We start from the raw sequence: 54315 nt of genomic DNA on the forward strand, positions 1-54315 counted from the left end.
TTGCCCACGCAGCCGGCCAGCCGGATCGACGAGTTGTTGCCCCATCGCTGGCAACCAGCAGCGACCTCCTGATCTGCGCCCGTCGTCAAGACGGGATCACCGAGTGCTTACCCCACGAGGCGAGGAGCCCGGGTAAACCCTGCCGATTGACCGGTTTTGCCGAACAATGCGACCCGCATTTGGTCCCTACCAAAGGCCGGTTCCGTTTCCTAAAGTTCCATCACCGCAGCGAGATCGCTGCACCGTTGGCACCCGAGGAGACACACATGACTGCTGCCTACCAGACCCGCTTCGGCTCGCTCAAGAGCTACGAAAAGGGCCACGTCGAGCCCATCGCCGACGACGTCCGCCACTACGCTTTCTCGAACTGCTTCGACATCGCGAGCAAGAGCAAGCCCTACGAGAAGGTGGTGTTCGGCCAGAACCAGATCTACGTACTGGAAACACTGCGCGCCGAAGGCACCTCGCCGTGGTTCACCTGCGCGCACGACGAGTTCGCGCTGGCGATGGACGGCGAGGTCGAGGTGCACCTCGTCAAGCTCGATGCGAGCCAGACGGTGCAGGACGCCGAGAAGAACGGCGCGGTGCTCGTCAAGGGCGAGCCCAAGGGCCAGAAGATGGGCTGGATGAAGCTCTCGCGCGGCCACCAGGGCCTGCTGCCGAAGAACACCGCCTACCAGTTCCGCGTGGCCGGCGATCCGGGGGTGGTCGTTCTGCAGACCTGCAAGGGCGATCTCTCGGTCGAGAAGTGGGCCGACATCTGCCAGACCCATTGACCTCCCCCAGGCTACGCGCACTTCGTGTCGCTTCGCCAACCCCCTCGCCGGGGGCGCCGCCCGCGGCCCGGCAAAGCCGGTTCCGCGGCGGCCCACGAAAGAACCCGATACGTCTTTGAAGGATTTGGAGAGAACCATGAACGCACCCGCTGAACTCGCCAAGGTCATCGCGTCCAAGCCCGACGCCACGCACGGCTACAAGGATTTCTCGCTCGGCAGCTTCGGCTTCCACCGCGACGAATATTTCGCCCACATCACCTGGAAGACCCGCGACGGCCGGCCGATGAGCCACACGATGGACATCGGCAACTACCTGCGCGCGCTGATGCGCGACGTCGCCTGGGGCTTCTTCTACGGCTGGGTCAACTTCGACGACGTGGTCGGCACCGTCAACCACTACCAGTCGGTGGACCTCTATGCCGGCAGCTACAACGGCACGATGAAGGAAGCCGGCATCGACCTCTTGGAGAACTTCCCGACCGCGCAGATCCGCTCGACCTTCGAGGCGATGCTCGACGACTGGACCAACCAGACCTTCGACCCCTTCGCCGCACCGCAGGAAACCGGCACGCCCTACGGCCGCAAGAACGGCAACAACACCGCCAAGATCACCCGCGCCCGCGAACTCGCCACGCGCTGCGTGGGCCTGAAGGGCGACCTCGACCTGCGCAGCGACGAGCGCGGCGCGCCGATCAACCGCGCCTTCGCCGACGTGCCGCAGGCCCAGCCCGAACTGCATCCCGAACCGGGCTTCGAGAACGAGGTGCATGCCTTCAATCTCTTCGGCTTCCTGAGCCGCTCGCAGGTCACCTGGAACCCGAGCTTCACGTCGGTGGTGAAGTACAGCTACATGTGCCCGACCACCGAGGAGCACATCCTGCCCATCATCCACGGCAACGACCGCGTCGAGTGGTTCTTTCAGATGACCGACGAAATCCACTGGGACTGCGGCGACAAGAACACCGGCAAGCCCATGGCCCGCGTGATCATGAAGGCCGGCGACATGGCCGCCATGCCCGCCTACTGCCGCCATCAGGGCTACAGCCCCAAGCGCTCGATGCTGCTGGTCTGGGAGAACGGTTCGCCCAGCCTCGTCTACGAGATCCAGAAGGGCGAGAGCCCCGAGATCCCGGTCCAGTTCTAGTTCGCCTCGGCGCCTCGCGGCCCCAGCCGCCCGGCGTCACCACAAGGAGACATCGACATGGCAGACCCTATCCGGTCGGGTGCCGGCGCAGCCTCGCGCCGGCGATTCATGCAACAGGCAGGCGCGGGCTCAGCGGCGGTCGCGGCCGCATCGCTTGGACTGTCGGCAACGCCTGCAGACGCCGCACAGGCCTTCGACGCAACTTACGACATGGTGGTATGCGGCAGTGGCTGCGGCGGCCTGGCGTCGGCGCTCTTCTCGCGATGGCAGGGCAACACTGCAGTCATCCTGGAGAAGGCGGGCAGCATCGGCGGGACTACTGCAAAGGCGGCCTTCTGGTACTGGGTTCCGAACAACGAGGCCATGAAGAAGGCGGGCATCGCCGATCCGAAGCCCGACTTCCTGAAGTACGTGGCGCGGCTGTCGAACCCGCAGGGCTTCGACCCCGCACATCCCCGCTTCGGCCTCACGCAGTGGGAGTTCGACATGTGCGGCGCCATCTACGACAGCGCCTCACCGGCAGCGGAACTGCTCGCCGCCAAGGGTGCATTGCCCTATCGCCACGTGCCCGACGTGCCGGACTACTTCGCCGAACTACCCGAAGACAAGGCGCCCAAGGGCCGCGTGCTGGTGCCCGCCGAGGCCATCCCGAGCATGTCGGATGGCGGCCTGGTCGCGGTACGGACCATGTCGACCAAGGCGCGGCAGGAAGGCATTCCGATCCGCACGGGGATGCGGGTGAAGAAGATCCTGCAGAACCCGGCCGGCCGCGTGATCGGCGTGGAGGCCGAGGACGAACTCGGTGCCGTGACGCGCATCCGCGCCCGCAAGGCCGTGATCTTCGCGACTGGCGGATTCACGCATAACGTGGAACTGCGCAAGAACTTCCTGAGCGGCCCGATCTACGGCGGATGTGCCGCACCCAGCAACGAAGGCGACTTCGTCCAGATGGCGGGTGCGCTGGGGGCGCAACTGCGCAACATGAACTACGCCTGGAGCTGCCCCGTGCCGCTCGAGAAGGCGGTGGCCCGGGACGGCTCGATGTCGGGCATGTTCTCGGTGGCCGGGGATTCGATGATCTTCGTGAACAAGTACGGCCGGCGCACCGTCAACGAGAAGCTGCAGTACAACGAACTGGCCCAGACTTTCTTCGAATGGGACGGCGCCAGGGCCGAGTATCCCAACCTGGTCCGCATCGCGGTATGGGACCAGCGTTCGCAGGACCATTCGGCGAGCGCGGAGTACGGACGGCTGATCGTGCCGCCGGGCACCGATGACCGACACGTCATCAAGGGCGCCACGCTGGCGGATCTGGCCCGGGCCATCGACGAACGGATGGCCAAGTACGCGGGCGTGACCGGCGGCGCGAAGCTGTCGGCGGACTTCGCGTCGAACCTGCAGGCCTCCATCGCGCGATTCAACGGATTCGCGAAGACCGGCAAGGACCTGGACTTCAAGCGTGGCGACCGCGTGGTCGAGCTGCTGTTCAACGGCGACGTGAAAGAGGAGCCGGGCCGCAGCAACCCCACCATGTGGCCGATCTCGGACGCGGGTCCCTATTACGCGGCGCTGATTGTCCCTGGCACCTTGGACACCAAGGGCGGCCCGAAAACCGACACGCACGGACGCGTGCTCGATGCGCGCGACCAGCCGATCCCGGGGCTCTACGGCGTCGGCAACTGCGTCGCCTCCGCATCGGGGCGGGCCTACTGGGCGGGCGGTGCCACGCTGGGCCCGATCATCGCCTTCTCGTACCGTGCCGCGAACGCGGCGCACGCCGAAACCGCGAGCGCAGCATGATGAAGAGCCGACTTGCCTCCACCTTCGTGCTCGGTTCGCTGGCCCTCTGGGCGATCGCGGCGCATGCCCAAGCGCCGGGCGAGCGCCTCGCGCAGACCGCCTGCGCCCAGTGCCACACCTTCGGCAAGGGCGAACCGAACGGCGTCGGGCCGAACCTGTTCGGGCTGCTCGGCCGCCAAGCGGCGGCGAACCCCGGCTTCACCTATTCGAAGCAGTACGTCGCTGCCATGAAGGACAAGACCTGGGATCGCGCCCTGCTCGAGCGCTGGCTGACGGACTCGCAGACCGTCGCGCCGGGCAGCACGATGGCCTATTTCCAGGACGACCCGAAGAAGCGCGCCGCGCTGATCGACTACCTCCAATCGCTCAAGTGACTCAACCCAAGGAAGGAGACACGCCATGGCACTCACCCGTCAGACCATGACCGACGAGCAGCGCAAGTCGGTTGCCCTCGAATACCTGAAGGCCTATGACAACGGCGGCGTCACGTCCGACGGCGGATCGATCCTCGATCTGTTCGCCGACGACGCGCAGGTGTACTTCCCCAAATGGGGGCTCGCCAATGGCAAGGAGCAGATCGGCAAGCTGTTCGGCGACGTCGGCAGCCGCGGCAAGTCCATCCGGCACGACTACGCGGGCTTCAACTGGATCATGACGCACACCGATCTCTTCGCCTGCGAAGGCACCAGCTACGGCGAGCACGCCGACGGCCCCTGGCGCGCCGGCGTGCCCGAATGGGGCGCGGGCCGCTGGTGCGACGTGTTCGAGGTGCGCGACTGGCTGATCCAGCGCTGCTTCATCTATCTCGACCCCGACTACGCGGGCAAGGACACGGCCCGCTACCCGTGGCTGAACACATGACACACCCCCAGGCTTCGCGCACTTCGTGTCGCTACGCCAACCCCCTTGCAGGGGGCAACACCAGCGGTCCGGCGGAGCCGGTTCCGCGGTGTTCCCTGAACGGGACTCCAACCGACGCCCGAGAGGCACGCTCATGAATCTTGCAGACATCCAGAAGGCCGCAGGCCTGAAGACACCGATCCGCCACCAGCTCTTCATCGGCGGCCGCTTCGTCGATGCCGAGTCCGGCGAGACGCTCGCCACGCTGAATCCGCACGACAACTCGACCATCGCGCAGGTGGCGCTCGCCGGCAAGGCCGACGTCGACAAGGCGGTGGCCGCGGCGAAGCGCGCCTTTCCGGCCTGGAGCCGCATGGCGGCGGCGGACCGCGGGCGCATCCTGCTGAAGCTGGCGGACCTGATCGAAGCCAACACGGAAGAACTCGCCCGCCTCGAATCGCTCGACACCGGGCACCCGGTGCGCGATTCGCGCAAGCTCGACGTGCCGCGCACCGCCGCGTGCTTCCGCTACTTCGGCGGCATGGCCGACAAGTTCCAGGGCGAGACCATTCCGGTCGAGGCGGGCTTCCTCAACTACACGCTGCGCGAGCCGGTCGGCATCGTCGGGCAGGTCGTGCCGTGGAATTTCCCGCTGATGTTCACGAGCTGGAAGATGGGCCCCGCGCTCGCCGCCGGCAACTGCATCGTGATGAAACCGGCGGAGATCACGCCGCTCAGCTCGCTCAAGATCGTCGAGCTGATGGCCGAGGCGGGCATGCCTGAGGGCGTGGTCAACATGGTGCCGGGGCTCGGGCATGTGGTCGGGCAGTACATCGCCGAGCATCCGGAGATCGCCAAGATCGCCTTCACCGGCAGCACCGCGACCGGCAAGCGCGTGGTGCAGGCGAGCGCGGGCAACCTCAAGAAGGTGCAGCTCGAACTCGGCGGCAAGGGGCCGAACATCGTGTTCGAGGATGCGTTCCTGCCCGCCGCGGTCAACGGCAGCGCCTGGGCCATCTTCCACAACCAGGGGCAGGCCTGCATCGCGGGCTCGCGGCTGATGCTGCACGAGAAGATCGCCGACGAATTCCTGGACAAGTTCCTTCCGCTCGCGAAGTCGATCCGCCTGGGCAACCCGCTCGACGATGCGACCGAGATGGGGCCGCTGACCAGCGCGCAGCACCAGGAGCGCGTGTTGAGCTATGTCGAAGTCGCGAAAGGCGAGGGCGGCGAAGTGCTCGCCGGCGGCAAGGCGCCGGGCGGCGACCTGCAGCGCGGCTGCTATGTCGAGCCGACCATCGTGCGTGCGCAGTCCTGGCGCGACCGCGTGGCGCAGGAAGAGGTCTTCGGCCCCTTCGTCACCGTCCTGACTTTCAAGAACGACGAGGAGGCGATGGCGATCGCCAACGGCACCGACTACGGCCTCGGCAGCGGCCTGTGGACCGGCAACCTGGCGCGCGCCCACCGCTTCGCCCGCGACCTGCACGCGGGCATGGTCTGGATCAACAGCTACAAGCGCGTGAACCCCGGCTCGCCCTTCGGCGGCGTCGGCCAGAGCGGCTACGGCCGCGAGATGGGCTTCGACGCGATGCGCGAGTACACGCAGGTCAAGAGTGTTTGGGTGAACATCGACGCGCAGATTCCACCCCATTTCGTCCGTTGAAGGAAGACCATGCGCGACTTCGTCTACACCAGCCAACCGCAACGCGTCGTCTTCGGCGCGGGCTCGCTCCAGCACCTCGCCCGGGAGATCGAGGCGCTGGGCGCGCGCCGTGCGCTCGTGCTTTCCACGCCCGAGCAGCGCGGACAGGCCGAGCGTGTGGCGGCGATGCTGGGTGCGCATGCGGCGGGCATCTTCGATCGTGCGGTGATGCACGTGCCGATCGAGACGGCGCGCGAAGCACGCGAAGTCGCACGCAAGCTCGGTGCCGATTGCGCGGTCGCGATCGGCGGCGGCTCGACCACAGGCCTCGGCAAGGCGATCGCGCTCGACTCGGGCTTGCCGATCCTCGCGATCCCGACCACCTACGCGGGCAGCGAGATGACGCCGATCTACGGGCTCACCGAAGCCGGTCTCAAGAAGACCGGCAAGGACCCGCGCGTGCTGCCGCGCACCGTGATCTACGACCCCGAGCTCTCGCGCAGCCTGCCGGTGGGCCTGAGCGTGACCAGCGGCATCAATGCGATCGCGCACGCGGCCGAAGGTCTCTATGCGCAGGACAGCAATCCGGTGATGGATCTGATGGCGCAGGAAGGCATCGCCGCGATCGCCCGCGCGCTGCCGGTGATCCGGCGGCAGCCCGACGACATCGACGCTCGCGCCGATGCGCTCTACGGGGCCTGGCTCTGCGGCACGGTGCTCGGCAACGTCGGCATGGCGCTGCATCACAAGCTCTGCCACACGCTGGGCGGCAGCTTCAACCTGCCGCATGCCGAAGTGCACACGGTGGTGCTGCCGCATGCGATCGCCTTCAACGCCGAAGCCGCGCCGCGCGCCATGGCCCTGATCGCGAAGGCGCTCGGTGCCGAATCTGCGCCCGCGGGCCTGCAGGCGCTGGCGCGCGACAACGGCGCGCCCGTCGCGCTCAAGGACATCGGCATGAAGGCCGAGGACCTCGACCGCGCCGCCGACATTGCGGTCGGCAACCCCTACTGGAACCCGCGGCCCTTCGGGCCCGCCGAGCGCGATGCGATCCGTGCGCTGTTGCAGCGCGCCTTCGACGGCGATCCGCCGCGCTGAGTCACGCGATTTTTTGTGCAGGAAGAGAAAGAACAGAAAAGGAGACGACCATGACACTGAATCGCAGACAGTTCACCCAGGCCGCTGCAGCGCTGGCCGCCACCGGCGTCGTGCCGCACGCCTTTGCGGCCGACACCATCAAGATCGGCTACGTGTCGCCGCAGACCGGGCCGCTCGCGCCCTTCGGCGAGGCCGACAAGTGGGTCATCGACCAGATGAAGGCCGCCTTCAAGGACGGCATCCCGATCGGCGGCAAGAAGTACGCGGTGCAGATCGTGCTCAAGGACAGCCAGTCCAACCCGAACCGCGCAGGTGAAGTCGCGAACGACCTCATCCTCAAGGACAAGGTGGCGCTGGTGCTCACCGCCGGTACGCCGGAGACCGCCAATCCGGTCAGCGATGCCTGCGAGCTCAACGAACTGCCGTGCATCTCCAGCGTGGTCCCGTGGCAGCCGTGGTTCTTCGGCCGCAAGGGCGACCCGGCGAAGGGATTCAACTGGACGTACCACCTCTTCTGGGGGCTCGAGGACGTCATCGTCAATTTCACCAGCGCCTGGAAGACGATCCCGACCAACAAGAAGGTCGGTGGCCTGTTCCCGAACGATGGCGACGGCAACGCCTGGGGCGACAAGGAATTGGGCTTTCCGAAGCCGCTCTCGCAGATGGGCTTCACGCTGCTCGACCCGGGCCGCTTCCAGAACGGCACGCAGGACTTCAGCGCGCAGATCGCGGCCTTCAAGAATGGCGGCGTGGAGATCGTCACCGGCGTCGTGATTCCGCCCGATGCCAAGACCTTCCTCACGCAGGCGCGGCAGCAGGGCTTCCGGCCGAAGATCATCACGCTGGGCAAGGCGCTGCTCTTCCCGGGCGCGATCGAGGCGCTCGGCGACCTGGGCGACGGCCTGTCGACCGAGGTGTGGTGGAGCCCGTCGCATCCGTTCAGTTCGAGCCTGACCAAGCAGAGCGCCAAGGCGCTCGCCGAAGCCTACGAGGCCGGCACGAAGAAGCAGTGGACGCAGCCGATCGGCTTCGCGCACGCGCTCTTCGAAGTGGCGGCCGATACCCTTTCGCGCGCCAAGTCGACCAAGGCGGCGGATGTGCGCGACGCGGTGGCCGCGACCAGGCTCGACACCGTCGTCGGACAGGTGGCGTGGGGCGGCCCCGGTCCATTCAAGAACGTGAGCAAGACGCCGCTGGTGCTCGGGCAGTGGGGCAAGGGCAAGCAGTTCAAGTACGAACTGACCATCGTGAACAACGAGGCTGCACCCAGCATCCCGACCGCCGGCACGCTCCGTCCGATGCCATGATGAAGCACACCCCCAGGCTTCGCGCACTTCGTGTCGCTTCGCCAACCCCCTTGCAGGGGGCAATCCCTGCAGCCCGGCTAAGCCGGTTCCGCGGGATCTCTGGCGAGGAGTTGCGATGAGCCTTCTGGTACTCCATGCCGTGAGCAAGTCCTACGGCGCGCTCAAGGTCACCGACGACATTTCGCTCGCCGTGACCGAGGGCGAGACATTGGGTATCCTCGGGCCGAACGGCGCGGGCAAGACCACGCTGTTCAACCTGATCTCGGGCGATGCGCGCGTGGATGCCGGCCGCGTCGAATACGACGGCGTCGATGTGACCGCGCTCAAGCCGCACCAGCGCTGCCACGCCGGCATCGGCCGGAGCTACCAGGTGCCGCAGCCCTTCGGCAACATGAGCGTGTTCGAGAACCTCGTGACCGCCGCCTGCTTCGGCGCGCAAGAGGGCGAGCAGGAGGCCTGGCAGACCGCGCACGAGATCCTCGCGCAGACCGGGCTGATGCCGCATGCCAACAGGCCGGCCGGCGGCCTCACGCTGCTCGATCGCAAGCGGCTCGAACTCGCGCGTGCGCTTGCGACCCGGCCCAAGCTGCTGCTGCTCGACGAGATCGCGGGCGGGCTCACCGAGCCCGAGGCGAAGCAGCTCGTCGAGGAACTCAAGCAGATCAAGGCGCGCGGCGTCACGATGATCTGGATCGAGCATGTGGTGCACGCATTGCTCTCGCTGGCCGACCGGCTCTTCGTCATCAACTTCGGCCAGAAGCTCGCGGAGGGCGAGCCGCGTGCGGTGATGAGCGACCCCGAAGTGCGGCGCGTCTACATGGGAGTGGAAGCATGAGCCGCCCGGCCGTTCCGAAGGCGAATACCGAAGCGCGCAGCGCGGAGGTCTCTCTATGACCGCATTGCTCGCGACCCAAGGTCTGAAGGCCTTCTACGGCGACGCGCAGGCGCTGTTCGGCGTCGACTTCTCGCTCTCGCAGGGCGAGGTGGTCGCGATCATCGGCGCGAACGGCGCGGGCAAGTCGACCTTGCTCAAGTGCCTCACCGGGCTGGTGCGCGCGCCGCGCGAGGCGGTCCACTTCAAGGGCGAAGCCATCGGCGGCCTGCCGCCCGGCGAGATCGTGCGGCGCGGGCTCGCGATGGTGCCGGAAGGCCGGCGCCTGTTCCCGAGCCTGAGCGTCGAGGAAAACCTGCAGATGGGCGGCCTGACCGCACGCAAGGGACCGTGGAACCTGAAGCGCGTCTACGAACTCTTCCCGATCCTCGCCGAGAAGCGCGACAACCCGGGCACCGCGCTCTCGGGCGGACAGCAGCAGATGGTCGCGCTCGGCCGCGCGCTGATGAGCAACCCCGACGTGCTGCTGTGCGACGAACTCTCGCTCGGCCTCGCGCCGATCGTGATCCATGAGATCTACGCCGCCATGCCGACGCTGGTGCACGAAGGCATGACCGTGGTGATCGTCGAGCAGGACGTGACCATGGCGCAGCGCGTGTCCAGGCGCATCTATTGCCTGCAGGAAGGGCGCGTGTCGCTGCAGGGGCGTTCCGATGCGCTCACGCGCGAACAGATCTCGCAGGCCTATTTCGGCCTGTGAACGGGGAGACATCCGGTGCTTGAAACCATCGTCCAAGGCGTGCTGCTCGGCGGCCTCTACACGCTGTTCGCACTCGGGCAGTCGCTGATGTTCGGCGTCATGCGGCTCACCAACACCGCGCAGGGCGACTTCATCATCCTCGGTGCATTCGCCGTGATCGCAGGCACCTCGCTGTTCGGCGATGCGCCGCTCCTGATCTCGCTCGCGGTACTGCCGGTGGCCTTCGGCTTCGGCTACGCGCTGCAGCGCTACGTGCTCAACGGCACGCTGGGCAAGGACCCGCTGCCTTCGCTGGTCGTGACCTTCGGCCTGTCGATCGTGATCCAGAACCTGCTGCTGGAGCTGTTCTCGGCGGATCCGCGTTCGATCGAGACCGGGGGGCTCAATACGCAGGGCCTGCATCTGGGCGAGTCGCTCTCCGTGGGCGTGCTGCCGCTGATCGTCCTCGCGGTGGCGCTGGTGGCGACGGGCGGGCTGCAATGGCTGTTCGCGAACACGTCGCTCGGGCGTTCGTTCCGCGCGGTGTCGGACGACCGCGAGATTGCCGAACTGATGGGCCTCGACGCGAAGAAGGTCTATGCGCTCGCCACCGCCATCGCCTTCGTGCTGATCGCGATCGCCGGCGCACTGCAAGGCATGCGCACGACGGTGTCGCCTTCCGACGGCCCGCTTCTGCTGCTCTTCGCGTTCGAGGCCGTGATCATCGGCGGCATGGGCTCCTTCTGGGGCACGCTGGCCGGCGCGATGATCCTCGGCATCACGCAGCAGATCGGCTTCCGCCTCGACCCCGGCTGGGGCATCTGGGTCGGACATCTGGTGTTCCTGGGCGTGCTGGTGCTGCGGCCGCAGGGACTGTTTCCCAAGACGCGCTGAGTCACCATGAAAGAGACGCTTCCCCCATCGCCGCGTGCGCTGCGCAACGTGCTGTTCATCATGTGCGACCAGCTGCGTGCGGACTATCTCTCGTGCTATGGCCATCCGCGCCTGCACACGCCGAACATCGATGCGCTGGCGGCGCGCGGCGTTCGATTCGATCGTGCCTACGCGCAGGGCTCGGTGTGCGGCGCATCGCGCATGTCGACCTACACCGGCCGCTATGTCAGCACGCATGGCGCGATGTGGAACTTCGTGCCGCTGTCCGTGGGCCAGAAGACGCTCGGCGAGCATCTCCGGCCGCATGGCGTGCGCTGCGCGCTGGTCGGCAAGACGCATGTGGAGCCGGACCTCGAAGGCGCGACACGGCTCGGCATCGATGTCACGCAAGGCGAAGGGCTTCTCGCGATGGAGGGCGGCTTCGAGCCCTATGCGCGCGACGACGGCATCTGGCCGCCGGGCTTCAAGGTCAGCGGCAATGCCTACTGCGACTGGCTGCGCGAGCGCGGCTATGTCTCGGACAACCCGTGGCACGACTTCGCGAACTCCGGTCGGGGCCCGAACGGCGAGATCCTGAGCGGCTGGCAGATGCGCTGGGCCGACAAGCCCGCCGCGATCGAGGAGCCCCACAGCGAGACGCCCTACACCACGGACCGCGCGATCGACTTCATGAAGGAAGCCGGCGATACCCCGTGGGTGCTTCATCTGTCCTACATCAAGCCGCATTGGCCCTACGTCGTTCCCGCGCCGTACCACGACATGTACGGGCCCGACGACGTGCTGCCGGCGATCCGCAGCGAGGAAGAGCGGCAGGACGCGCATCCGGTCCTCGAAGGCTTCCGCCGCGACACCGCGAGCGAGAGCTTCAGCCGCGACGAGGTGCGCCGCACCGTGATCCCGACCTACATGGGCCTGGTGAAGCAGGTCGACGACCAGCTTGGCCGCCTGTTCGCCTTCATGCGCGAGCAAGGGATCGACCGGGAGACGCTGGTGCTCTTCACGAGCGATCACGGCGACTACCTCGGCGACCACTGGCTCGGCGAGAAGGAACTGTTCCACGAGCCGATCGTGCGCGTGCCGTTGATCGTCGTCGATCCGCGCGCCGAGGCCGATGCGACGCGCGGCAGCGCCAGCGATGCGCTGGTGGAGTGCGTCGACATCGTGCCGACGGTGCTCGAAGCGCTGGGCATCGAACGGCCGGCGCAATGGCTCGAAGGCGAGTCCCTGCTGCCGCTGGTCCATGGGCATGAAGGCGCGGTGGGCAAGGACTTCGTCGTCTGCGAGAACAGCTACGCCTTCCGCGATGCGGTGCGCCTGCCGATCGGCCAGCCGGTCGAGCGCTGCCACATGACGATGCTGCGCGATGCGCGCTGGAAGTTCGTCCACTTCGAAGACCTGCCGCCGATGCTCTTCGATCTCGAGAGCGACCCGCACGAGCTGGTCGACCTCGGGCGCGACCCTGCGCATGCGGCGGTGCGCGAACAGATGCTGGGCCGCCTGTTCGCATGGCTGCGCGCGCGCCACCGTTTTCCCACCATCGCGCCGGCCGCGATCGAGGCCTGGAACAGGCGCGAGCGAGAGGCCGGCATTCTCATCGGCGCCTGGTGAGCGCCCTCACGACAGACACAACGGAGACTTCATGCGATTCATTGCCAGAACCCTGACCGCCGCGCTCGGTGCCGCGGCGATGCTGCCGATCGGCGCCGCTGCAGCCGATGGCGCATGGCCGACCAAGCCGGTGCGCCTCGTGGTCGCGTTTCCCGCCGGCGCGCCGGGAGACATCGTTTCGCGCCTCCTCCAGCCGAGTCTGCAGAAGGCGCTCGGCCAGCCGGTGGTGGTCGACAACAAGCCGGGTGCGGGCGGCAACATCGGGATGCAGGAAGTGCTGCGCGCCAACGATTCGCACACGGTGCTCGTCGGGCCGGACACGATGCTCACCATCAATCCGCACCTCTACAAGAAGCTCTCCTTCAAGCCGATGGAGGACTTCGCACCGGTGACGCAGCTTGCGAGCTTCAGCCAGGAACTGGTGTGCCATCCCTCGGTCGGCGTGAAGACCCTGCCGGACCTGCTCGCCGCGGCGAAGAAGGCCCCGATGAGCTATGCCTCGGGCGGGCCGGGCGTGCCGGGCCACATGGCGATGGAGATGCTGCTCTCGACCACCGGCGCGAACATGCAGCACGTGGCGTATCGCGGCCCCAGCCCCGCGATGCAGGACGTGCTCGGCGGCGTGGTGCCGTGCGGCTTTCTCGCCTCGCCCGTGGTGGGCCCGCTGATCAAGGACGGCAAGCTGGTGCCGATCCTCGTGTCGGGCTCCAAGCGGCTCGCGAGCCAGCCTTCGGTGCCCACCGCGGCCGAGGCGGGCGCCAAGGGCTACGACGCGACTTTCACGGAAATGATGGCGATGCCGCGCTCGACACCGCCGGCGGTCATCGATCGCCTGCAGGCTGAAGTGGCCAAGGCGATGGCCGCGCCCGAAGTGCGCGAGCGCCTCGCCATCCTCGATCTCGACCCGCTCGCGAACACGCCGAAGGAAGCGGCGCAGCGGCTGCGCGCCGAGAGCGATCGCTGGGCCAAGGTGGCCGAGCGCATCAACCTGCAACTGGATTGAGTTCGCCATGACGCCGTCGCTTCCGACACTTCCCTATGCGGTCGAGCGCGCCACGGCCATGAGCCGCGCAGCGGGCGTCGGCGGCGTCGTGCTGGCCTTGCTCGCGGCGAGCCTCCCGTTCTGGGGCGAATCGAGCTGGATGCGCGAGTTCGTCGAGATCGCCTGCTACTTCATCTTCGCGATGATGTGGAACCTGCTCGCGGGCTACGGCGGCATGGTGAGCATCGGGCAGCAGGCCTTCTTCGGCTTCGGCGGCTACGTGATGCTGATCCTCGGCAACTTCGTCGGGCTCAATCCCTTCGTGGCGATTCCGCTCGGTGCGGTCGCGGCGGGACTGATCGCGGTTCCGGTGTCGTTCGTCGCCTTCCGGCTGTCGGGCGGGTATTTCGCGATCGGCACCTGGGTGATCGCGGAGGTGTTCAGGCTCAGCTTCGCCAACGTCTCGGCGGTGGGCGGCGGCTCCGGCACCACGCTGACCGCGTTGCGCGGCATCGAGAAGGGCACGCGCGAGAGCGTCACCTACTGGATGGCATTGGCCTGCGTGGTTGCGGCGATCGCGCTGGTCTATCTCTTTCTGCGCAGCAAGCGCGGGCTCGCGCTGCTGGCGATCCGCGACAACGAGGTGGCAGCGGAATCGCAGGGCATCCCGGTGGCGCGCATGAAGCTCGCCGTGTACGTGGTCGCGGCCTTCGGAGCGGGGCTGGCGGGTGCGCTCTACTTCGTCGGCAACCTGCGCATCAGCCCCGATGCGGCCTTCAGCGTCAACTGGACCGCGTTCGCGATCTTCATGGTGGTGATCGGCGGCATCGGCCGCATCGAGGGACCGATCGTCGGTGCAGTCATCTTCTGGGCGCTCAACAAGTTCCTGAGCGACTACGGCACCTGGTACCTGCTCGGCCTCGGCCTGCTCGCGATCGTCACCACCATCTTCTTCAAGCAGGGGCTCTGGGGCTTTGCGCAGCAGCGCTGGGGCTGGTCGCTCTTCCCGACGCAGCGGCGGCTGGTGCTGCGCGAGTCGGCCGTTCCGAAGCGCGCCGTCCCGGCGAGCCCCTCGTCCAACACATCCCACCTGGAGTTCCACGCCCATGCGAAACATCAATGAAGACACCATCACGGCCGCCGTGCTCGATCGCATGGGCGAGTGCCCGAATCCGCGCCTCAAGGAGATCATGTCGGCGCTGGTGCGCCACATGCATGATTTCGCGCGCGAGGTGAAGCTGACGGAGGCCGAATGGGCCGAGGGCATCGAGTTCCTGACCGCGACCGGGCAGAAGTGCACGGACAAGCGGCAGGAGTTCATCCTGCTGTCGGACACGCTGGGTCTGTCGATGCTCACGGTGGCCATGAACCACGCGAAGAGCGCGCAGGCGACCGAGGCGACCGTGTTCGGACCCTTTCACGTACCCGGCGCGCCGCAGCTCGCGTTGGGCGACGACATCTCGGGCGGTGCCAAGGGCGAACCGCTGTTCGTCGACGCGACCGTGCGCGGGCGCGACGGCGAGCCGGTGGCCAATGCCCAGGTCGACGTCTGGGAAGCCGATGCCGAAGGCTTCTACGACGTGCAGCGCGCGGACCTCGAACGTCCGCAGGGTCGCGCGGTGTTCCGCACCGACGGGGACGGGCGCCTGTATTTCCGCGGCGTGATGCCGGTGGCGTATCCGATACCGACCGATGGCCCTGTCGGCACGATGCTGAAGGCCACGAAGCGCCACCCATGGCGGCCTGCGCACGTGCACTTCATGATCCAGGCGCCGGGCTACGAGACGCTGATCACGCATGTGTTCCGTGGCGATGATCCTTACCTGGACAGCGACGCGGTGTTCGGCGTGCGCAGTTCGCTGATCGGCAATTTCGAATCGCACCCCGAGGGCGTGGCGCCGGACGGCAGCGTGCAGGCGAGGCCTTTCCATACGCTGGCCTTCGATTTCGTGCTGGAGCCCAGTCCGGCCTGATCGACGTCCGCGTGGCGGATCGCCATAATTCGCCGCATGCAGGAATCGCATCAGACCGTTGCTTCGAACGAGGTGCTGCCACCGCATGCGCCGCTTCACGACTACTACGGCGACGAAGCCGACCACCAGCGGTTCCTGCGTCGCATCTTCGACGACACCGCACCCGACTACGACCGCATCGAGCGCGTGCTCGCGCTGGGGTCGGGCCCCTGGTATCGGCGTTCGGCGCTGCAGCGTGCCGGGCTGGGCCAGGGCGCCGAGGTGCTCGATGTCGGTATCGGCACCGGCCTCGTCGCACGCGAGGCGCTCAAGCTGATCGGGCCGCAGGGCCGGCTCGTCGGTGTGGACCCGAGCCCCGGCATGATGGGCGAGGTGTCGCTGCCCGGCGTTGAACTGGTGCAGGGCCGCGCGGAAGCGATTCCGCGTCCCGACGCGAGCTGCGACTTCGTCAGCATGGGCTACGCGCTGCGGCACATCTCCGACGTGCACGCGGCTTTCGCGGAGTTCTTCCGGGTGCTGCGTCCGGGCGGCCGCCTGCTGGTGCTCGAAATCACCAAGCCGGCAGGCCGCGTCGGCACCGCGGTGCTCAAGGCCTACATGCGCAGCGTGGTGCCGGTGATCGCCAAGGTGGTGGCGCATCGCCACGACACGGCGGAACTCTGGCGCTTCTACTGGGACACGATCGAGGCGTGCATCGTCCCGAACCTGGTGCTCGAAGCCCTGCGCGATGCGGGCTTCGAGGATGTGAGGCGCCACACGGAGCTCGGCGTCTTCTCGGAGTACACGGCCGTCCGGCCGGCATGAAGCTCAGGGCATCAGCGCGATGATCTTCTTGATCTCGTCCGCGGAGTAGGCGAGCAGTGTCTGCGAACGCACGTTGCCGAGCGAACCGACGCTGAGCAGCGTGGCCATGGCCGCCTGGTCGGTGCCTTCGGTCACGAGCACCAGGTCGTAGGAGCCGGATGTCCAGTACATGCTCTTGACGGTGAGACCCAGCTTGGCAGCCAGCCCCTTGAAGACTTCGGCGCGGTTGGGCGATTCCTTCACATTGCGGATGCCCTGGTCCGTGAAGTTGACGAGCGAGATGAAAGTGGCCATGGTGCTGCCTCCGTTGCGGTGAAGGCCCGGTCGCCGCGGCCGCGGCACGGACCGGTGGAGGGGACAAGCTCTTGCCGCGGTCCCCAGGAATGCAAACGCTTGGCTGGGCTGGTGTTGGCGCGTCGCGTGCTGATGCGCCGGCAAGTAAGGGGCAACGAGTCTAGACCTGCGGCTCGCGCCGCGCCAGCATTTCAGCGAACCGTCACAGTTGTGGGACGGTCCACCGGTGCGAGCGACTGGAGATCCGCGCGATGCGGGATCGAGGCCTGCGCGCCGGCCCGCGTCACGCACAGCGCTGCGGCCTGGATACCGAGCGCGATGCCGGCGTCGATCGCTTCGCCTCGCGCGAGCGAGGCGCAGAGGGCGCCGATGAAGGTGTCGCCTGCGGCGGTGGTGTCGATGGCATTCACTTTCAACGCGCGGAAGTGACGGCAGCCCGTGGCGTCGCAGACCACGACGCCTTCGCCGCCCATGGTGAGGATCACGCGCGGCGGTCCGCGGCGATGCAGCGCATCGGCGGCGCGCGTGGCGCTGTCGAGATCGCCGACGGCGAATCCACAGAGGAGGGCGGCTTCGGTCTCGTTCAGCACCAGCATGTCGAGCAGGCCCCACATGGCTTCGGGCAGGACCTGGGCGGGCGCCGGATTCAGCACCACGCTGCAACCCTTCTCATGCGAGAGGGTCGCGGCCTTCAGCACGGACTCCATCGGCACTTCGAGTTGCAGCAGGAGCAGCCGCGCGCCTGCGAGGTCGTCCTGAAGCCGGGCGACGTCGTCATCGCCGACGAAGGCGTTGGCGCCCGGAATGAGCGAAATGCGGTTCTGCGCGCTGTCGTCGACCATGATCAAAGCCACGCCGGTCGAGGCCGGCGCCGTGGCGACATGCCGGGTCTCGATGGCGTCGCCTTCGAGCGAGGTCTTCAGCGCCTGTCCAAAGGCATCGTCGCCCACCCGCCCGACCATCGCCACGGCGGCGCCCTGCCGCGCGCACGCCACGGCCTGGTTCGCGCCCTTGCCGCCGGGGTTGGTCATGAAACCGTGCGCCTGCAGGGTCTCGCCCGCATCCGGCACGCGTGGCGTCCGGACCACGAGGTCCATGTTGAGGCTGCCGAAGACGACGATGTCAGGCATGGCGCGGCACCGTGCTCAGGCCTCGGCGTCCATCGCGTGGAGCTTGTCCACGCGGCGGCGGAAGTCCTCATCCTCGACGGCGAAGCGGGCGTCCAGGTAGGCGGAGATCAGGTCGGTCGCGAGCCACGGGCCGACGATCTGCGCACCGAGGCACATGACGTTCACGTCGTCGTGCTCGACCGACTGGTGGGCCGAGTGGACGTCGTGGCAGACCGCCGCGCGGATGCCCTTCATCTTGTTGGCGGCGATCGACGCGCCCACGCCGGTGCCGCACACCATGATGCCGCGCACGGCGTCGCCGGACACGATCCGGGCCGCCACGGCGCGCGCGATGTCCGGGAAATCGACCGGCTGGTCGTCATGACTGCCGACGTCGACGACCTCGTGCCCGAGCTTCCTGATGTGGTCGACCACGACGCCTTTCAGCATCCAGCCTGCGTGGTCCGATCCGATGACGAGACGCATGGGTTCTTCTTTCTTTCTCTTTTGATGGGGTTCAGGGAAGCATGGCCGCCGGCAGGTCGCTGCCGTGGTACTTCTTGTAGATGGCGTTGAGCTTGCCATTCTTGAGGTTGGCCGTCACCCATTCGTTGAGCTTGGCGACCATGCGCTCTTCGCCCTTCTTCACGCCGATCGCGAGATCGAGGTTGCGCAGCAGGATCTTCTGCTCGAACGGCCGCTGCGGGTTCTTCGCGGTGATCTGGTTCATGATCGTCACCGAGGTCGAGACGATGTCGGCCTGGCCGCTGACGCCGGCGGTGACCATGGTCGCGTCGTCGTCGTAGCGCACGACCTTGAAGTCCTTGTCCTTGGCCATCGCGGTGAGCTCGGTGTCCTGCGTGGTGCCGCGCGTCACGGTCACGGACTGGCCCTTGAGGTCGGCCCAGTCCTTGATCTGCAGGTCCTTGCGCGCGCCGATCATGGAGACCAGGGCCGCGTAGGGCTTCGAGAAGTCGATGACCTTCTGGCGCTCGGGCGTGACCGAGAGCGTCGACACCACGATGTCGGCCTTGCCGGTCTGCAGGTTCGGGATCCGCGTGGCGCCGGTGGTCTGCACGAATTCGAGCTCCAGGCCCCAGTCCTTGGCGAGCAGCTGCGCCGTCTCGACATCGGAGCCGACCGGCTTGAGGTCCTTGTCGAGCATGCCCGACGGCGGGATCGAGAAGTCGGTGGCGATGCGGATCTTCTTCGCCTTCATCACGTCGTCGAGCACGTCGGCATGGGCGGCGCTCGCGAGCGTCAGGCAGGCGGCTGCCAGCAGGGTGAGAAGGGGGCGGGGCGCTTTCATCAGGGTTGTCTCCTTGGTTTTGGGGAATGTCACGGAAAGGCGAATCTAGAGGTCGCTGGCGACGAATTGCCGCAGTTCGGCGGTCTGGGGTTCGGACAGGATCTCGGGGCCGCCGCGCTCCCAGACCTTGCCCTTGTGCATGAACACGATCTGGTCCGCGACCTTGCGCGCGAAGGCCATCTCGTGCGTGACCATGACCATCGTCATGCCGCCGGCCGCGAGGTCCTCGATGACGCGCAGCACTTCGCCCGTGAGCTCGGGGTCGAGCGCGGAGGTCACTTCGTCGAACAGCATGACCTTGGGCTGCATCGCGAGCGAACGCGCGATCGCGACGCGCTGCTGCTGGCCGCCCGAGAGCTGCTCGGGGTAGTACGAGGCCTTGTCCGACAGGCCGACCTTGGCCAGCACGTCGAGCGCGATCGATCGCGCCTCGGACCTGGACAGCCCCTTGGCCGAGCGCGGCGCGAGCGTGATGTTCTGCTCGATGGTCAGGTGCGGGAAGAGGTTGTAGCTCTGGAAGACGATGCCGACATCGAGCCGCAATGCCTTGAGGTCGATGCCGGGTGCGTCCACGCGATGGCCGCAGACGACGATCTCGCCGCTGTCGATGCGCTCGAGGCGGTCGATGCAGCGCAGCGCCGTGCTCTTGCCTGAGCCGCTGCGGCCGATGATCGCCGTGACCTGGCCGCGGTCGACGTCGAAGCCGACGCCTTGCAGCACCTTCAGGCTGCCGAAGCTCTTGTGCACGTCGTGCAGGCGCACCACGGGCGACGATGCGGCCTCAGGATTGGGAGAGGAGGGGTTCATGGGACGAAAGGGAAGTCGCCGCGGCGCGCGAGGGCGCAGCACGCCGGTCTTCGAGCCGGCGGCTCCAGACGGACAGCGGATAGCAGATCGCGAAGTAGATCGCCGCGATCACGAGGTAGACGATGAAGGGCTCGAAGATCGAGTTGTTGATGATCTGGCCCGAGCGCGCGAGCTCGACGAAGCCGACCACCGAGGCGAGCGAGGTGTTCTTGACGATCTGCACCATGAAGCCGACCGTGGGCGGTGTCGCGAGGCGCACGGCCTGCGGCAGCACGACCTTGAACATGCGCTGGGTCCTGCTGAGCGCGAGGCATTCGGCCGCTTCCCATTGCGGGCGCGGCACCGCCTGGATCGCGGCGCGCCAGATCTCGCCGAGGTAGGCCGACACGTAGACCGTGAGCGAGGCGCCCGCCGCCAGCAGCGCCGAGACCTTGATGCCCAGCGTCGGCAGGCCGAAGTAGGCGAGGAACATGATGACCAGCAAGGGCGAGCCCTGCACGAGCTGCACCCACAGCCCCGAGGCGACGCGCACGGTGCGGCTCGGCGACACGCGGGCCAGCGCGACCAGGAAGGCCGCCAGCCCGCCGCCGATGAAGGCGATCAGGGAGAGCACCAGCGTCCACATCGCCCCTTGCAGGAGGAACGTGAAGTGGTTGGCGTTGAAGGCGGTCTGGAGCATCACAGCGCGGTGCCGAGGCGGCGCCGGCGGGGGAACAGCAGGGCGCCGAGGCCCCAGAAGCCGAGCCGCATGAGCAGCGACAGCGCGATGTAGCCGGCGCCGATCACGAGGAAGGTCTCGAACGGGCGGTAGGTGTCGGACTGCACGTGATTGGCGACGGCAGTGAGCTCCTCCACCGAGATCTGCGAGCAGATCGACGAGGCCAGCATCAAGAGCACGAACTGGCTGGTGAGCGCTGGATAGACGCGCTCCATGGCCGGGAACAGCACCACATGCCAGTACACCTGCAGCCGCGACAGGCCGAGGCATTCGGCGGCTTCCAGCTGGCTGCGGTTCACCGAGTCGAAGCCGGCGCGCATGATCTCGGTCGCATAGGCACCGGCGTTGACGGCCAGCGCGATCACGGCGACCGTGAAGGCCGGCAGCTTCAGGCCCAGGCTCGACAGCCCGAAGTACACGAGGAAGATCTGCACCAGGAGCGGCGTGTTGCGGATGAGCTCCACATAGCCGCCGCAGAGCCGGGACAGCACGGCATGGCGGCTGCGCCGCCCGGCGGCGCACAGGGTGCCGATGGCGAAGCCGGAGACCGTGGCGACCAGCGCCAGCCGGATCGTGAGCCAGGCGCCGTCGACGAACAGCGGCCAGCGCTCGAGCACCGCGCCGAAATCGAGTTCCATCACGCGAGTTCCTTGCGCTCCGGCGGGCGGCCGCGGGCGGCCGGGTCGGCCGCGGCCTTGCGGCGGTACTCGTCGCCGATGCTGAAATGCTTGCGCAGCACCTGGTCGGCACGGTCCTCGTCGCGCGCGATGAGGGCCTGGAAGATGCGGGCGTGGTCCTCGACCAGGTATTGCTTGATGGCCGGATCGCCGCCCACGACGTCGCGGCGTTCGTGATGCGAGCGCAGCAGCAAGGTCGACATCGCCGCGTAGAGCTGCACCAGGGTCTCGGAGCGGCTCGCGCGCACCAGCGCGGAATGGAACTCGTAGTCGGCGCGGCTGCCTTCCTCGGAATCGTTCACCGTGGCCTCGATGTGGTCCACCGCCGCGGCGATGCGTTCGAGGTCGCTGGTGGTGGCGTGGCGGCACGCCAGCCGGGCCGCCTGGACCTCGATCGCGATGCGGGCCTGCATGACGTCATCGACGATGTCGGCCTGCTGCGCCATCGAGAACGCGAAGAAGTCGCCGAGCACCGAGACATCCGGCTTGCGCACCACCGTGCCGACCCGCTCGCGGATCTCCACCACGCCCATCATCGACAGCGCGCGCAGCGCCTCGCGGACGATGGGGCGGCTGACGCCGAGCTGCGCGGCGAGTTCGCGTTCCGGGATCAGGCGGTCGCCGGACTGGATGCTTCCCTCGAGCAGGCGGTCGCGCAAGAAGGCGAACACCTTCGAAAAGCCCGATCCCTCGGTCTCGGCCACGCGAGTGATCAGCGGTTGCTGCGTCCGTGTTGTCATGCCGTGGTTTTATCAGTGGTCTGACCAGAAGCGCAGGGGGATTTCCCTCTAGTGGTTAACCCCTATCAAAAACGAAGCATTTGGGCTGACTTGCGTCAGGGAGCTCGGGTCGCGTAACGTTCTGTAACTCCAGACTTGCGATTTTTCCGCCTCATGCTCACGAAACGCCGCCTCCTGCAAACCCTGGCTGCAGCCCTCTGCACTTCAGGTGCCTGGGCCCAGGATCCGTCGCGCTCGCGCGCCGCGGCGCGCCCCGCCGCCGGGCCCGGCGTCTGGCCGACCAAGCCGGTGCGGCTCCTGGTCGGGTTTCCGGCCGGCGCCTCGCCGGACCTCGCGGCCCGCGCCATCGCGGAGCCGCTGTCCAAGCTGCTGGGCCAACCCGTGACGGTCGAGAACCGTCCCGGCTCGAGCGGCAATCTCGCGGCCGACCAGGTCGCGAAGGCGCGGACGACCACACCATCGGCGCACTGATCAACGGCAATCTCACGATCGCGAAGCTGCTCAATCCGAACACGCCTTTCGACCCCGAGAAGGACTTTTCGCCGGTCAGCCTGATCGGTACCGCGCCGCTGGTGCTCGCGGTGTCGGGCGACGCGGTGGGCGCCCGTCCGGAAGAGCTGCTGCTCTGGGCGCGCAATCTCGGCGATTCGGGCGAGTACGGCACGCCCGGCGTCGGCACCGTCGGCCACCTCGGCATGGAGCTGCTGAAGACCCGCACCAGCATCCGCGCTCGGCATGTGCCCTTCACCGGCAACCCGCAAGTCATCGAGGCGATGCTCGCCGGCAAGATCCAGCTCGCGCTGCTGCCGCCCGGATTGGCCAAGCCGCACGTGAAGTCGGGCAAGCTCAAGGCCGTGGGCGTCACCTCGCCGGAACGCAGTCCGCTCTTCGCCGAGCTGCCGACGCTGCGCGAGGCCAATGTGCGCGGCGCCGACCTCGAGATCTGGACCGCGATCGCCGCGCCTGCGAGCCTGCCGCCCGCGGCGGTCGCCAGGCTCAACGCCGCGCTGGTGGAGGTCGTTCACTCGGCCGACGTCCAGCAGCGCCTGCTGGCTGCCGGCTGGCAGGCGAATGCGGGCACGCCGCAGTCGCTGGCCTATCGCATGCGCACCGACACCACCCAGCTCGGCGGCGTGATCCTGATGCGGGGCATCCGCTCGGACGCCTGAACGGCGCCGCTACAGCAGGCGCGAAATCGTCCGCGCCGAATCCAGCAGCGCGGGCAGCATCGTCTCCTGCATCACCTTCGCGCTGGTGCGGTTGGCCTGCCCGCTGATGTTGAGCGCCGCGACCGCGCGGCCCGCGCGATCGACGATCGGCGCCGCGATCGAGATCAATCCTTCCTCCAGTTCCTGGTTGACCAGGCACCAGCCGTGGCGGCGCGCCTGCATCACCTTGGCGAAGAGTGCGTCGAGGTCGGTCACCGTGTGCTTGGTGAAGGCCTCGCGCGTCGAGGTCGAGAGCCGTTCGCGGATCTCGTCGTCTTCGAGGTCGGCCAGCAGCAGCCGGCCCATCGAGGTGCAATAGGCCGGCAGGCGCGAACCCACGCCGAGGCTGATGCGCATGATCTTGTGCGTCGGCACGCGCAGCACGTAGACGATGTCGGTCGCATCGAGTACCGCGGCCGAACACGATTCGCGCACCTGCTGCACCAGCGCTTCCATGACCGGCTCGGCACGGTCCCAGATCGGCATCGACGAGAGATACGCGAACCCCAGGTCGAGGATGCGCGGCGTGAGGGTGAAGAGCTTTCCGTCCGATGCCACATAGCCCAGCGTCTGGAGCGTGAGCAGGATGCGGCGCGCGCCCGCCCGCGTGAGGCCGCTCGCGGCCGCGACCTCGCTGAGCGTCTGGCGCGGCGCGGTGGCGCTGAAGGAGCGGATCACCTGCAGCCCGCGCGCGAAGGACTGCACGTAGGTGTCGCCGGGCGCGGGTGCAACGGGGTGTTTCCTGTGGGTTGCCATAAGGAGTGATCCTGCCTAGAATTCATTATAAGAACAAGTGTTCGTATAGCGAACAAATCGACGGCATCTCAACCCGGCCCGTTCGAGTTCTCGATCGGCTTTCTTCCCTTCCCGAAAGACAGATTTCATGATCAACAAGATCGCGCGCTCGATCGCCGATGCCATGGCGGGCATCCAGGACGGCGCCACGGTGCTGATCGGGGGCTTCGGCACCGCCGGTATCCCCGGCGAGCTCATCGACGGCCTGATCGAGCAGGGTGCGAAGGACCTTACCGTGGTCAACAACAACGCGGGCAACGGCGACACCGGGCTGGCTGCGCTCCTCAAGGCAGGCCGTGTGCGCAAGATCATCTGCAGCTTCCCGCGCCAGGCCGACAGCCATGTCTTCGACGAGCTCTATCGGACCGGCAAGCTCGAACTCGAACTCGTGCCGCAGGGCAATCTGGCCGAGCGCATCCGTGCGGCCGGGGCGGGCATCGGGGCCTTCTTCTGTCCGACCGGATTCGGCACGCAGCTCGCGGGCGATCGCGAAACGCGCGAGATCGACGGCAAGCAGTACGTGCTCGAATACCCCATCCGCGGCGATGTCGCGCTCATCAAGGCCGAGCGCGGGGATCGCTGGGGCAACCTGACCTATCGCAAGGCGGCGCGCAACTTCGGTCCGGTGATGGCGATGGCTTCCAGCCGCACCATCGCCACCGTGCACGAGATCGCCGAACTCGGCGAGATGGATCCCGAGACCATCGTCACGCCCGCCATCTTCGTCCACCGGATCGTCAAGATCGATCGCGTCGCCACGCAGGCGGGCGGCTTCAAGAAGGCAGCGTGACATGAGCAACTACCAACGTCGCACCAAGGACCAGCTCGCCGCGCGCGTGGCGCAGGACATCTTCGACGGCGCCGTCGTCAACCTCGGCATCGGCCAGCCCACGCTCGTCGCCAACCACCTGCCCGCCGGGCGCGAAGTCATCCTGCACAGCGAGAACGGCATCCTCGGCATGGGCCCCGCGCCCGCCGAAGGCGCCGAGGACTACGACCTCATCAACGCCGGCAAGCAGCCCGTCACGTTGCTGCCGGGCGGCGCGTTCTTCCACCACGCCGACAGCTTCGCGATGATGCGCGGCGGTCATCTCGACATCTGCGTGCTCGGCGCGTTCCAGGTCTCTGCCACCGGCGATCTCGCCAACTGGAGCACCGGCGAAGAAGGGGCAATCCCTGCCGTGGGCGGTGCGATGGATCTCGCCATCGGCGCCAAGCAGACTTGGGTCATGATGGACCTGCTCACCAAGAAGGGCGAGAGCAAGATCGTCGAGACATGCACCTATCCCCTGACCGGCATCGGTTGCGTGAAGCGGGTGTATTCCGACCTCGCCACCATCGAATGCACGCCTTCCGGCCTGAAGCTGATCGACAAGGTCGACGGCCTCGAACATGCCGAACTCGAAAAGCTGGTCGGCCTGCCGATCGCCCTCTGAATATCCGAAACCCACTGAGAGACACATCATGACCAAAGAAGCCTTCGTCTGCGACGCCATCCGCACGCCCTTCGGCCGCTACGGTGGCGCGCTGTCGAGCGTTCGCGCCGACGACCTCGCCGCGGTGCCGATCAAGGCGCTCATGGAGCGCAACAAGAACGTCGACTGGCAGGCCGTCGCCGACGTGCTCTACGGCTGCGCCAACCAGGCCGGCGAAGACAACCGCAACGTCGCGCGCATGGCCGGCCTGCTCGCGGGTCTGCCGATGGAAGTGGGCGGCGGCACCATCAACCGCCTCTGCGGCTCGGGCCTCGATGCGATCGGCACGGCCGCGCGTGCGATCAAGGCGGGCGAAGCCGGGCTGATGATCGCCGGCGGCGTCGAAAGCATGAGCCGCGCGCCGTTCGTGATGCCCAAGGCCGAAAGCGCCTTCAGCCGCAACAACGCGGTGTACGACACCACCATCGGCTGGCGCTTCGTCAACAAGCTGATGAAGGCGCAGTACGGCGTCGACTCCATGCCCGAGACGGCCGAGAACGTCGCGACCGACTACAAGATCGAACGTGAAGCGCAGGACCGCATGGCGCTGGCTTCGCAGCAGCGCGCGGTTGCCGCGCAGAAGTCGGGCTTCTTCGATGCCGAGATCGTGCCCGTGAGCGTCGCCCAGAAGAAGGGCGATCCGATCATCGTGGCCAAGGACGAGCATCCGCGCGACACCAGCCTCGAAGCGCTCGCCAAGCTGAAGGGTGTTGTCCGTCCCGACGGCACCGTGACGGCGGGCAATGCCAGCGGCGTGAACGACGGCGCCTGCGCGCTGCTGCTCGCCGACGAAGCGACCGCCGCGAAGAACGGCCTCACGCCGCGCGCCCGCGTGGTCGGCATGGCGACCGCTGGCGTGGCGCCGCGCATCATGGGCATCGGCCCCGCGCCCGCGACGCAGAAGGTGCTCGCGCAGACGGGCCTCAAGCTCGATCAGATCGACGTGATCGAACTCAACGAGGCTTTCGCCGCGCAAGGGCTGGCGGTGCTGCGTCTGCTGGGCCTCAAGGACGACGACGCGCGCGTCAACATCAACGGCGGCGCGATCGCGCTGGGTCATCCGTTGGGTGCGAGCGGTGCGCGCCTGGCGACCACGGCGATCAACCAGCTGCACAAGGGCGGCGGCCGCTATGCGCTGTGCACGATGTGCATCGGCGTGGGGCAGGGCATCGCGGTCATCCTCGAGCGCGTCTGATCGCACCGTCCGTCGCGGCGCCGGTCCACACCAGCGTCGCGGCGGCCAGGTCTTCGAGTGCGCTGCCGACGGCCTTGAAGACCGTGCACTCCGATGCCGAAAGCCTGCCGGGCCTCTCGCCGCGACAGAGATGGGTGAGCGTGGCCTGGATGCTTTCGGGTGTGAGCGTCCCCGCGGCGAATGCGTCGAGCAGGTCGCCGGCCTTGGTCGGTGCTTCCTCCGTGTCGACGAAGACGCGCGCGGCGGCAAAGCACGACGGGTCGGCTTCCTTCATGGATGGCGTGAAGCTCCCGATCAGGTCGAGATGCGATCCCGGCGCCAGCCACTCGCCGCGAACCAGCGGGGCGGTCGCGAGCGTCGCGCAGCTCACGATGTCGGCCCGGCGCACCGCGGCCCCGAGGTCATCGACCGCTTCGGCATCCCAGCCAGACTGCCGCCATTCGGCTGCGAGCGCGCGGGCGCCTTCGGGCCGGTGATTCCAGACGCGAACCTTGCATATGGGGCGGGTGCTCGCATGCGCCGCAGGCAGAAGACGCGCGATGCGGCCGGTGCCGAGCACCAGCAGCGTGGACGCATCCTCGCGCGCGAGAAAGGACGCACCCAGCGCCGCCGCGGCGGCTGTCCGATGCGCGGTGATCTCGTTACCGTCCATCTGCGCCAGCGGCACGCCGGTGCGCGCGTCGTACAGCACGTAGGTCGCGTGCAGGCCCGGCAGTCCCCGGGTGCTGTTGCCCGGGAAAATGTTGATCGTCTTGATGCCGAGGAAGCCGGCTTCGCTCCACGCCGGCATGATCAGCACGGTGCCGCGCGCATCGCCGCTCCCGATCGTGTGCATGTGCCGCTGCGGCACCGACGCATGGCCCGTGAATGCCTCCCGCAATGCGGGCACGAGCCGGTCGAAGGCCAGGTGGGCGCGGGTCCGCGCTGCGTCGAAAGTCTTCATGCATGGAGAATGTAGCCTTCGCGCTTCCCTCGCGCCGCACTGCCGGCCGTCGTCATCTTGAGCCTTCCCGTCATCACCGATCCGCACTTCTATGCGGTTGCCATTCCTGCCGTGCTGCTGCTCGGCGTCAGCAAGAGCGGCTTCGGCGCCGGCTTCGGATCCCTTGCGGTGCCGCTCATGGCGCTGGCGGTCACCGTCCCGCAGGCGGCTGCGATCCTCATGCCGGTGCTGCTGCTCATGGACCTGCTGGGGCTGGCTGCCTTCCGCCGCGATTTCGACAAGCGGCTGCTGTGGTTCCTCATTCCGTGCGGACTGGTCGGTACGCTGATCGGCACGCTGCTCTTCAAGGTGCTGCCCGCGCACACGGTCGCAGGCATCGTCGGGGTGTTCACGCTGATCTTCCTCGTGCAGCGGCTGGTGTTCCCGCCGAAGGCGAACTCGCCTCTGCCATCGAAGACCACCGGTGCGTTGCTCACCACGATCAGCGGTTTCACCAGCTTCATCGCGCACGCCGGCGGGCCGCCGGTGAACGCCTACGTCATCCCGCTGCGCCTGTCGCCCTTGGCCTACACCGCCACGATGGCGTATTTCTTCTTCGTCGTGAATCTCAGCAAGTGGGTGCCTTATGCATGGCTGGGCCTGCTCGACTGGCGCAATCTCGCGACCTCGCTGATGCTGCTTCCGATCGCGCCGCTGGGCGTGTGGGTGGGCATTCGCATCGCTCGCCGGATCGATGCCACGTGGTTCTACCGCTTCGTCTATCTCGGCATGCTGCTGACGGGCATCAAGCTCACGTGGGATGGCTTCATCGGGTGAGCCGTCGCCGATGTAATGCAAATCTCTACGATTGTCGCGATGTCTGCCAATCGGCAGAATTTCGGTATGTCCGCCCCGTCCACAATGCCTGCCAGTCTCGATGACGATGAGCTCCAGAGCCTCGCGTCGGAGTGGCGCATTCGCGCGATGCAGGGCGACCAGCTTGCGCACCGCATGGCGCAGGCGCTCGAGGCGGAACAACGCCGCCGAATCCGCGACACCGGCCTGCAGACCCTGCCGCCGGCCGCATCCTCGATGTATTCGCGCAAGAGGCCGTGGTGGAAGTTCTGGTGAGCAAGATTGATTTCGGCATCGGCCTGGCGCTGCTGAGTTTGTTCGGTGCAACCTTCCTCTCGAATCTCCTGGCCTATCTTCGCGACAGGTCGCGCGAAATCGATCCGATCACGCGCGAGGCACGCGAGCTTCTGATGCGCGAGAGCGCGGCGCCGATGCCGGACTGTCCCACCTTGTCGCCCGCGCATTGGGCGAGGCTGGAGGCGATGCAGCCGAGCTGGCGCCGCGGCGCCATGCAGACGGCGCGCAAGCGCTACGCCGAGGCGCGATCCGCCTATGCGCGCCATGACTTCAACGGCGAGCTCTACTACCCGAACCCCGCGCTCGTTGCCAACGCGGCGCACGAGCTGCTGCGCATGACCGAGCGCTTCTAGCGCACGGGCGCTAGGACGGCAGGTAGACCTTCTGCAGCAGGCGGATGAGCGTCTCGCGCTCGCGCGCCGTGAGCCGCGCGCTGGCGTCCGCTTCGAGCTCGGTCACGGTCCGCTCCGCTTCGTGGATCAGTTCTTCGCCGGCGGGCGTGAGATGCAGGCCGATCGCGCGCCCGTCATGCGGGTGGGGACGCCGCTCGATCAGACCGCGGCTGTCCATCGCGGCGATCAGGCTCACGAGGTTGGGCGGCAGGATGTCGAGCGTCGAGCACAACTGCCGCGAGGTCGCGCCGGGGTTGTGCGCGAGCAGCGACAGCACGGAGAAATCCACTTGCTTGAGCCCGTAGGCGGCCATGCGCTCGGCGAACACCTCGGTCACCGCGAGCCAGGCCCGGCGGGCGTTGTAGCCGACGAAGGTCTCTAGCACGCGCGTATCCAGACGATCGGACCGGGGGACCTGCGCATGGGAGACGGGCGTGTTTTTGTTGCGGGTTGCTGGCATGAATGCAAGCGTAACTGGCTTCGGGGCGCTTGCGGGCGGCGTTTTCCCCGGCAGTTCAGGCTGCAGCCGGCAGGGTCACCGCCTCGCAGGCACGCTTGACGATGCCGAGCCGCATTTCGAATTCCGGCAGCACCCAGCGCCGGAAGGCGGCGGCCGGCGCGGCCCAGCGAGCGTCGCCGGGCGCGGCGTGTTCCAGCCGGGCCCAGGCCCATGCCAGGAAGGCCAGCATCACCACGCGCAGATAGTCGTCGGCCACCTCGTAGGGCAGCCTGGCGTCCTTGTGCGCCGCCATGGCGATCGTGGTCGTGAGATAGCGCAGTTGCGCGAGCCGCCGCTGCACGTCGGCATCGATGTCGCGCGAGGCATCGAGCTCGTCGCGCAGTTCGATCAGCAGGCCCGACATGCCGGCGCCGCCGTCGGCGAGCACCTTGCGCACCAGCAGGTCGATCGCCTGGATCTCGTTCGTGCCCTCGTAGATCATCGTCACGCGCGAATCGCGCACGACCTGCTCGATGCCCCACTCGCGCACGTAGCCGTGGCCTCCGAAGACCTGCAGGCATTCGCTCGCGCCGCTGAAGGCCTGCTGCGTGCACGCGGCCTTGATGACCGGCGTGACGAGCGCGCACCAGCGCTGCGCCTGTTCGCGCGCCTTGGCGTCTTCGTCGTGCCGTGCAACGTCGAGCTGCACCGCGGTCCGGTAGGCGATGGCGCGTGCACCGTCGATCCATGCACGCTGCGTGTCGAGGATGCGGCGGATCGCCGGATGCTCCGCCACGAGGTCGGCCGCTTCGCTGCCGCGGCTCGCGGGCGCCGGGCCGGGCGCGCGCATCTGCCGGCGCTCGTGGGCATAGGCATCGGCCTTCTGCCAGGCTGCATCGAGCAGGCCGATGCCTTGCAGCGCGACGTGCAGGCGCGCGGCGTTCATCATCACGAACATCGCGGCGAGTCCGCGATTCGGCTCGCCGATGAGCCAGCCCGTCGCATCGTCGAAGCGCATCACGCAGGTCGAGCTGCCGTGCAGGCCCATCTTTTCCTCGATGCGCTCGCACTGCACCGCATTGCGCGATCCGCCCTGCAGCACCTTGGGCACCAGCACCAGCGAAAGGCCCTTGGGACCCGCAGGCGCGTCCGGCAGGCGGCACAACACGAGGTGGACGATGTTGTCGCTGAGGTCGTGATCGCCGCCGGAGATGAAGATCTTGCCGCCCGAGACGCGGAAGCTGCCGTCGGCCTGCGGCACGGCCCGCGTGCGCACCTGGCCCAGGTCGCTGCCCGCGTGCGCTTCGGTCAGGCACATCGTCGCGAGCCACTCGCCGGTGGCGATCTTCGAGAGATAGCGCTGCTTGAGCTCGTCGCTGCCGTGGTGCCGGATGCATTCGTAGGCGCCGTGCAGCAGGCCCGGGGCCATCGTCAGGCCGTGATTGGCCGCGCTGAGCCATTCGTAGAGCACCGCTTCGAGCACCGAAGGCAGTCCCTGGCCACCGTCGTCCGTCGCGGCCGAGAGCGCCGGCCATCCGCCGTCGACGAAGGCCCGGTACGCATCGCGAAAGCCGGGTGGCGTGACGACGGCGCCATCGACCAGGCGGCAGCCGATCTCGTCGCCGTCGCGGTTGATGGGCGCGATGACTTCGGCAACGAACTTGCCTGCTTCCTCGAGCACCTGGCCCTGCAGCGCTTCGTCGTAGTCGGCAAAGGCGGGCAGGCTGCGGAGGCGGGGCACGGCGGCGAGCACCGCGTTCAGGATGAAGCCCGCGTCTTCGGGGCGAGGTTGGTAGTTCATTGGGTAACCTTCGCGCAGCAGCGCTGCGGTATTCGCCTTGGGGCGGCCCGGCGTCTCATGGCCATGACTTCAAGGCGTGCGGGTGCGGCAGGCGAAGCTCGCGGCGGACTCCGCGTCGCCGCCGGTGTAGACCGCGACCTGCGGATAGGAGCACAGCGGGCGCGTGCGGCGCGGCGACCAGTCGCCGGGGATTTCGGCGTTGGCCGCCGGCGTGCCCGGGCCGCGCGCGCTGGCGGTCACGCGCTCGGGGGCCTGTCCCTGCTCGACCCAGTTCACCAGCGCGGTGAGCATGTCGAACTGGTCCGTGGCCGGGCCGCCGGCGCAGTGGTTCATGCCCGGCACAGGGAAGTAGCGCGCGAACGCCGGCGCATTGCCGCTGTTCGCGCCCTGCAGCCGCTCGTACCAGGCGGCGGTGTCGTCGGACGAGAACACCGGGTCGCTCGTGCCGTGGTAGACGATCATCTTCGCGCCCCGGTCGCGCAGCCTGGACAGGTTCGACGCGTCGGGCGGCGGCATGAAGGACATCGCCGATTCGCGGTAGATGCCAGCGGTCGCGTCGATCAGCGGTGCGTCCCTGTCCATGTCGAAGCCGAGGGCGAAGGGCAGTCCGCCGGGGCGGTTCGCGAGCGGCAGCGTCGTGAAGATGAAGCCGACCGCACCCGCGTCACGCGTCGGCGGGCTCGCGAACTTCCACTCGCGCCAGTTGCTGCCGGTCACGCCCGAATCGAACGGGAAGCTGTTGTAGATCGGCTTGCCTGCACTGTTGCGTGCGCCCGTGAAGACATTGCCGAGCGCCGTCTTCTGCTGCGGGGTGAGGCATTGGCCGTCGCGCGCACCGGTGCAGGTCGGCACGTCGGTGTCGAGGTGGAAGCGGGTCTGGCAGGCCTTCACGTCGCTGACGATGCCGTCTGCGAGCCCGTCGAGCGCATCGCAGCGCGCAAGCACGCGATCGGCGACGAGCTTCATCTCGGCGGGCGTGAAAGCGCTCTGCAGATCCGGCTGGCCGTCCGCGGTCTTTGCGCTGGCGACCTTGGCGTACTGCTGCGCGCCATAGAGCTGCGCCACTGCGGCCCGCGGCAGGTTGTAGCCGGGGTCGCCGGCCAGGACGCCGTCGTATTGCTCGGGTGTGCGCGCCGCCGCGACCATCGCATGCCGGCCGCCGTTGGAGCAGCCGCCGATGTACGAGCGGTCGGGCCCGCGTCCGTACGCCTGCGTGATGAGGTTCTTCGCCATCGGCGTGAGCTGCGCGACCGCGTTGTAGCCGTAGTCCAGCCGCGCCTGCGGATCGATGCCGAAGCGCGGGCCGAGCGATCCGGCATGGCCGGCATCGGAGCTGATGACCGCGAAGCCCATCTGCAGCGCGGTCGTCGTCGGGCCGCCACCGCCGATGCCGCCCATCGCCGGGATCACGACGCCATCGAGGCCGCCGTTGGCCTGGTAGAAGAAGCGGCCGTTCCACGCGAGCGGAAGGCGCATCTCGAAGCCGATCGCGTAGCGGTTGCCGTCGACGGCGCTCGTGCGTTCGTTCATGTGGCCTTGCACGAGGCAGTGCGCCGGCACCGCGACGCTCGCGTTGCCGACGGTGACGGAGCCTGCTGCCACCGAAGCGACCTGCGTGTAGACCGTGCCCGGCAACGCGGCCTTGGCGGCGAGGTCGTTGCAGGAGAGCAGTGCCCCCGGCCGCGCGGCGGCGAGCTTCGGCGTCGAGCCGCCCATGCCCGCACATGCAGCGACCAGAACGGCAGAGCCCAGCGCCGCGGTCCACAGCGGCAGCTTCATCCGTGCATCCATCTTTACGTCTCCCGGCAATGGTTCGTCTTGTGGGTTCTCTTCAGCGCCGCTTGGCACCCAGGTAGGTATCGATCACGCGCGGGTCGCTCGCGAGCTGGCGCGCTTCGCCTTCGACGCTCACGCTGCCCATTTCGAGCACATAGCCGTGATCGGCGACTTCGAGCGCCGCGCGTGCGTTCTGCTCCACGAGCAGGATCGTCACGCCGGTCTGCCGCAATGCGCTCACGGTGCGGAAGATCTCCTGCACCACCAGCGGCGCGAGCCCGAGGCTCGGTTCGTCGAGCATCAGCAGCGCAGGCCGCGACATCAGCGCGCGGCCGACCGCGAGCATCTGCCGTTCGCCGCCCGAGAGCGTGCCCGCGAGCTGCGTGCGCCGTTCCTTCAGGCGCGGGAAGATGGTGTAGACCTCGTCGATACGCTCGCGCCACTGGCGGTTGCGCAGGCGCACCTGGCGGAAGCCGCCGAGCACGAGGTTGTCTTCCACCGGCATCGTGCCGAACAGCTCGCGCTTCTCGGGCACCAGCGCGACGCCGAGCATCACGCGCTCTTCGAGCGAGAGGCCGTCGATGGGTTGGCCGCGGAACTCGATCACGCCCTTGGACGGCAGCACGCCCATCAGCGCATTGAGCAGCGTGGACTTGCCCGCGCCGTTCGGGCCGATCACGGTCACGACGCTGCCCTGGCCGGCTTCGAGGTCGATGCCGTGCAGCACCTCGGCGCGGCCGTAGCCGGCGCGCAGGTTGCGGATTCGGAGGAGGGGCGTGGTCATGTCAGTGTTCCGTTCCGAGGTAGGCCGCGCGCACCTTCGGGCTTTCCTGCACTTCGGCGGGCGTGCCTTCCATCAGGTGCGTGCCGAATTCCATCACCACGATGTGGTCGCAGATGTCCATCACGAGGTCCATGTCGTGCTCGACCAGCAGGATGCTCATCCCTTCGTTGCGCAAGGTGCGCAGCACGTCGGCCAGCGCCTGCTTTTCCTTGTGCCGCAGGCCGGCGGCGGGCTCGTCGAGCAGCAGCAGGGCCGGGTCCGCGCACAGCGCGCGCGCGATCTCCAGCAGGCGCTGTTGCCCCATCGCGAGGTTGCCCGCCAGCTCGTGCAGGTAGTCGCCCATGCCGACGCGCCGCAGTTGCCGCTCGGCTTCGCGCAAGAGCTGGCGCTCCTCGGCGCGGTCGGCGTGCAGCATCGCGGCCATCGCGCCCTTGCCGCCGCGCAGATGCGCGCCCAGCGCGACGTTCTCGAGCACCGTCATGCCCGGCACCATCTTCACATGCTGGAAGGTGCGCGACACGCCGCGCTCCGCGATGGCGCGCGATGACAGCCCGCCGATCGCCTCGCCGCGAAAGCGCACGTTGCCGCCCGACAGCGACAGCACGCCCGTCACGAGATTGAAGGTCGTCGACTTGCCGGCGCCGTTCGGTCCGATCAGGCCGACCACCTGGCCCGCGCGCGTCTGGAAGCTGATGTCGTTCACCGCCACGAGGCCGCCGAAGGTCTTGCGGATCGACTGCACGTCGAGCACGACCTCGCCTTGCGCGGGCTTGGTGCGAACCGGAAGGTCCGCCGCGTCCTGCCAATCCACCACACGCTGCCTGCGCGGCAGGCGACGGTCGATGAAGTCCCAGAGCCCGTCCGGCAGGTACTTGAGCACCAGCACGATCATGATCCCGAAGACGATGAGTTCGTAGCTGCCGCTGGTGCCGATGAGCTTCGGCAACAGCACCTGCAACTGGTCTTCGAGCAGCTTGACCACGCCGGCGCCGGCGATCGCGCCCCACACATGCGCCGCGCCGCCGAGCACCGCCATGAAGAGGTACTCGATGCCCATCTTGATGCCGAAGGGCGACGGGTTCACCGTGCGCTGGAAGTGCGCGAAGAGCCAGCCGGAGACCGACGCCAGCATGGCGGCCAGCACGAAGATGCCGACCTTGTGGCGCAGCGTGTTCACGCCCATCGCCTCGGCCATCTGCGAGCCGCCGGCCAGTGCGCGGATGGCGCGGCCGCTGCGCGAATCGAGCAGGCGGATCACCGCGAACGCGGCGACCAGCGCGAAGGCCCACGTGACCGCGTAGAAGCCGCGCTGCTGGCCGACGTCGAGGCCGAAGAGGGTCAGGCCCTTCACGCCGAGGATGCCGTCGTACTTGCCCAGCGCCTCGAGGTTGCCCATGAGGTAGTAGAGCGACAGCGCCCAGGCGATGGTGGCGAGCGGCAGGTAGTGGCCCGACATGCGCAGCGTGATGCCGCCGATGATCGCCGCGCTGATGCCGGTCAGCGCCAGGCCGATGAACAGCGTGAGCCAGGGCGAGAGGCCATAGTTCACGCTCAGGTAGGCGGTGGTGTAGGCGCCGATGCCGACGAAGGCCGCCTGCCCGAAGGACGTGAGCCCGCCCACGCCGGTGAGCAGCACGAGGCCCAGCACCGGCAGCGTGTAGATGCCGATGTAGTTGAGCTGGATGATCCAGAAGTTCGGCAGCGGCAGCAGCGGCAGCGTCGCGAGGACGACGACCAGCGCGAGCGGGCCCCAGGTGCGCAGGCGGCTCTTGCGCGTGTCCGCGATAGGGAGATTCAGCGTAGCCTGCATGTCAATGCTCCTCATCCGAATGGCCGCTACGCAGCGAGCGCCACAGCAAGACGGGAAGGATGATGGTGAACACGATCACTTCCTTGAACGAGCTGGCCCAGAACGAGCCGAAGGATTCGATCACCCCGACACCCAGCGCACCGATCAGCGCGCCCGGGTAGCTCGCCAGACCCGCGATCACGCCGGCCACGAAGCCCTTGAGGCCGATGAGGAAGCCCGAGTCGTAGAAGATGGTGGTGGTCGGCCCGATCAGCAGGCCCGACAGCGCGCCGATCAAGGCCGCCATCGCGAAGGTCAGTTGCCCTGCGGCCTGCGTGGAGATGCCCATCAGGCGCGCACCGAGGCGGTTGACCGCGGTTGCGCGCAAGGCCTTGCCGTAGAGCGTGCGCTCGAAGTAGAGCCACAGCATCACGATCAGTGCGGCCGAGGCGAGGAAGATGATGACCGCCTGCCCGTTCACGTTGAGCGGACCGATGGAGAACCGCTCGTCCCAGAACGGCGGATTGCGGAAGCCTTCGGCGCCGAAGAACAGCAGGCCGAGTCCGGTCATCGCGAAATGCACGCCGACCGAGACGATCAGCAGCACCAGCGAGCTCGCGCCCGCCAGCGACTGGTACGCCACGCGATAGACCAGCGGCCCGAAGGCGGTGACGATGCAGAGCGTGAGAAACGCCTGCACCGCCAGCGGCAGGTTGCGCGGCGCGGCCCACGCCGACACCGCGCAGACGATGGCCGGCAGCACGAACATGCGCGCGGCCGCCTTGAGCGCCGGTGCGAGGCGGCCGCGGTGCCGCCAGGTGTCCAAGAGCTCCATGACGGCCGCGACGCCCGCGAGGATCAGCAGCAGCCAGACGGTGCCGGGAACCTTGCCGGTCTGGAAGATGGCGAGCGTGAGCGCGCCATAGGCGACGAACTCGCCCTGCGGGATGAAGATGACGCGGGTCACCGTGAACACGAGCACGATGCCCATGCCGAGCAGCGCGTAGATCGCCCCGTTCGTGAGTCCGTCCAGCGTCAGGATGCTGGCAATTGAGAAGTCCATGGCGGGGCTCTACGCGTTTCGCTGGCTGCGTTTATTGGGGTTGCTCGACCTTGAACTGGCCGCCCACGACCTTCAGCATCACGCCGGTCTCGTTGGTGTAGCCCCAGTGGTTCTGCGGCGTCCACTCGAGCACGCCGTGCGCGATCGTGGTGCGACCCATCGTCTCGAATGCATCGCGCAGGGCGGCGCGGAACTCGGGCGTGCCGGGCTTGGCCTTCTTGAGCGCGATCGGCACCGCCTTTTCGAGGATCGTGAGCGCGTCGGCGCTGTGGGCGGCGAACTGGTTGCGCGAGTTGGGGCCGTAGGCCTTCTCGTACTCGGTGACGAAGGCGACGGCCTGCTTCTTCGAGGGATGGCTCTCGGGCAACTGCTCGGCGACGGTGGCGGGGCCGGACACGACGAAGGTGCCCTCGGCATCCTTGCCGGCGGTGCGCATCAGGTCCTGCGTCGCCGCGGCATGCGTCTGGTAGACCTTGCCCTTGTAGCCGCGCTCCATCACCGCTTTCTGCGGCATGCCCGCGCCGCTGCCCGAGGCCACGATCAGGATCGCGTCGGGATTGGCCGAGGTGAGCTTCAGCACCTGTGCGGTGACGCTCGTGTCGGCGCGGCCGAAGCGCTCGGCCGCGACGATCTTCATGCCGTTCTTCTCGGCCTCGGCGGTCAGCGCCTTGAGCCACAGTTCGCCGTAGGCATCGGTGTAGCCGAGGAAGCCGATGGTCTTCACCTTCTGGCTCTTCATGTGCTGCACCACGGCGTAGGCCATCACGTCATTGGATTGCGGCAGGCGGAAGGTCCACTTGTCCTTGCCCGGCGGCAGGCCGGCCGGCGACGCGGCGAGCTGCGGCGTGCCCGATTCGGCCGCCACGTCGGCCATGGGGATCGCGACCGGCGTCGCGGCCGAGCCGATGATGACGTCGACCTTGTCTTCCGTCACGAGGCGCTGCGCGTCCTTGACGCCGGTGGTGGGATCGGTCGCGTCGTCGAGCACCACGACCTTGAGGTTTTCGCCCGCGATGGACTTGGGCCACAGCGCGATCTGGTTCTTCATCGGAATGCCGAGGCCGGACGCCGGACCGGTGAGCGGCAGCACCACGCCCACCGTGAGGTCGGCATGCGCGATGCCGAAGAGGCCGAGCGCGAGCGCGGCGGCGAGGGTTGCTTTCTTGAGATTCATGGCAGTTGTCTCCTGGTGAGGTGATCAAAAAAACTGGCGGGAGGCGAGCTTCATCGGGGTGCCATCCGCAGCGCACCGTCGAGGCGGATCACTTCGCCGTTCAGGTGGACGTTGGTCACGAAATGGCAGGCCAGCTCGGCGAACTCCGAAGGCTTGCCCAGGCGCGGCGGGAAGGGGATCGATGCGGCCAGCGACTGCTGGACGGGCTCCGGAAGTTCCTTGAGCAGTGGCGTCGCGAAGAGGCCGGGCGCGATCGTGCACACGCGGATGCCATGTTGCGCGAGATCGCGCGCCATCGGCAGCGTCATGCCGACGAGACCGCCCTTCGAGGCGCTGTAGGCCTGCTGGCCCACCTGGCCGTCGAATGCGGCGACGGATGCGGTGAAGAGCATCGTGCCGCGCTCGCCGCCTTCGAGCGGGTCGAGCTTCGCGCAGCGTGCCGCGAACAGGCGGCTGATGTTGTAGGCGCCGATCAAATTGACGTTGACGACGCGCACGAAGTCTTCGAGCGGCGCGGGGTTGCCGTCCTTGCCGACGATGCGCTTGGCGCTGCCGATGCCGGCGACATTCATCAGGATGCGCGCCGGGCCGTGCGCGGCCTCGGCCTTGTCGAGCGCCGCATTGACGCTGTCGGTCTGCATGATGTCGCAGACGCATGCGATGCCGCCGATCTCGGCCGCGACCTTCTCCGCGAGCGCGGCGTTCAAATCAAGCACGGCGACCTTGGCGCCGAGCCGCGCGAGTTCGCGCGCAGTGGCTTCGCCGAGGCCGGATGCGCCGCCGGTGACGAGTGCAACTTGTCCTTGGATGTTCATGTCCGGGTCTCCTTGGGTTCTGGTTTACTGCGGCTTGAGCGTGAACGGCAGCGCGCCGTCGGTATGCAGGGCCTCGACGAGATCGGCGCGGTGCTTGAGCACGGCGCGCTGGTTGATCGAGCCCTTGTCGGTCACTTCGCCCTTGTCGATCGAGGGCGGCTCCGAAACGACGTGGGCGCGCGCGATCCGGTTGGCGCTGCCGGTGCTCGATGCGGCGAGAGTGTCGAGCAGTTGCTGAATGTGCGCCTGCACCGGCGCGCTTTCGACCACCTCGCGCATCGGCGCATCGGACGCGAGGCCCGCGAGCTGGCGCACCGCCTGCGTCGGGAAGATCAGCGCGCCGACTTCCTTGAGGTTGATGCCGGTCAGCACCACGTCCTGCACATAGGGCGCACCGGCGGCGATGATCTTCGCGCGCAGCGGGCCGACGCTCACGAAGGTGCCGGTGGCGAGCTTGAAGTCCTCGGCGATGCGGCCGTCGAAGCGCAGGCCGCGGTGCACGTCGCTCTCGTCGATCCACTTCACCGCGTCGCCGGTGCAGAGGAAGCCTTCCTCGTCGAAGGCTTCGCGCGTGGCTTCCGGAGATCGCCAGTAGCCCGGCGTGACGTTGGGGCCGCGGTAGCGCACCTCCACCTTGCCGTCGACGTCGATGAGCTTGAGCGTCATGCCCGGCGTCGGCACGCCGACATCGCCGGCGCGCACGTCGGGGCTGTTGATGAACATCGCCGAGGGGCCGGATTCGGTCATGCCGAGGCCGGTCGCCATCACGATGCGCTCGCCGATCTCGGATTCCTGGATCGAGTGCAGCAGGTCCCACACGGGCTGCGCGAGGGCCGCGCCGGAGTAGAAGAACATGCGCACGCGCGACAGCAGCGTCTTGCGCAGCTGCGCATCGGTGCGCATCGCGTTGGCGATCGCCTCGAAGCCGGTCGGCACGTTGAAGTACACAGTCGGCGCGATCTCGCGCAGGTTGCGCAGCGTCTCGGCCATGCCGGCGGGCGTCGGCTTGCCGTCGTCGATGTAGAGCGTGCCGCCGTGGTAGATCGTGATGCCGACGTTGTGGTTGCTGCCGAAGGTGTGGTTCCACGGCAGCCAGTCGACGAGCACCGGCGGCTCCTCGGCGAGCGAGGGCATCGACTGCGCGATCTGCACCTGGTTGGCGCACCACATGCGCTGCGTGTTGATGACCGCCTTGGGCATCTTGGTCGAGCCCGAGGTGAAGAGGAACTTGGTGATCGTGTCCGGCCCGGTGGCGGCCATCGCGGCATCGACGGCCGGCGTGGCGGGCGTGTCCAGCAGGCTCTGGAACGTGGTAATGGCGCGGCCCGCGAGATCGGCCGAGGGGGTTTCGCGGTGCAGCACCACTTCGACGTCGGCGGGTACGACCGAAGCGATCGCGCGGCCGAAGCGCGCCGCGTCGCTCGCGAACACGAGGCCGGGCGTCAGCGTGTCGAAGATGTGGCGCAGCTTCTCGTAGTCCTGGCTGACGGTGGAGTACGCGGGCGATGCGGGGCAGTAGGGGATGCCGGCGTAGATGCATGCGAGCGCGAGCTGCGCGTGCTCGAGGCTGTTCTCGCTGAGGATCATCACCGGCCGGTCGGCGTCGAGGCCGCGGTTGAGCAGCCCCTGGCCGATGCGGCGCGCGTCCTGCAGCACCTTGGCGTAGCTCAGGTGCCGCCACTCGCCGGTGGTGCCGTCGGGCAGCTGCTCGCGGCGCGCCATGAAGCTGCGGTCGGGCGCGGTCTCGGCCCAGTGCATCAGACGGTCGGTGATGCGCTCCGCGTAGCTGCCGAGCGGCTCGGCCGCTTCGAGGTAGCGCACGCCGGCGGCGCCTTCGCGCACATTGACGTGGCGCACGCCGAAGGTGACCGGCCGATAGCGCGGCGTGATGGTGGGTTGGCGAGTGCTTTGCATGATGGGTCTTGTCTCGGTCGCTTGCTGCGCTGCAGCCAGTTTCAGGAATCCCGCGGAACCGGCTTCGCCGGGCCGCCCGGATTGCCCCCGGCGAGGGGGTTGAGGGCTGCGGCTCCAAACCTGCCTGCGCAGGCTTGGACATGCCCGAAGAGCAGCCGCCTCTGGCGGCCGCCCGACAGTCGCCGCACGGAGTGGGCGAGGCTGGGGGAGAGCGTCATTTCTGCACCTTGTTGGCCTTGCCTTCGAGGAAGGCGCGCACGCGTTCCTTGGCGTCGGGCGCGCTCTGGGCGATGCCGGCCATCAGTGCTTCGGTGAAGAAGCCGTGGTCGGCCGGCTGCTCGGCGATGCGCGGCAGGGCGTGCATCAGTGCGTAGTTGGTCAGCGGTGCGTTCGTCGCCACGCGCTTGGCGAGTTCGACCGCCTTGTCGAACGCGGTGCCTTCGGCAACGAGGTATTGCGCAAAGCCGGCGCGCTCGCCTTCTTCCGCGCTGTAGACGCGGCCGGTCAGCATCATGTCGGTCATGCGCGCCGCGCCGATGAGCTTGGGGATGCGGACCGAACCGCCACCGCCGACGAAGATGCCGCGCGAGCCTTCGGGCAGCGCGTAGAAAGTGGTGCTGTCCGCGACGCGGATGTGGCAGGCGCTCGCGAGTTCCAGGCCGCCACCGACGACCGCGCCGTGCAGCGCCGCGATCACCGGCACCGGGCCGTGCTGCACGAGGTCGAGCGCCGCATGCCACATGCGGGAATGGATGAGTCCCTGGCCCGCGTCGCGTTCCTGCAGTTCGGAGAGATCGAGGCCCGCACAGAAATGCGGCCCTTCGCCGTCGATGACCGCGGCGCGCACCGAGGACGGGAGGTTTTCGAATGTGTTGCGCAGCGCGAGGATGAGCGCATCGGACAGCGCATTGCGCTTGCTGGCGCGGTTGAGGCGCACGATGGCGATGTTGTCCTGGAGTTCGAGCTGGAGATCGGTGTGGGTCATGATTGCATTCCGGGTTGCGATCGATTATGGTTATGAAAAATAACCAATTCAAGCCGCATGCAGACCCGCGGCATGAGGACTTACCCTAAGCCTAAAACCCGTTGGAGACAACGCCATGGACTACGAGAACCTGATCGCCATCGACACGCACACGCACGCCGAGGTGAGCTGCTGGAATCCCTTCGACAACTACGGCGAGGAATACGACCGTGCGGCGGACAAATACTTCCGTTCGAGCCGCCGGCCGACCATCCAGGAAAGCATCGACTACTACCGCGAGCGCAAGATCGGCCTCGTGATGTTCATGGTCGACGCCGAATCGAACCTCGGCCGCCGCCGCATTCCGAACGAGGAGATCGCCGAAGCCGCGCAGAAGAACTCGGACATCATGATCGCCTTCGCCAGCATCGATCCCCACAAGGGGAAGATGGGAGCGCGCGAGGCGCGCCGGCTCATCGAGGAGCATGGCGTCAAGGGCTTCAAGTTCCATCCGACGGTGCAGGGCTTTCACCCCTACGACCGCATGGCCTGGCCGATCTACGAAGTCATCAACGAGTACGGCCTGCCGGCTGTCTTCCACACCGGCCACAGCGGCATCGGCTCGGGCATGCGCTGCGGCGGCGGGCTGCGGCTCGAATACAGCAATCCGATGCATCTTGACGACGTCGCGATCGACTTCCCCGACATGCAGATCATCATGGCGCACCCGAGCTTCCCGTGGCAGGACGAAGCGCTGAGCGTCGCCACGCACAAGCCCAACGTCTGGATCGATCTTTCAGGCTGGAGCCCCAAATACTTCCCCAAGCAGCTCGTGCAATACGCGAACACGCTGCTCAAGGACCGCGTGCTCTTCGGCAGCGACTATCCGCTGATCACGCCCGACCGCTGGATGAAGGACTTCGAGGAAGCCGGCTTCAAGCCCGAGGTGATGCCGGGCATCCTCAAGGACAACGCGATCCGCCTGCTGAAGCTCGCCACCAGGTAAGGGGTCATCCCCCAGCCTCGCCCACTGCGTGTGGCTCTGCACCCCCTTGCAGGGGGCAATCCCGGCGGCCCGGCGAAGCCGGTTCCGCGGGATTCCTGGCCTCCGCGGTGCCGGCCCCGTGAACCCTTCAGTTTTCTTCGACGCGATCCCAGTCGACGTGGGTGCGTTGTCGCCGTTCTTCGCGCTCGCGCGCCATCTGCTCCTGGAACTGCTGGCGGCCTTCCTTGGCCACCGCGATCAGCTTGGCGCGGTCCTTGTAGTGCGGATAGGTCTCGTGCATGAGCTGGATGTTGCGCAGGCGGAAGCGCATCGCCGTTTCGCGCGCCTCGTGCGCTGGCCAGCCCAGCCCCTCGAGCACCGAGCGCCCGCTGCGCAGCGACGACTCGAACATCTCGCGCTCGACCATCTCGATCTTGCGGTCGAGCAGCTGGTAGACATGCGCCACGTTGCGCGCCCGCGCGACGATCTTCGCGTTGGGGAAATGCTCGCGCAGCAGATCGACGATCTTGAGCGACTGTTCCATGTCGTCCACCGCCACCACCACGACCTTGGCGGTGCCGGCGCCGGCGGTGCGCAGCAGGTCGAGCCGGGTCGCGTCGCCATAGAAGACGCGCAAGCCGAATTCGCGCAGGCTTTCGATCGTGTCGGGGTCGTGGTCGAGCACGGTGATCTTCAGGCCCTGCGCCATCAGCATGCGGCCGACGATCTGCCCGTAGCGGCCGAACCCGCAGATGACCACCTTCGCGTCCTGCTGCTCGGAGATTTCCTCCATCGAGGGGGGCTTCTCCAGGCTATGGCGCGCCGCCACCCACTTGTCGACCGCCACGAGCAGCAGCGGCGAAATCAGCATCGACAGCGCGACCGCGCCGATCAGGAACGACGCCACGTTGGGCGGCAGCACGTCCGGTCCGGCCGCCTGGAACACCACGAAGGCGAACTCGCCGCCCTGCGCGAGCAGCAGCGTGAACACCGGCCGCTGTTGATAAGGCACATGCATCAGTTTGGCGAGCCCGTAGATCACGGCGGCCTTCAGCATCATGAAGCCGATGACCACGGCCGCCATCAGCAGGGGATGCGCGATGAGCACGCCGAAATCGATGCTCATGCCCACCGCGATGAAGAAGAGGCCGAGCAGCAGGCCCTTGAAGGGTTCGATGTCGGTTTCGAGTTCGCGGCGGTATTCGCTTTCCGCCAGCAGCACGCCGGCGAGAAACGCACCCAGTGCCATCGACAGGCCGATGAACTGCATCAGTGCCGCGATGGCGACCACCAGCAGCAGCGAGGCGGCGGTGAAGATTTCCGGCGTCTTGCTGCGCGCGATCCATCGCAGCAGCGGCCGCAATGCGAGCCGGCCGCCGATCACGATGGCGGCGATCACGGCCACGATCTTCAGGCCCTCGGTGAGGCGGTCGAAGCCGCTCACGCCGGTGTCGATGTCGTGGCTGACCGCCAGCAGCGGCAGCAGCGCGAGGATCGGAATGGCCGCCACGTCCTGGAACAGCAGGATCGAAAAGCCGGACTGGCCGCTCGGCGTCAGCAGCAGATTGCGTTCCCCGAACACCTGAAGCGCGATCGCGGTCGACGAGAGTGCAAGTCCGAGCGCTGCCACCAGCGAGACGCGCCACCCGGCACCCGCCACGAAGCCGGCGAGGAACAGCACCGCCGCGCAGCCCAGCACCTGCGCCGAACCCCAGCCGAAGATCGGTCCGCGCAGGCTCCAGAGGCGCTTGGGCTCCAGTTCGAGTCCGACGAGGAACAGCATCAGCACCACCCCGAATTCGGCGAAGTGAAGGATGTCCTCGACGTTCGTGACCAGCCCCAGTCCCCAGGGGCCGATGGCGATGCCCGCGGCGAGGTAGCCGATGATCGAACCGAGCCCGATGGCCTTGGACAGCGGCACGACCAGCACCGCAGCACCGAGGTAGATGAGCGAGTTGAGCAGCCAGCCCGGCAGGTGGTGTTCCATCGTCAGGCTTCTTCCTGGCCGACCGGCCGATCGGTTTCGGGCACCACGCAACTGGCGCATCCGCCCAGGTCGTCCAGTTCGGGCCAGTTCGGGTAGGTCTGCAGCCGGTCCTTGAAGACCGCCACGTGCTCGGCCACGGCAGCGTCCGATGCGCTGCGGGCACCGTGGAAGATCAGCGGGGGGAGGAAGCGCATGCCGCACAGAGCCGCGGTCTGCTCGTAGGGCGGAAGGAACGCATCGAAGAAGTAGCGGTTGTAGCGCTGCGGGTGATAGCTGTCTTCCGGCCCGCCGGTGGTCGCCACGAGCCAGACATCCTTGCCTTCGAGCTTGTTGCCTCCTTTTCCGTAGGCCCATCCGTAGCTGAAGACATCGTCGAGCCAGAGCTTCTGCAGCGACGGCATCGAGTACCACTGGACCGGATGCAGCAGCACCAGCATCTCGGCGCGGGCGAGGCGGGTCTGCTCGGTCTTCACGTCGATTGCGTAGTCGGGGTAGCTGTTGTAGAGGTCGTTCACGTCGATGCCAGGGACATCGCGTGCCGCCTTCAGCAACTGCAGGTTGACGCGGGAATCGCGCCATCGCGGGTGCGCGGCGATCACGTAGATGTGGGCGGCGCTTTCCGTGTTTGTTGTTGTGGGCATCCCGAGAACATAGCGCACTCGGCGGGCCGCTACCATGGCGCCTGTCTTCAGCCTCGAGGAGTCACAGATGCCGGTGGTTCTGGTCGCCAATCCCAAGGGCGGGGTCGGCAAATCCACGCTCGCGACGAACATCGCGGGCTACCTCGCCAGCCGCGGCCATGCGGTGATGCTGGGTGACATCGATCGGCAGCAGTCTTCCAGGCTCTGGCTGAGCCTGAGGCCGCCCGAGGCGCGTGAGATCAGGAGCTGGGACGCCTCGGAGGACGGCGACGTGGTCCGGCCGCCGCGCGGCACGACGCATGCCGTCCTCGACACGCCGGCCGGTCTGCATGGCTCGCGCTTCAAGGAGGCCGTCGCCGTCGCCGACAAGGTGCTGGTGCCGCTCCAGCCCAGCATCTTCGACATCTACGCGACCCGCGACTTCCTCGACAAGCTGCTGTCGCACCGCCGCATCGACAAGACACAGGTCGCCGTGATCGGCATGCGCGTGGACGCGCGGACCCTCGCGGCCGAACGCCTGCGGGAATTCGTGGGCGGGCTCGACGTGACCGTGCTCGGCGAGCTTCGCGACACGCAGATCTATGTGCAGCTTGCGGCTCGCGGGCTGACGCTGTTCGACATCGCGCCGGGTCGGGTTCAACGCGACCTGGAGCAGTGGGAGCCGATCTGCCGCTGGTTGGACGACGAATAGATCGCCCCCAGCCTCGCCCACTTCGTGTGGCTCTGACACCCCCTTCCGGGGGCAACCCCAGCGGCCCGGCAGAGCCGGTTCCGCGGGGTTTCCCGGCTTGGCCCGGGGGCTCGTTTTCCCTAGGTGCACATGTCACCGCATGGACATGCGTGGTCGAACCCCGCCGCTAAAGTGATTTGCATGACAAAGACCTTCCAGACCCTTCAGGACCTGGCCGCGTGCGTCGGCCAGGAAGTCGCGGTGAGCGACTGGATCACCATTACCCAGGAACAGGTCAACCTGTTCGCCGAGGCCACCGGCGACCATCAATGGATCCATGTCGACGTCGAGAAAGCCAAGGCCGGGCCTTTCGGCGGACCGATCGCGCACGGCTTCCTGACGCTCTCGCTGGTGCCGCGCATTTTCGAGACCGCCATCAGCGTGGTCGAGTCGGGCATGGGTGTGAACTACGGGCTCAATCGCGTCCGCTTCATGGCGCCGGTGCCGGTCGGCAGCCGGGTGCGTGGTCGCCTGAAGCTGCTGACGTCGGAGCCGATCGCGAACAACGGTCTTCAGATGGCGTGGGAGGTCACGATCGAGCTCGAAGGCTCGCCCAAGCCGGCCTGCGTCGCGGAGTCGGTGGCGCGGCGCTATCCCTGACCGGCCCTACGCGAATCCGTTCTGCCGCCAGGCCTCGAACACAGTCACCGCGACTGCATTCGACAAATTGAGGCTGCGCTGCCCTTCCCGCATCGGCAGGCGCAGGCGCTGCGCCGGCGGGAAGGTCTCGCGCAGGTCGGGGGCCAGTCCGCGGGTTTCGGCGCCGAAGACGAGCCAGTCGCCGGGGCGGAAGACGACGTCGTGCACCGGCTGCGAGCCGCGCGTGGTGAGCGCGAAGATGCGATCGGCGGGCGGCCGCTCCGTCTCCAGCAGGGCTTGCCAGTTCGCGTGCCGCAGCACCTTTGCATATTCGTGATAGTCCAGGCCGGCCCGGCGCAGTAGCTTGTCGTCCATGGAAAAGCCGAGCGGTTCGACCAGGTGCAGCGTGCAGCCCGTGTTGGCCGCCAGCCGGATCACATTGCCGGTGTTGGGCGGAATTTCGGGCTCGACCAGAACGATATGGAACATGGCTGCGATTGTCCGCGCCGCCGTGGCGATCAGGACGGCGGGTCCGTTCGCGCCAGCACGATCGCCGTGATGTGCGACGCGCCGCCCCGGCGAAGCACCTCAGCGGCAGTGAAGATCGATGCGCCTGTGGTCATGACGTCGTCCACCAGCACGACGCGTCGATCGCGAACGGCCGCCGCCCGGAGCGGCTCGAGGGCGAACATGCCGCGCAGGTTGCGCAGCCGTTCGGCGCGCGTCAGTCCGCTTTGCGCGGGCGCTTCGCGGGTCCGCAGAAGAATCCCGGGCTCGGTGGCGGCCGGTGCGAGCCGTTTGGCCAGTTCGTGCGCCTGATTGAAGCCCCGTTCGCGCAACCGGGCCGTGGTGAGCGGCATGGGCAGCACGATCTCGGCTTTTTCGATGGCCGCTTCGATCCAGGGTGCGCTTCGCAGGAGGGTGGCAAGGGGCGAGGCCAGTCCGGCGCCGCCTCGGAACTTGAACTCGGCGATGCGCTCCGACCACGGCCACTCATAGGTGCAGGCGGTGTGGCATGCATCGAGCGGCGGCGGGTTCGACACGCAGACGCCGCAGCGCGAAACGCCCGGCGGCACGGGCAGCGCGCAGGTCAAGCATCGCGGTTTCGGCGGTGCAAAGCGCGCCACGCACGCGTCGCAGATCGGCTGTGCCGGCCAGGCCCGGCAGACCGAGCACTGGCTCGGCAGTCCGGCGGCTACCGATGAGAAAGCCCTTTGGGCCCAGCGTCTGAACATCCCTCAATATACTGAGCGGCCCATGCCTCCAGTCCCTCCCCAGCGCCCGCCGACCATCGACGCCCCGGCGGCCGCGCGGTGGAACCGGCTGGCGCCGCCTTCGGGCTCGCCCTGGCTGCACGAGGAGATCGGACGCCGCATGGAGGACCGGCTCCAGTGGATCAAGTCCCGTCCCCGCCACTGGGCCGACTGGTCGCCGCTTCGGGGCGGACTGGAAGCCCACGAACTGGTGGCCCGTCGATACCGGGATGCCACCGCGTACGTCATTGAAACAGAGCCTTCGCTGGTTGCGCCGACCACGAAGGCATTGAGCGCGCCCTGGTGGACGGCCCGTCGCTGGCAGGGCGGTCAGCCGCTGTTCGACGCGCCGCCGGAAGACGGCGTGGATCTGCTCTGGGCCAACATGGCGCTGCACATGGCGGCCGATCCGGGCGCGCTAATCGGTCAGTGGCACAAGCGGGTCGCGACCGATGGATTCCTGATGTTCTCGTGCTTCGGACCGGACACCCTGCAGGAACTGCGCGCGCTGCACGAGCGGCTCGGCTGGCCGCCGGCCAGTCACCAGTTCACCGACATGCACGACTGGGGCGACATGCTGGTCGGCGCCGGCTTCGCCGAGCCGGTGATGGACATGGAGCGAATCGTCCTGACCTGGACGAGCGCCGATGCGGCGCTGGCCGAATTGCGTTCGCTCGGACGAAACCTCCATCCGGCCCGCTTTCCGGCGCTGCGCGGCAAGCGGTGGCGACAGGCGCTCTGCGCGGCGCTGCCAGAACTGGCGCAGGCCGAAGAGGGCGGAGGAAAGATCGCGCTGACCTTCGAAATCATCTACGGACACGCCTTCAAACCCGCGCCGCGGGTGGCGCTTTCGTCCGAGAGTGCGGTCTCGTTGCGCGAGATGCGCACCATGCTTCAACGCGGTCGCCCAGGTGCGTGAGGAGGCGCTTGTTCACCCGCTACAATCCGGCGCTGCGTGAACTCCGGGTATTGTCCCGTGACCGAGGCCTGTCGAACATGGGTTTGACAGCGATCGACGCACCGATTTGCTGAACTCGCCCGTGTCGAATTCCGTGTTTCGTTTTGCCACCGTTTCAGGACAGAGCGTTCATTGGTTTCTGAAGCGCAATTGCTCGGTCACGCCGAGCCAGCTCGGCTGGCTGTACGCATCGCTCTGCGTAGTTTCCCTAGGCATCGGGGCCGTCTTCTGGCTCAACGGCGCACGGCTCGTCCTGCCATTCGCCTGGCTCGAGCTCACTGCAGTCGGGATCGCATTCATCCTCTATGCACGCCACGCCACCGATGGCGAGAAGATCGCCTTGCAAGGTGGGCGTCTGGTGGTCGAGCTCGAGAACGGCGGCCACTACGAGCGTGCAGAATTCTTGCCGCATCAGGTGCGGGTCGAGCCCCGGGACAGCGATCGTTCGCTGATCGAGGTCTCGGGTCAGGGTCGTTCGGTCAGGGTGGGGCGCTATGTGCGCCCCGAATTGCGTGCGGCGCTGGCGCGCGAAATTCGCATGGCATTGCGCAGCGCCTGAGGGGGCCCGTGCAGTGCTTCACCGTGGGGACCGGTGGGTTAACAGGAAAATGAAAAAGTGAACACGATGAAGAGCAATTGGCGGAACAAGATGTGGCCAGCGAATCTGCTGCTGGTGGCCAGTGCGGCGTTCAGCGGCGCAGCACACGCAGTCAATGACCTGCCCGGCGGCCCGTCGGTGCGTCAATTGAATCTTCCGGTGGGCGTCACGAAGATCGCCCAGGAGCAGCACTTCCTCCACACCGTGATGCTGGTGCTTTGCACCATCATCTTCGTGGCCGTGTTCTCCGTCATGTTCTATTCGATCTGGAAGCACCGCAAATCGGTCGGCCACAAGGCGGCCAACTTCCATGAATCGGTGGTGGTCGAAGTCATCTGGACCATCGTCCCCTTCATCATCGTCATCCTGATGGCGCTGCCCGCAACCCGAGTGCTGGTGGCGCAGAAGGACACCACCAATTCCGATCTCACGATCAAGGTCACCGGGTACCAGTGGAAGTGGGGCTACGACTACCTCAAGGGCGAAGGCGAAGGCCTGTCGTTCATCTCGACGCTCGACGCTTCGCACCGCGCGATGTCCGATGCCGGTGCCCGCGGCGACGTGCCGGACAACTTCCTGCTGAAGGTCGACAACCCGCTGGTCGTGCCGGTGGATACCAAGGTTCGCATCATCACCACCGCCAACGACGTGATCCACGCCTTCGCGGTGCCGCAGTTCGGCGTCAAGCAGGACGCGATCCCGGGCTTCGTGCGCGACACCTGGTTCCGTGCCGAGAAGGTCGGCGACTACTACGGCCAGTGCCAGGAACTCTGCGGCAAGGAACACGCCTTCATGCCCATCCACGTGAAGGTGCTCGCCGCTGCCGACTACACCGCCTGGGTCGACGGCAAGCGCAAGGAGGCCGCGGCCAAGCAGGATGACCCGAGCAAGGTCTGGACGCTGCCCGAGATGCTCGCGCGCGGCGAAAAGGTCTACGCCGCCAACTGCGCCGCCTGCCACCAGGCCAACGGCAAGGGCGCCGGCCCGATCAAGCCGCTCGATGGCTCGGCGACCGTGCTCAATGCAGACCACAAGCTGCAATTGCATGTGGTGCTCAACGGCCAGAACAACGGCGCCATGCCATCCTGGAAGCAACTCAGCGACACCGACATCGCTGCCGTCGTGACCTTCACGAAGAACGCCTGGTCGAACAAGACAGGCCAGCTTGTGCAACCGGCCGAAGTGCTGGCGGAGCGCGGCAAGTAAGCCGCCCGCCCCGTGACGAAGAGTTTGCAAGGAATACCAAGATGAGCGCAGTCCTCGATCCCCACGGTCAAGCACACGGTCACGGCGACCATGCCCACGACGAACACCACCACGCGCCGACCGGCTGGCGCCGCTGGGTGTTCGCCACCAACCACAAGGACATCGGAACGCTGTACCTGCTGTTCTCGTTCACCATGCTGATGGTGGGCGGCGTGCTGGCCCTGCTGATCCGCGCCGAGCTGTTCCAGCCCGGCCTGCAACTGGTCAACCCCGAGCTGTTCAACCAGTTCACCACGATGCATGGCCTGATCATGGTGTTCGGCGCGATCATGCCGGCCTTCGTCGGGTTCGCGAACTGGATGATCCCGCTGCAGGTCGGCGCGTCGGACATGGCGTTCGCGCGCATGAACAACTTCAGCTTCTGGCTGCTGATCCCCGCGGCGCTGATGCTGGTGGGTTCGTTCTTCATGCCCGGCGGCGCACCTGCCGCGGGCTGGACGCTCTACGCGCCGCTCACGCTGCAGATGGGCCCCTCGATGGATGCCGGCATCTTCGCGATGCACATCATGGGCGCCTCGTCGATCATGGGCTCGATCAACATCATCGTGACCATCCTCAACATGCGCGCGCCCGGCATGACGCTGATGAAGATGCCGATGTTCTGCTGGACCTGGCTCATCACCGCCTACCTGCTGATCGCCGTGATGCCGGTGCTCGCCGGTGCGATCACGATGACGCTGACCGACCGCCATTTCGGCACCAGCTTCTTCAACCCCGCCGGCGGCGGCGACCCGGTGATGTACCAGCACATCTTCTGGTTCTTCGGCCACCCCGAGGTCTACATCATGATCTTGCCGGCGTTCGGCATCGTCAGCCAGATCGTCCCGGCCTTCGCGCGCAAGAAGCTCTTCGGCTACGCCTCGATGGTGTACGCCACCTCGTCGATCGCGATCCTGTCGTTCATCGTGTGGGCGCACCACATGTTCACGACCGGCATGCCGCTCACCGGCCAGCTGTTCTTCATGTACGCGACCATGCTGATCGCGGTGCCGACGGCGGTGAAGATCTTCAACTGGATCGCCACCATGTGGCAGGGCTCGATGACCTTCGAGACCCCGATGCTGTTCGCGGTCGGCTTCATCTTCGTGTTCACGATGGGCGGCTTCACCGGCCTGATCCTCGCGGTGGCGCCGATCGACACGCAGCTGCAGGACACCTACTACGTCGTCGCCCACTTCCACTATGTGCTGGTGGCCGGCTCGCTCTACGCGATGTTCGCCGGCTTCTACTACTGGGCGCCGAAGTGGACCGGCGTGATGTACAACGAAGCGCGCGGCAAGGTCCACTTCTGGTGGTCGCTGATCTCGTTCAACATCACCTTCTTCCCGATGCACTTCCTCGGCCTGGCCGGCATGCCCCGCCGCTATGCCGACTACCCGATGCAATTCGCCGACTTCAATGCGGTGGCGTCGGTCGGCGCGTTCGCGTTCGGACTGGCGCAGGTCTACTTCTTCTTCTTCATCGTGCTGCCGACGATGCTCGGCAAGGGTGAAAAGGCGCCGCAGAAGCCGTGGGAAGCCGCCGAAGGCCTGGAATGGGAAGTGCCTTCGCCGGCACCGTTCCACACCTTCGAGACCCCACCCAAGCTCGACGCCACCGCCACCAAGGTGATCGGCTGAGGCAGGGCGCGTGATGACACCCGAGCAAAAGAGGAACAACCGCCGCCTGGGGCTGACGCTGGCCTCCATCGCGCTGATGTTCTTCATCGGCTTCATCGTCCGCATGGTCTGGGTCGGCCGCTAGGAACGCCGCGATGAAGATCGGCCAGCGCATCCGCCGGGAAAATGTCCGCATGGTCGGCAAGCTGGCCGTTGTCGCGGCCGGCATGTTCGGCTTCGGCTATGCGCTGGTTCCGATGTACCGGGCCATCTGCGAGATGACCGGCATCAACATCCTCGCGCGGTCCGAACTCGAAGTGCCGGGGGGCGCTTCCGGCGGCAAGGACGTGCGTCTGCCCGAGAACACGCAGGTCGACACGAGCCGGACCATCACGGTCGAATTCGATGCCAATGTCCGCGGGCTGTGGGACTTCAAGCCCGCGCAAAGCTCGATGCAGGTGCACCCGGGCGAGTTGCACACGGTCATGTACGAATTCCAGAACGTGCAGAACCGCCGCATGGCCGCGCAGGCGATCCCGAGCTACGCGCCCCAGCAGGCGGCGCCGTACTTCAACAAGCTGGAGTGCTTCTGCTTCAACCAGTACACGCTCGATGCGGGCGAGAAGAAGCAGTGGCCGGTGGCCTTCGTGATCGACCCCAAGATCTCGAAGGACGTCAAGACGATCACGCTGTCGTACACCTTCTTCGAAGTGGGCGGCAAGACACCACCCGCACCCGTGGCCAACAACGCGGCGACGCCACCTTCGACGGAGCCGCGCTCATGACGACGTCGCCGGAAGAACCTCGCAAGGGATCGCTGTGGCGGACAGCGCGCGCGATCGGCTGGTCGTTTTTCGGCGTGCGCAAGAACAGTGCCTTCCAAGACGACATCGCCAAGCTCAATCCGCTGCACATCATCGCGGTCGGCCTCGTGGCCGTGGCGATTCTTGTCGTAGCGTTGATCCTGGTCGTTCGCTGGGTCGCCACGGCGTGAAGATCAACCCCACAAGAAACTGAACCGAGAGAGAAGAAAGCCAGGACCTGATATGAGTTCAACGACGCACGGCACCACGCCCTACTACTTCGTGCCCGGGCCCTCTGCCTACCCGGTGATGGCCGCAACCGGCCTGCTCTTCGTGATTCTCGGAGCGGCCCAGTGGATCAACGGCCACCAATGGGGCGCATGGTCGCTGCTGCTGGGCATGATCGTCTGGCTCGGCACCTTGTTCGTGTGGTTCCGGGCGGCCATCGGCGAGAGTGAAAGCGGCAAGTACGGCTACAAGGTCGATTTGTCCTTCCGCTGGAGCATGAGCTGGTTCATCTTCTCGGAGGTGATGTTCTTCGGCGCCTTCTTCACCGCCTTGTGGTGGGCGCGCACGCACGCGCTGCCGTCGCTCGGCAGCCTGGACAACGCAATCCTCTGGCCGGACTTCAAGGCCGTGTGGCCGACCGTCGCCGCCGGCGCGACCGGCTCGCCCGCTGACATCGTCGAGCCCTTCCAGACGGTCGGTCCTTTCTGGCTGCCGACCATCAATACCGCGCTGCTGCTGAGCTCCGGCGTGACGCTCACGATCGCCCACCACGCGCTTCGCGCCGGTCATCGTGCGCAGACGGTGCGGTTCATGTGGCTGACGGTGTTGCTGGGCCTGACCTTCCTCTTCGTGCAGGGCTACGAATACCACCACCTTTACACCGAACTGAACCTCAAGCTCAGCTCCGGCACCTACGGCTCGACCTTCTTCATGCTGACCGGTTTCCACGGGCTGCATGTGTTCATCGGCATGCTGATGCTGTTCTTCATCACGCTGCGCATTCGTGCCGGCCACTTCACGCCGGAACGTCACTTCGGCTTCGAGGGTGCCGCCTGGTACTGGCACTTCGTGGACGTCGTGTGGCTCGGCCTTTACATCACGGTCTACTGGCTTTGAGAAGCTTCGACGGCACAACAAAAAAGCGCCGCAAGGCGCTT

At 67.2% G+C, this 54315-nt stretch carries 57 protein-coding genes and 1 pseudogene; 34 read left to right on the forward strand and 24 right to left on the reverse strand.

Annotated elements, in window-relative coordinates; translation table 11 throughout:
* The first annotated feature begins 266 nt into the window (after window positions 1-266).
* From WKW77_RS28580 to WKW77_RS28655, 16 genes are all read left to right on the forward strand, one after another.
* Window positions 267-776 (forward strand): cupin domain-containing protein, encoded by a 510-nt coding sequence (locus tag WKW77_RS28580; RefSeq protein ID WP_340360284.1) that lies wholly within the window; start codon window positions 267-269, stop codon window positions 774-776.
* A 136-nt stretch (window positions 777-912) separates the two neighbouring features.
* On the forward strand, window positions 913-1920 hold the full coding sequence (locus tag WKW77_RS28585) for a hydroxyquinol 1,2-dioxygenase (RefSeq protein ID WP_340360285.1): 1008 nt from the start codon (window positions 913-915) through the stop codon (window positions 1918-1920).
* Between the two features lie 57 nt (window positions 1921-1977).
* On the forward strand, window positions 1978-3720 hold the full coding sequence (locus WKW77_RS28590; protein WP_340360286.1) for an FAD-dependent oxidoreductase: 1743 nt from the start codon (window positions 1978-1980) through the stop codon (window positions 3718-3720).
* Window positions 3717-4094, forward strand: coding sequence for a c-type cytochrome (locus WKW77_RS28595; RefSeq protein WP_340360287.1), 378 nt, complete (start codon window positions 3717-3719; stop codon window positions 4092-4094). Before WKW77_RS28590 ends, WKW77_RS28595 begins: the two co-directional genes overlap by 4 nt.
* Window positions 4095-4119: 25 nt before the next feature.
* On the forward strand, window positions 4120-4581 hold the full coding sequence (locus WKW77_RS28600; RefSeq protein WP_340360288.1) for a nuclear transport factor 2 family protein: 462 nt from the start codon (window positions 4120-4122) through the stop codon (window positions 4579-4581).
* A gap of 178 nt (window positions 4582-4759) precedes the next feature.
* Entirely contained in the window at window positions 4760-6223 is a 1464-nt protein-coding gene (locus tag WKW77_RS28605; RefSeq protein WP_340360400.1) for an aldehyde dehydrogenase family protein, read from the forward strand.
* Between the two features lie 9 nt (window positions 6224-6232).
* Window positions 6233-7300, forward strand: a complete 1068-nt coding sequence (locus tag WKW77_RS28610; protein ID WP_340360289.1) for a maleylacetate reductase — start codon at window positions 6233-6235, stop codon at window positions 7298-7300.
* 50 nt (window positions 7301-7350) lie between these two features.
* Complete coding sequence (locus tag WKW77_RS28615; RefSeq protein WP_340360290.1) at window positions 7351-8607, forward strand: ABC transporter substrate-binding protein; 1257 nt, start codon at window positions 7351-7353, stop codon at window positions 8605-8607.
* Between the two features lie 115 nt (window positions 8608-8722).
* Window positions 8723-9442: an ABC transporter ATP-binding protein gene (locus WKW77_RS28620; protein WP_340360291.1), complete on the forward strand. Its 720-nt coding sequence runs from the start codon at window positions 8723-8725 to the stop codon at window positions 9440-9442.
* Between the two features lie 55 nt (window positions 9443-9497).
* A complete protein-coding gene (locus tag WKW77_RS28625; RefSeq protein ID WP_340360292.1) occupies window positions 9498-10199 on the forward strand; it encodes an ABC transporter ATP-binding protein in 702 nt (233 codons plus the stop codon).
* Between the two features lie 15 nt (window positions 10200-10214).
* On the forward strand, window positions 10215-11072 hold the full coding sequence (locus WKW77_RS28630) for a branched-chain amino acid ABC transporter permease (RefSeq protein WP_340360293.1): 858 nt from the start codon (window positions 10215-10217) through the stop codon (window positions 11070-11072).
* 6 nt (window positions 11073-11078) lie between these two features.
* A complete protein-coding gene (locus tag WKW77_RS28635) occupies window positions 11079-12680 on the forward strand; it encodes an alkaline phosphatase family protein (protein WP_340360294.1) in 1602 nt (533 codons plus the stop codon).
* A 31-nt stretch (window positions 12681-12711) separates the two neighbouring features.
* The gene (locus tag WKW77_RS28640; protein ID WP_340360295.1) at window positions 12712-13683 is read left to right on the forward strand and encodes a Bug family tripartite tricarboxylate transporter substrate binding protein; all 972 of its coding nucleotides are present in this window, start codon (window positions 12712-12714) and stop codon (window positions 13681-13683) included.
* A 7-nt stretch (window positions 13684-13690) separates the two neighbouring features.
* Window positions 13691-14785 carry a branched-chain amino acid ABC transporter permease gene (locus tag WKW77_RS28645; RefSeq protein ID WP_340360296.1) on the forward strand — a complete coding sequence of 365 codons (1095 nt, stop codon included), beginning with the start codon at window positions 13691-13693 and terminating at the stop codon, window positions 14783-14785.
* Window positions 14769-15635: an intradiol ring-cleavage dioxygenase gene (locus tag WKW77_RS28650; RefSeq protein WP_340360297.1), complete on the forward strand. Its 867-nt coding sequence runs from the start codon at window positions 14769-14771 to the stop codon at window positions 15633-15635. Before WKW77_RS28645 ends, WKW77_RS28650 begins: the two co-directional genes overlap by 17 nt.
* Window positions 15636-15671: 36 nt before the next feature.
* On the forward strand, window positions 15672-16439 hold the full coding sequence (locus WKW77_RS28655) for a class I SAM-dependent methyltransferase (RefSeq protein ID WP_340360298.1): 768 nt from the start codon (window positions 15672-15674) through the stop codon (window positions 16437-16439).
* A 3-nt stretch (window positions 16440-16442) separates the two neighbouring features.
* Here the strand turns inward: WKW77_RS28655 and WKW77_RS28660 are convergent, their stop codons facing one another.
* The 8 genes from WKW77_RS28660 to WKW77_RS28695 form a co-directional block, all read right to left on the reverse strand.
* A complete protein-coding gene (locus tag WKW77_RS28660; RefSeq protein WP_340360299.1) occupies window positions 16443-16733 on the reverse strand; it encodes a GYD domain-containing protein in 291 nt (96 codons plus the stop codon).
* 191 nt (window positions 16734-16924) lie between these two features.
* Complete coding sequence (rbsK, locus tag WKW77_RS28665; protein ID WP_340360300.1) at window positions 16925-17863, reverse strand: ribokinase; 939 nt, start codon at window positions 17861-17863, stop codon at window positions 16925-16927.
* Between the two features lie 15 nt (window positions 17864-17878).
* Window positions 17879-18328, reverse strand: a complete 450-nt coding sequence (rpiB, locus tag WKW77_RS28670; RefSeq protein WP_340360301.1) for a ribose 5-phosphate isomerase B — start codon at window positions 18326-18328, stop codon at window positions 17879-17881.
* A gap of 31 nt (window positions 18329-18359) precedes the next feature.
* On the reverse strand, window positions 18360-19151 hold the full coding sequence (locus WKW77_RS28675) for a transporter substrate-binding domain-containing protein (protein WP_340360302.1): 792 nt from the start codon (window positions 19149-19151) through the stop codon (window positions 18360-18362).
* A 45-nt stretch (window positions 19152-19196) separates the two neighbouring features.
* On the reverse strand, window positions 19197-19958 hold the full coding sequence (locus WKW77_RS28680; RefSeq protein ID WP_340360303.1) for an amino acid ABC transporter ATP-binding protein: 762 nt from the start codon (window positions 19956-19958) through the stop codon (window positions 19197-19199).
* Complete coding sequence (locus WKW77_RS28685) at window positions 19933-20637, reverse strand: amino acid ABC transporter permease (protein WP_340360304.1); 705 nt, start codon at window positions 20635-20637, stop codon at window positions 19933-19935. Before WKW77_RS28685 ends, WKW77_RS28680 begins: the two co-directional genes overlap by 26 nt.
* On the reverse strand, window positions 20637-21314 hold the full coding sequence (locus WKW77_RS28690) for an amino acid ABC transporter permease (RefSeq protein WP_340360305.1): 678 nt from the start codon (window positions 21312-21314) through the stop codon (window positions 20637-20639). The genes WKW77_RS28685 and WKW77_RS28690 overlap by 1 nt, the downstream gene beginning before the upstream one ends.
* Complete coding sequence (locus tag WKW77_RS28695) at window positions 21314-22093, reverse strand: FadR/GntR family transcriptional regulator (protein WP_340360306.1); 780 nt, start codon at window positions 22091-22093, stop codon at window positions 21314-21316. Before WKW77_RS28695 ends, WKW77_RS28690 begins: the two co-directional genes overlap by 1 nt.
* A gap of 153 nt (window positions 22094-22246) precedes the next feature.
* On the opposite strand from WKW77_RS28695, the pseudogene WKW77_RS28700 reads away from it, so the two are divergent.
* A pseudogene (locus WKW77_RS28700) lies at window positions 22247-23262 on the forward strand (Bug family tripartite tricarboxylate transporter substrate binding protein).
* A 9-nt stretch (window positions 23263-23271) separates the two neighbouring features.
* On the opposite strand, the gene WKW77_RS28705 reads toward WKW77_RS28700, so the two are convergent.
* The gene (locus WKW77_RS28705) at window positions 23272-24057 is read right to left on the reverse strand and encodes an IclR family transcriptional regulator domain-containing protein (protein ID WP_340360307.1); all 786 of its coding nucleotides are present in this window, start codon (window positions 24055-24057) and stop codon (window positions 23272-23274) included.
* A gap of 127 nt (window positions 24058-24184) precedes the next feature.
* Here WKW77_RS28705 and WKW77_RS28710 point away from each other — a divergent pair, with 127 nt between their 5' ends.
* Genes WKW77_RS28710 through pcaF form a run of 3 tightly spaced genes read left to right on the forward strand, consistent with a single transcriptional unit; the run spans window position 24185 to window position 26766 of the window.
* Window positions 24185-24886: a 3-oxoacid CoA-transferase subunit A gene (locus WKW77_RS28710; RefSeq protein WP_340360308.1), complete on the forward strand. Its 702-nt coding sequence runs from the start codon at window positions 24185-24187 to the stop codon at window positions 24884-24886.
* Between the two features lies 1 nt (window position 24887).
* On the forward strand, window positions 24888-25532 hold the full coding sequence (locus tag WKW77_RS28715; RefSeq protein ID WP_340360309.1) for a 3-oxoacid CoA-transferase subunit B: 645 nt from the start codon (window positions 24888-24890) through the stop codon (window positions 25530-25532).
* 28 nt (window positions 25533-25560) lie between these two features.
* The gene (pcaF, locus tag WKW77_RS28720) at window positions 25561-26766 is read left to right on the forward strand and encodes a 3-oxoadipyl-CoA thiolase (RefSeq protein ID WP_340360310.1); all 1206 of its coding nucleotides are present in this window, start codon (window positions 25561-25563) and stop codon (window positions 26764-26766) included.
* Here the strand turns inward: pcaF and lhpI are convergent.
* Window positions 26747-27709: a bifunctional Delta(1)-pyrroline-2-carboxylate/Delta(1)-piperideine-2-carboxylate reductase gene (lhpI, locus tag WKW77_RS28725; RefSeq protein ID WP_340360311.1), complete on the reverse strand. Its 963-nt coding sequence runs from the start codon at window positions 27707-27709 to the stop codon at window positions 26747-26749. The two genes, pcaF and lhpI, sit on opposite strands and share 20 nt — an antisense overlap.
* 57 nt (window positions 27710-27766) lie before the next feature.
* On the opposite strand from lhpI, the gene WKW77_RS28730 reads away from it, so the two are divergent.
* From WKW77_RS28730 to WKW77_RS28740, 3 genes are all read left to right on the forward strand, one after another.
* The gene (locus WKW77_RS28730) at window positions 27767-28525 is read left to right on the forward strand and encodes a sulfite exporter TauE/SafE family protein (RefSeq protein WP_340360312.1); all 759 of its coding nucleotides are present in this window, start codon (window positions 27767-27769) and stop codon (window positions 28523-28525) included.
* A gap of 66 nt (window positions 28526-28591) precedes the next feature.
* Window positions 28592-28819 carry a hypothetical protein gene (locus WKW77_RS28735; protein ID WP_256330236.1) on the forward strand — a complete coding sequence of 76 codons (228 nt, stop codon included), beginning with the start codon at window positions 28592-28594 and terminating at the stop codon, window positions 28817-28819.
* A complete protein-coding gene (locus WKW77_RS28740) occupies window positions 28816-29193 on the forward strand; it encodes a hypothetical protein (protein ID WP_340360313.1) in 378 nt (125 codons plus the stop codon). The genes WKW77_RS28735 and WKW77_RS28740 overlap by 4 nt, the downstream gene beginning before the upstream one ends.
* Before the next feature lie 10 nt (window positions 29194-29203).
* On the opposite strand, the gene WKW77_RS28745 is transcribed toward WKW77_RS28740, so the two are convergent.
* The 10 genes from WKW77_RS28745 to WKW77_RS28790 all read right to left on the reverse strand — a co-directional run bounded on the left by WKW77_RS28745 (window position 29204) and on the right by WKW77_RS28790 (window position 41772).
* Window positions 29204-29692, reverse strand: coding sequence for a MarR family winged helix-turn-helix transcriptional regulator (locus tag WKW77_RS28745; protein WP_340360314.1), 489 nt, complete (start codon window positions 29690-29692; stop codon window positions 29204-29206).
* 55 nt (window positions 29693-29747) lie between these two features.
* Window positions 29748-31472 carry an acyl-CoA dehydrogenase family protein gene (locus WKW77_RS28750; protein WP_340360315.1) on the reverse strand — a complete coding sequence of 575 codons (1725 nt, stop codon included), beginning with the start codon at window positions 31470-31472 and terminating at the stop codon, window positions 29748-29750.
* A 69-nt stretch (window positions 31473-31541) separates the two neighbouring features.
* Window positions 31542-33263: a tannase/feruloyl esterase family alpha/beta hydrolase gene (locus WKW77_RS28755; protein WP_340360316.1), complete on the reverse strand. Its 1722-nt coding sequence runs from the start codon at window positions 33261-33263 to the stop codon at window positions 31542-31544.
* A gap of 40 nt (window positions 33264-33303) precedes the next feature.
* Window positions 33304-34032, reverse strand: a complete 729-nt coding sequence (locus WKW77_RS28760) for an ABC transporter ATP-binding protein (RefSeq protein ID WP_340360317.1) — start codon at window positions 34030-34032, stop codon at window positions 33304-33306.
* A 1-nt stretch (window position 34033) separates the two neighbouring features.
* Window positions 34034-35842, reverse strand: a complete 1809-nt coding sequence (locus tag WKW77_RS28765; RefSeq protein WP_340360318.1) for a branched-chain amino acid ABC transporter ATP-binding protein/permease — start codon at window positions 35840-35842, stop codon at window positions 34034-34036.
* A 1-nt stretch (window position 35843) separates the two neighbouring features.
* A complete protein-coding gene (locus WKW77_RS28770) occupies window positions 35844-36884 on the reverse strand; it encodes a branched-chain amino acid ABC transporter permease (protein ID WP_340360319.1) in 1041 nt (346 codons plus the stop codon).
* A gap of 31 nt (window positions 36885-36915) precedes the next feature.
* Window positions 36916-38058, reverse strand: a complete 1143-nt coding sequence (locus tag WKW77_RS28775) for an ABC transporter substrate-binding protein (protein WP_340360320.1) — start codon at window positions 38056-38058, stop codon at window positions 36916-36918.
* 50 nt (window positions 38059-38108) lie between these two features.
* Window positions 38109-38873: an SDR family NAD(P)-dependent oxidoreductase gene (locus WKW77_RS28780; RefSeq protein ID WP_340360321.1), complete on the reverse strand. Its 765-nt coding sequence runs from the start codon at window positions 38871-38873 to the stop codon at window positions 38109-38111.
* Between the two features lie 24 nt (window positions 38874-38897).
* Entirely contained in the window at window positions 38898-40787 is a 1890-nt protein-coding gene (locus WKW77_RS28785) for a feruloyl-CoA synthase (protein WP_340360322.1), read from the reverse strand.
* A 214-nt stretch (window positions 40788-41001) separates the two neighbouring features.
* On the reverse strand, window positions 41002-41772 hold the full coding sequence (locus WKW77_RS28790; RefSeq protein ID WP_340360323.1) for a crotonase/enoyl-CoA hydratase family protein: 771 nt from the start codon (window positions 41770-41772) through the stop codon (window positions 41002-41004).
* A gap of 115 nt (window positions 41773-41887) precedes the next feature.
* Here WKW77_RS28790 and WKW77_RS28795 point away from each other — a divergent pair, with 115 nt between their 5' ends.
* Window positions 41888-42757, forward strand: coding sequence for an amidohydrolase family protein (locus tag WKW77_RS28795; RefSeq protein WP_340360324.1), 870 nt, complete (start codon window positions 41888-41890; stop codon window positions 42755-42757).
* Window positions 42758-42884: 127 nt separating this feature from the next.
* Here WKW77_RS28795 and kefC read toward each other — a convergent pair whose 3' ends face one another.
* A complete protein-coding gene (kefC, locus tag WKW77_RS28800; RefSeq protein ID WP_340360325.1) occupies window positions 42885-44723 on the reverse strand; it encodes a glutathione-regulated potassium-efflux system protein KefC in 1839 nt (612 codons plus the stop codon).
* A 2-nt stretch (window positions 44724-44725) separates the two neighbouring features.
* On the reverse strand, window positions 44726-45364 hold the full coding sequence (gene kefF / locus WKW77_RS28805; protein WP_340360326.1) for a glutathione-regulated potassium-efflux system oxidoreductase KefF: 639 nt from the start codon (window positions 45362-45364) through the stop codon (window positions 44726-44728).
* Between the two features lie 67 nt (window positions 45365-45431).
* Between kefF and WKW77_RS28810 the strand changes: the two genes are divergently transcribed.
* Window positions 45432-46055 carry a nucleotide-binding protein gene (locus WKW77_RS28810; RefSeq protein WP_340360327.1) on the forward strand — a complete coding sequence of 208 codons (624 nt, stop codon included), beginning with the start codon at window positions 45432-45434 and terminating at the stop codon, window positions 46053-46055.
* Between the two features lie 180 nt (window positions 46056-46235).
* Complete coding sequence (locus tag WKW77_RS28815; RefSeq protein WP_340360328.1) at window positions 46236-46694, forward strand: MaoC family dehydratase; 459 nt, start codon at window positions 46236-46238, stop codon at window positions 46692-46694.
* A 6-nt stretch (window positions 46695-46700) separates the two neighbouring features.
* Here WKW77_RS28815 and WKW77_RS28820 read toward each other — a convergent pair whose 3' ends face one another.
* A complete protein-coding gene (locus WKW77_RS28820) occupies window positions 46701-47162 on the reverse strand; it encodes a tRNA (cytidine(34)-2'-O)-methyltransferase (protein WP_340360329.1) in 462 nt (153 codons plus the stop codon).
* A gap of 29 nt (window positions 47163-47191) precedes the next feature.
* On the reverse strand, window positions 47192-47908 hold the full coding sequence (locus tag WKW77_RS28825) for a ComF family protein (protein ID WP_340360330.1): 717 nt from the start codon (window positions 47906-47908) through the stop codon (window positions 47192-47194).
* Between the two features lie 22 nt (window positions 47909-47930).
* Here WKW77_RS28825 and WKW77_RS28830 point away from each other — a divergent pair, with 22 nt between their 5' ends.
* From WKW77_RS28830 to WKW77_RS28865, 8 genes are all read left to right on the forward strand, one after another.
* Window positions 47931-48845 (forward strand): biotin synthase, encoded by a 915-nt coding sequence (locus WKW77_RS28830; RefSeq protein ID WP_340360331.1) that lies wholly within the window; start codon window positions 47931-47933, stop codon window positions 48843-48845.
* Window positions 48846-48966: 121 nt separating this feature from the next.
* A complete protein-coding gene (locus WKW77_RS28835) occupies window positions 48967-49443 on the forward strand; it encodes a DUF2244 domain-containing protein (RefSeq protein ID WP_340360332.1) in 477 nt (158 codons plus the stop codon).
* 66 nt (window positions 49444-49509) lie between these two features.
* Entirely contained in the window at window positions 49510-50688 is a 1179-nt protein-coding gene (gene coxB, locus WKW77_RS28840) for a cytochrome c oxidase subunit II (RefSeq protein WP_340360333.1), read from the forward strand.
* A gap of 41 nt (window positions 50689-50729) precedes the next feature.
* Window positions 50730-52367 carry a cytochrome c oxidase subunit I gene (gene ctaD, locus WKW77_RS28845; protein ID WP_340360334.1) on the forward strand — a complete coding sequence of 546 codons (1638 nt, stop codon included), beginning with the start codon at window positions 50730-50732 and terminating at the stop codon, window positions 52365-52367.
* 13 nt (window positions 52368-52380) lie between these two features.
* Entirely contained in the window at window positions 52381-52491 is a 111-nt protein-coding gene (locus WKW77_RS28850; RefSeq protein ID WP_218135165.1) for a cytochrome oxidase small assembly protein, read from the forward strand.
* 10 nt (window positions 52492-52501) lie between these two features.
* Window positions 52502-53131, forward strand: a complete 630-nt coding sequence (locus tag WKW77_RS28855; protein ID WP_340360335.1) for a cytochrome c oxidase assembly protein — start codon at window positions 52502-52504, stop codon at window positions 53129-53131.
* Window positions 53128-53340 (forward strand): DUF2970 domain-containing protein, encoded by a 213-nt coding sequence (locus WKW77_RS28860; protein ID WP_340360336.1) that lies wholly within the window; start codon window positions 53128-53130, stop codon window positions 53338-53340. Before WKW77_RS28855 ends, WKW77_RS28860 begins: the two co-directional genes overlap by 4 nt.
* Window positions 53341-53392: 52 nt before the next feature.
* Window positions 53393-54274, forward strand: a complete 882-nt coding sequence (locus WKW77_RS28865; protein ID WP_340360337.1) for a cytochrome c oxidase subunit 3 — start codon at window positions 53393-53395, stop codon at window positions 54272-54274.
* Window positions 54275-54315 lie beyond the last annotated feature (41 nt).

The sequence above is a fragment of the Variovorax ureilyticus genome, from assembly GCF_037889935.1.
GTDB lineage: Bacteria > Pseudomonadota > Gammaproteobacteria > Burkholderiales > Burkholderiaceae_C > Variovorax > Variovorax ureilyticus.

Bases quoted from the DNA above. Each gene is read 5' to 3' on its own strand.
- rpiB (WP_340360301.1), bottom strand. From the start codon at position 18,328: ATGCGTCTCGTCATCGGATCGGACCACGCAGGCTGGATGCTGAAAGGC.
- WKW77_RS28680 (WP_340360303.1), bottom strand. From the start codon at position 19,958: ATGAACCCCTCCTCTCCCAATCCTGAGGCCGCATCGTCGCCCGTGGTG.
- WKW77_RS28655 (WP_340360298.1), top strand. From the start codon at position 15,672: ATGCAGGAATCGCATCAGACCGTTGCTTCGAACGAGGTGCTGCCACCG.
- WKW77_RS28590 (WP_340360286.1), top strand. From the start codon at position 1,978: ATGGCAGACCCTATCCGGTCGGGTGCCGGCGCAGCCTCGCGCCGGCGA.
- WKW77_RS28675 (WP_340360302.1), bottom strand. From the start codon at position 19,151: ATGAAAGCGCCCCGCCCCCTTCTCACCCTGCTGGCAGCCGCCTGCCTG.
- WKW77_RS28830 (WP_340360331.1), top strand. From the start codon at position 47,931: ATGCCTCCAGTCCCTCCCCAGCGCCCGCCGACCATCGACGCCCCGGCG.
- WKW77_RS28795 (WP_340360324.1), top strand. From the start codon at position 41,888: ATGGACTACGAGAACCTGATCGCCATCGACACGCACACGCACGCCGAG.
- pcaF (WP_340360310.1), top strand. From the start codon at position 25,561: ATGACCAAAGAAGCCTTCGTCTGCGACGCCATCCGCACGCCCTTCGGC.
- WKW77_RS28585 (WP_340360285.1), top strand. From the start codon at position 913: ATGAACGCACCCGCTGAACTCGCCAAGGTCATCGCGTCCAAGCCCGAC.
- WKW77_RS28780 (WP_340360321.1), bottom strand. From the start codon at position 38,873: ATGAACATCCAAGGACAAGTTGCACTCGTCACCGGCGGCGCATCCGGC.
- WKW77_RS28580 (WP_340360284.1), top strand. From the start codon at position 267: ATGACTGCTGCCTACCAGACCCGCTTCGGCTCGCTCAAGAGCTACGAA.
- WKW77_RS28625 (WP_340360292.1), top strand. From the start codon at position 9,498: ATGACCGCATTGCTCGCGACCCAAGGTCTGAAGGCCTTCTACGGCGAC.
- WKW77_RS28715 (WP_340360309.1), top strand. From the start codon at position 24,888: ATGAGCAACTACCAACGTCGCACCAAGGACCAGCTCGCCGCGCGCGTG.
- kefF (WP_340360326.1), bottom strand. From the start codon at position 45,364: ATGCCCACAACAACAAACACGGAAAGCGCCGCCCACATCTACGTGATC.
- WKW77_RS28865 (WP_340360337.1), top strand. From the start codon at position 53,393: ATGAGTTCAACGACGCACGGCACCACGCCCTACTACTTCGTGCCCGGG.
- WKW77_RS28825 (WP_340360330.1), bottom strand. From the start codon at position 47,908: ATGTTCAGACGCTGGGCCCAAAGGGCTTTCTCATCGGTAGCCGCCGGA.
- WKW77_RS28635 (WP_340360294.1), top strand. From the start codon at position 11,079: ATGAAAGAGACGCTTCCCCCATCGCCGCGTGCGCTGCGCAACGTGCTG.
- WKW77_RS28705 (WP_340360307.1), bottom strand. From the start codon at position 24,057: ATGGCAACCCACAGGAAACACCCCGTTGCACCCGCGCCCGGCGACACC.
- WKW77_RS28600 (WP_340360288.1), top strand. From the start codon at position 4,120: ATGGCACTCACCCGTCAGACCATGACCGACGAGCAGCGCAAGTCGGTT.
- WKW77_RS28785 (WP_340360322.1), bottom strand. From the start codon at position 40,787: ATGCAAAGCACTCGCCAACCCACCATCACGCCGCGCTATCGGCCGGTC.
- ctaD (WP_340360334.1), top strand. From the start codon at position 50,730: ATGAGCGCAGTCCTCGATCCCCACGGTCAAGCACACGGTCACGGCGAC.
- WKW77_RS28745 (WP_340360314.1), bottom strand. From the start codon at position 29,692: ATGCCAGCAACCCGCAACAAAAACACGCCCGTCTCCCATGCGCAGGTC.
- WKW77_RS28595 (WP_340360287.1), top strand. From the start codon at position 3,717: ATGATGAAGAGCCGACTTGCCTCCACCTTCGTGCTCGGTTCGCTGGCC.
- WKW77_RS28690 (WP_340360305.1), bottom strand. From the start codon at position 21,314: ATGGAACTCGATTTCGGCGCGGTGCTCGAGCGCTGGCCGCTGTTCGTC.
- WKW77_RS28735 (WP_256330236.1), top strand. From the start codon at position 28,592: ATGTCCGCCCCGTCCACAATGCCTGCCAGTCTCGATGACGATGAGCTC.
- WKW77_RS28695 (WP_340360306.1), bottom strand. From the start codon at position 22,093: ATGACAACACGGACGCAGCAACCGCTGATCACTCGCGTGGCCGAGACC.
- WKW77_RS28755 (WP_340360316.1), bottom strand. From the start codon at position 33,263: ATGGATGCACGGATGAAGCTGCCGCTGTGGACCGCGGCGCTGGGCTCT.
- WKW77_RS28815 (WP_340360328.1), top strand. From the start codon at position 46,236: ATGACAAAGACCTTCCAGACCCTTCAGGACCTGGCCGCGTGCGTCGGC.
- WKW77_RS28765 (WP_340360318.1), bottom strand. From the start codon at position 35,842: ATGCAGGCTACGCTGAATCTCCCTATCGCGGACACGCGCAAGAGCCGC.
- WKW77_RS28855 (WP_340360335.1), top strand. From the start codon at position 52,502: ATGAAGATCGGCCAGCGCATCCGCCGGGAAAATGTCCGCATGGTCGGC.
- WKW77_RS28820 (WP_340360329.1), bottom strand. From the start codon at position 47,162: ATGTTCCATATCGTTCTGGTCGAGCCCGAAATTCCGCCCAACACCGGC.
- WKW77_RS28650 (WP_340360297.1), top strand. From the start codon at position 14,769: ATGCGAAACATCAATGAAGACACCATCACGGCCGCCGTGCTCGATCGC.
- WKW77_RS28775 (WP_340360320.1), bottom strand. From the start codon at position 38,058: ATGAATCTCAAGAAAGCAACCCTCGCCGCCGCGCTCGCGCTCGGCCTC.
- WKW77_RS28620 (WP_340360291.1), top strand. From the start codon at position 8,723: ATGAGCCTTCTGGTACTCCATGCCGTGAGCAAGTCCTACGGCGCGCTC.
- WKW77_RS28770 (WP_340360319.1), bottom strand. From the start codon at position 36,884: ATGGACTTCTCAATTGCCAGCATCCTGACGCTGGACGGACTCACGAAC.
- WKW77_RS28710 (WP_340360308.1), top strand. From the start codon at position 24,185: ATGATCAACAAGATCGCGCGCTCGATCGCCGATGCCATGGCGGGCATC.
- kefC (WP_340360325.1), bottom strand. From the start codon at position 44,723: ATGGAACACCACCTGCCGGGCTGGCTGCTCAACTCGCTCATCTACCTC.
- WKW77_RS28640 (WP_340360295.1), top strand. From the start codon at position 12,712: ATGCGATTCATTGCCAGAACCCTGACCGCCGCGCTCGGTGCCGCGGCG.
- WKW77_RS28685 (WP_340360304.1), bottom strand. From the start codon at position 20,637: ATGCTCCAGACCGCCTTCAACGCCAACCACTTCACGTTCCTCCTGCAA.
- WKW77_RS28810 (WP_340360327.1), top strand. From the start codon at position 45,432: ATGCCGGTGGTTCTGGTCGCCAATCCCAAGGGCGGGGTCGGCAAATCC.
- WKW77_RS28760 (WP_340360317.1), bottom strand. From the start codon at position 34,032: ATGACCACGCCCCTCCTCCGAATCCGCAACCTGCGCGCCGGCTACGGC.
- coxB (WP_340360333.1), top strand. From the start codon at position 49,510: ATGAAGAGCAATTGGCGGAACAAGATGTGGCCAGCGAATCTGCTGCTG.
- WKW77_RS28660 (WP_340360299.1), bottom strand. From the start codon at position 16,733: ATGGCCACTTTCATCTCGCTCGTCAACTTCACGGACCAGGGCATCCGC.
- WKW77_RS28615 (WP_340360290.1), top strand. From the start codon at position 7,351: ATGACACTGAATCGCAGACAGTTCACCCAGGCCGCTGCAGCGCTGGCC.
- rbsK (WP_340360300.1), bottom strand. From the start codon at position 17,863: ATGCCTGACATCGTCGTCTTCGGCAGCCTCAACATGGACCTCGTGGTC.
- WKW77_RS28790 (WP_340360323.1), bottom strand. From the start codon at position 41,772: ATGACCCACACCGATCTCCAGCTCGAACTCCAGGACAACATCGCCATC.
- WKW77_RS28850 (WP_218135165.1), top strand. From the start codon at position 52,381: ATGACACCCGAGCAAAAGAGGAACAACCGCCGCCTGGGGCTGACGCTG.
- WKW77_RS28610 (WP_340360289.1), top strand. From the start codon at position 6,233: ATGCGCGACTTCGTCTACACCAGCCAACCGCAACGCGTCGTCTTCGGC.
- lhpI (WP_340360311.1), bottom strand. From the start codon at position 27,709: ATGAAGACTTTCGACGCAGCGCGGACCCGCGCCCACCTGGCCTTCGAC.
- WKW77_RS28750 (WP_340360315.1), bottom strand. From the start codon at position 31,472: ATGAACTACCAACCTCGCCCCGAAGACGCGGGCTTCATCCTGAACGCG.
- WKW77_RS28645 (WP_340360296.1), top strand. From the start codon at position 13,691: ATGACGCCGTCGCTTCCGACACTTCCCTATGCGGTCGAGCGCGCCACG.
- WKW77_RS28860 (WP_340360336.1), top strand. From the start codon at position 53,128: ATGACGACGTCGCCGGAAGAACCTCGCAAGGGATCGCTGTGGCGGACA.